General features: G+C 61.5%; 54 protein-coding genes, 1 other RNA gene, 1 pseudogene and 1 riboswitch (1 of these 57 only partly in view). Of the genes and pseudogenes, 21 read left to right on the top strand and 35 right to left on the bottom strand.

Features of this window, described 5'->3' with window-relative positions; translation table 11 throughout:
• The 24 genes from rpsK to ahcY all read right to left on the bottom strand — a co-directional run.
• Window positions 1–8, bottom strand: the start of a protein-coding gene (gene rpsK, locus BUE21_RS07985; protein WP_073356161.1) for a 30S ribosomal protein S11. It extends 391 nt beyond the left edge of the window; only the first 8 of its 399 coding nucleotides appear in the window; it begins with the start codon at window positions 6–8; the stop codon falls past the left edge of the window.
• 28 nt (window positions 9–36) lie between these two features.
• A complete protein-coding gene (gene rpsM, locus BUE21_RS07980) occupies window positions 37–390 on the bottom strand; it encodes a 30S ribosomal protein S13 (protein ID WP_073356160.1) in 354 nt (117 codons plus the stop codon).
• Between the two features lie 23 nt (window positions 391–413).
• A complete protein-coding gene (gene rpmJ, locus BUE21_RS07975) occupies window positions 414–527 on the bottom strand; it encodes a 50S ribosomal protein L36 (protein ID WP_073356159.1) in 114 nt (37 codons plus the stop codon).
• 73 nt (window positions 528–600) lie between these two features.
• A complete protein-coding gene (gene secY, locus BUE21_RS07970) occupies window positions 601–1,917 on the bottom strand; it encodes a preprotein translocase subunit SecY (RefSeq protein WP_073356158.1) in 1,317 nt (438 codons plus the stop codon).
• Window positions 1,918–1,948: 31 nt separating this feature from the next.
• Entirely contained in the window at window positions 1,949–2,380 is a 432-nt protein-coding gene (gene rplO / locus BUE21_RS07965) for a 50S ribosomal protein L15 (RefSeq protein ID WP_073356157.1), read from the bottom strand.
• 10 nt (window positions 2,381–2,390) lie between these two features.
• On the bottom strand, window positions 2,391–2,573 hold the full coding sequence (rpmD, locus tag BUE21_RS07960; protein WP_073356156.1) for a 50S ribosomal protein L30: 183 nt from the start codon (window positions 2,571–2,573) through the stop codon (window positions 2,391–2,393).
• A gap of 16 nt (window positions 2,574–2,589) precedes the next feature.
• Window positions 2,590–3,111, bottom strand: coding sequence for a 30S ribosomal protein S5 (gene rpsE / locus BUE21_RS07955; protein ID WP_073356155.1), 522 nt, complete (start codon window positions 3,109–3,111; stop codon window positions 2,590–2,592).
• An 11-nt stretch (window positions 3,112–3,122) separates the two neighbouring features.
• Window positions 3,123–3,476: a 50S ribosomal protein L18 gene (gene rplR, locus BUE21_RS07950; protein WP_073356154.1), complete on the bottom strand. Its 354-nt coding sequence runs from the start codon at window positions 3,474–3,476 to the stop codon at window positions 3,123–3,125.
• Between the two features lie 11 nt (window positions 3,477–3,487).
• Window positions 3,488–4,021: a 50S ribosomal protein L6 gene (gene rplF / locus BUE21_RS07945; protein WP_073356153.1), complete on the bottom strand. Its 534-nt coding sequence runs from the start codon at window positions 4,019–4,021 to the stop codon at window positions 3,488–3,490.
• 25 nt (window positions 4,022–4,046) lie between these two features.
• On the bottom strand, window positions 4,047–4,442 hold the full coding sequence (rpsH, locus tag BUE21_RS07940; RefSeq protein WP_073356152.1) for a 30S ribosomal protein S8: 396 nt from the start codon (window positions 4,440–4,442) through the stop codon (window positions 4,047–4,049).
• Window positions 4,443–4,462: 20 nt separating this feature from the next.
• Complete coding sequence (rpsN, locus tag BUE21_RS07935; protein ID WP_073356151.1) at window positions 4,463–4,768, bottom strand: 30S ribosomal protein S14; 306 nt, start codon at window positions 4,766–4,768, stop codon at window positions 4,463–4,465.
• Between the two features lie 8 nt (window positions 4,769–4,776).
• On the bottom strand, window positions 4,777–5,316 hold the full coding sequence (gene rplE / locus BUE21_RS07930; protein WP_073356150.1) for a 50S ribosomal protein L5: 540 nt from the start codon (window positions 5,314–5,316) through the stop codon (window positions 4,777–4,779).
• Window position 5,317: 1 nt separating this feature from the next.
• On the bottom strand, window positions 5,318–5,653 hold the full coding sequence (gene rplX, locus BUE21_RS07925; protein ID WP_073356149.1) for a 50S ribosomal protein L24: 336 nt from the start codon (window positions 5,651–5,653) through the stop codon (window positions 5,318–5,320).
• 8 nt (window positions 5,654–5,661) lie between these two features.
• Window positions 5,662–6,030, bottom strand: a complete 369-nt coding sequence (gene rplN, locus BUE21_RS07920) for a 50S ribosomal protein L14 (RefSeq protein WP_073356148.1) — start codon at window positions 6,028–6,030, stop codon at window positions 5,662–5,664.
• Between the two features lie 220 nt (window positions 6,031–6,250).
• The gene (locus BUE21_RS07915) at window positions 6,251–7,870 is read right to left on the bottom strand and encodes a glycerol-3-phosphate dehydrogenase/oxidase (RefSeq protein ID WP_073356147.1); all 1,620 of its coding nucleotides are present in this window, start codon (window positions 7,868–7,870) and stop codon (window positions 6,251–6,253) included.
• On the bottom strand, window positions 7,863–8,672 hold the full coding sequence (locus BUE21_RS07910; RefSeq protein WP_073356146.1) for a TrmH family RNA methyltransferase: 810 nt from the start codon (window positions 8,670–8,672) through the stop codon (window positions 7,863–7,865). The genes BUE21_RS07915 and BUE21_RS07910 overlap by 8 nt, the downstream gene beginning before the upstream one ends.
• A gap of 5 nt (window positions 8,673–8,677) precedes the next feature.
• A complete protein-coding gene (purH, locus tag BUE21_RS07905) occupies window positions 8,678–10,285 on the bottom strand; it encodes a bifunctional phosphoribosylaminoimidazolecarboxamide formyltransferase/IMP cyclohydrolase (RefSeq protein ID WP_073356145.1) in 1,608 nt (535 codons plus the stop codon).
• A 44-nt stretch (window positions 10,286–10,329) separates the two neighbouring features.
• Window positions 10,330–11,250 (bottom strand): DMT family transporter, encoded by a 921-nt coding sequence (locus BUE21_RS07900; protein WP_073356144.1) that lies wholly within the window; start codon window positions 11,248–11,250, stop codon window positions 10,330–10,332.
• Window positions 11,251–11,267: 17 nt separating this feature from the next.
• The gene (locus BUE21_RS07895; protein WP_073356143.1) at window positions 11,268–11,519 is read right to left on the bottom strand and encodes a helix-turn-helix domain-containing protein; all 252 of its coding nucleotides are present in this window, start codon (window positions 11,517–11,519) and stop codon (window positions 11,268–11,270) included.
• Window positions 11,516–12,571: a tRNA dihydrouridine synthase DusB gene (gene dusB / locus BUE21_RS07890; RefSeq protein WP_073356142.1), complete on the bottom strand. Its 1,056-nt coding sequence runs from the start codon at window positions 12,569–12,571 to the stop codon at window positions 11,516–11,518. Before dusB ends, BUE21_RS07895 begins: the two co-directional genes overlap by 4 nt.
• A gap of 183 nt (window positions 12,572–12,754) precedes the next feature.
• Window positions 12,755–13,570, bottom strand: a complete 816-nt coding sequence (locus BUE21_RS07885; RefSeq protein ID WP_143164462.1) for a septal ring lytic transglycosylase RlpA family protein — start codon at window positions 13,568–13,570, stop codon at window positions 12,755–12,757.
• 130 nt (window positions 13,571–13,700) lie between these two features.
• A complete protein-coding gene (gene metF, locus BUE21_RS07880) occupies window positions 13,701–14,552 on the bottom strand; it encodes a methylenetetrahydrofolate reductase [NAD(P)H] (protein ID WP_073356140.1) in 852 nt (283 codons plus the stop codon).
• Entirely contained in the window at window positions 14,552–15,304 is a 753-nt protein-coding gene (locus tag BUE21_RS07875) for a TlyA family RNA methyltransferase (protein ID WP_073356178.1), read from the bottom strand. Before BUE21_RS07875 ends, metF begins: the two co-directional genes overlap by 1 nt.
• A 171-nt stretch (window positions 15,305–15,475) precedes the next feature.
• Window positions 15,476–16,927: an adenosylhomocysteinase gene (gene ahcY, locus BUE21_RS07870; RefSeq protein ID WP_073356139.1), complete on the bottom strand. Its 1,452-nt coding sequence runs from the start codon at window positions 16,925–16,927 to the stop codon at window positions 15,476–15,478.
• A 71-nt stretch (window positions 16,928–16,998) separates the two neighbouring features.
• A riboswitch (S-adenosyl-L-homocysteine riboswitch) is annotated at window positions 16,999–17,142 on the bottom strand.
• A gap of 220 nt (window positions 17,143–17,362) precedes the next feature.
• Between ahcY and BUE21_RS07865 the strand changes: the two genes are divergently transcribed.
• The 4 genes from BUE21_RS07865 to BUE21_RS07850 all read left to right on the top strand — a co-directional run bounded on the left by BUE21_RS07865 (window position 17,363) and on the right by BUE21_RS07850 (window position 26,183).
• On the top strand, window positions 17,363–19,696 hold the full coding sequence (locus BUE21_RS07865; RefSeq protein ID WP_073356177.1) for a TonB-dependent receptor domain-containing protein: 2,334 nt from the start codon (window positions 17,363–17,365) through the stop codon (window positions 19,694–19,696).
• Window positions 19,697–19,846: 150 nt separating this feature from the next.
• Complete coding sequence (gene clpB / locus BUE21_RS07860) at window positions 19,847–22,438, top strand: ATP-dependent chaperone ClpB (RefSeq protein WP_073356138.1); 2,592 nt, start codon at window positions 19,847–19,849, stop codon at window positions 22,436–22,438.
• 432 nt (window positions 22,439–22,870) lie between these two features.
• Complete coding sequence (locus tag BUE21_RS07855; protein ID WP_073356137.1) at window positions 22,871–24,694, top strand: hypothetical protein; 1,824 nt, start codon at window positions 22,871–22,873, stop codon at window positions 24,692–24,694.
• Window positions 24,695–24,926: 232 nt separating this feature from the next.
• Window positions 24,927–26,183: a glycosyltransferase family 4 protein gene (locus tag BUE21_RS07850; protein WP_073356176.1), complete on the top strand. Its 1,257-nt coding sequence runs from the start codon at window positions 24,927–24,929 to the stop codon at window positions 26,181–26,183.
• A gap of 269 nt (window positions 26,184–26,452) precedes the next feature.
• Here BUE21_RS07850 and BUE21_RS07845 read toward each other — a convergent pair whose 3' ends face one another.
• The 4 genes from BUE21_RS07845 to BUE21_RS07830 form a co-directional block, all read right to left on the bottom strand.
• Entirely contained in the window at window positions 26,453–27,655 is a 1,203-nt protein-coding gene (locus BUE21_RS07845) for a benzoate/H(+) symporter BenE family transporter (protein ID WP_073356175.1), read from the bottom strand.
• A gap of 260 nt (window positions 27,656–27,915) precedes the next feature.
• On the bottom strand, window positions 27,916–28,359 hold the full coding sequence (locus BUE21_RS07840; protein ID WP_073356136.1) for a PaaI family thioesterase: 444 nt from the start codon (window positions 28,357–28,359) through the stop codon (window positions 27,916–27,918).
• A gap of 48 nt (window positions 28,360–28,407) precedes the next feature.
• Complete coding sequence (coaD, locus tag BUE21_RS07835; protein WP_073356135.1) at window positions 28,408–28,914, bottom strand: pantetheine-phosphate adenylyltransferase; 507 nt, start codon at window positions 28,912–28,914, stop codon at window positions 28,408–28,410.
• Window positions 28,911–29,444, bottom strand: a complete 534-nt coding sequence (locus BUE21_RS07830) for a dihydrofolate reductase (protein ID WP_073356134.1) — start codon at window positions 29,442–29,444, stop codon at window positions 28,911–28,913. The genes coaD and BUE21_RS07830 overlap by 4 nt, the downstream gene beginning before the upstream one ends.
• A gap of 119 nt (window positions 29,445–29,563) precedes the next feature.
• Between BUE21_RS07830 and dnaG the strand changes: the two genes are divergently transcribed.
• From dnaG to BUE21_RS07810, 4 genes are all read left to right on the top strand, one after another.
• Window positions 29,564–31,600: a DNA primase gene (dnaG, locus tag BUE21_RS07825; RefSeq protein WP_073356133.1), complete on the top strand. Its 2,037-nt coding sequence runs from the start codon at window positions 29,564–29,566 to the stop codon at window positions 31,598–31,600.
• Between the two features lie 408 nt (window positions 31,601–32,008).
• A complete protein-coding gene (rpoD, locus tag BUE21_RS07820; RefSeq protein ID WP_234971085.1) occupies window positions 32,009–34,222 on the top strand; it encodes an RNA polymerase sigma factor RpoD in 2,214 nt (737 codons plus the stop codon).
• A gap of 154 nt (window positions 34,223–34,376) precedes the next feature.
• Window positions 34,377–36,182 carry a hypothetical protein gene (locus BUE21_RS07815; RefSeq protein WP_143164461.1) on the top strand — a complete coding sequence of 602 codons (1,806 nt, stop codon included), beginning with the start codon at window positions 34,377–34,379 and terminating at the stop codon, window positions 36,180–36,182.
• Window positions 36,179–36,799, top strand: a complete 621-nt coding sequence (locus BUE21_RS07810) for a DUF1415 domain-containing protein (RefSeq protein WP_073356131.1) — start codon at window positions 36,179–36,181, stop codon at window positions 36,797–36,799. The genes BUE21_RS07815 and BUE21_RS07810 overlap by 4 nt, the downstream gene beginning before the upstream one ends.
• 16 nt (window positions 36,800–36,815) lie before the next feature.
• Here the strand turns inward: BUE21_RS07810 and thiD are convergent, their stop codons facing one another.
• Together thiD and pdxR are read right to left on the bottom strand one after the other, a co-directional pair.
• On the bottom strand, window positions 36,816–37,658 hold the full coding sequence (gene thiD / locus BUE21_RS07805) for a bifunctional hydroxymethylpyrimidine kinase/phosphomethylpyrimidine kinase (RefSeq protein WP_073356130.1): 843 nt from the start codon (window positions 37,656–37,658) through the stop codon (window positions 36,816–36,818).
• A 188-nt stretch (window positions 37,659–37,846) separates the two neighbouring features.
• Complete coding sequence (gene pdxR / locus BUE21_RS07800; protein ID WP_073356129.1) at window positions 37,847–39,331, bottom strand: MocR-like pyridoxine biosynthesis transcription factor PdxR; 1,485 nt, start codon at window positions 39,329–39,331, stop codon at window positions 37,847–37,849.
• A gap of 269 nt (window positions 39,332–39,600) precedes the next feature.
• Between pdxR and BUE21_RS07795 the strand changes: the two genes are divergently transcribed.
• The 3 genes and pseudogenes from BUE21_RS07795 to BUE21_RS14485 all read left to right on the top strand — a co-directional run bounded on the left by BUE21_RS07795 (window position 39,601) and on the right by BUE21_RS14485 (window position 42,317).
• On the top strand, window positions 39,601–40,815 hold the full coding sequence (locus BUE21_RS07795; protein ID WP_073356174.1) for a benzoate/H(+) symporter BenE family transporter: 1,215 nt from the start codon (window positions 39,601–39,603) through the stop codon (window positions 40,813–40,815).
• Between the two features lie 68 nt (window positions 40,816–40,883).
• A pseudogene (locus BUE21_RS14490) lies at window positions 40,884–41,585 on the top strand (glutamine amidotransferase); the annotation flags it as partial.
• 18 nt (window positions 41,586–41,603) lie between these two features.
• The gene (locus tag BUE21_RS14485) at window positions 41,604–42,317 is read left to right on the top strand and encodes a GNAT family N-acetyltransferase (RefSeq protein WP_073356173.1); all 714 of its coding nucleotides are present in this window, start codon (window positions 41,604–41,606) and stop codon (window positions 42,315–42,317) included.
• Window positions 42,318–42,335: 18 nt separating this feature from the next.
• Here the strand turns inward: BUE21_RS14485 and BUE21_RS07780 are convergent, their stop codons facing one another.
• The gene (locus tag BUE21_RS07780; RefSeq protein ID WP_073356128.1) at window positions 42,336–43,493 is read right to left on the bottom strand and encodes an aromatic ring-hydroxylating oxygenase subunit alpha; all 1,158 of its coding nucleotides are present in this window, start codon (window positions 43,491–43,493) and stop codon (window positions 42,336–42,338) included.
• A 294-nt stretch (window positions 43,494–43,787) separates the two neighbouring features.
• Here BUE21_RS07780 and xseB point away from each other — a divergent pair, with 294 nt between their 5' ends.
• Entirely contained in the window at window positions 43,788–43,994 is a 207-nt protein-coding gene (xseB, locus tag BUE21_RS07775) for an exodeoxyribonuclease VII small subunit (protein WP_073356127.1), read from the top strand.
• Window positions 43,995–44,064: 70 nt separating this feature from the next.
• Window positions 44,065–45,051 carry a polyprenyl synthetase family protein gene (locus tag BUE21_RS07770; protein WP_073356126.1) on the top strand — a complete coding sequence of 329 codons (987 nt, stop codon included), beginning with the start codon at window positions 44,065–44,067 and terminating at the stop codon, window positions 45,049–45,051.
• Between the two features lie 50 nt (window positions 45,052–45,101).
• Here BUE21_RS07770 and recR read toward each other — a convergent pair whose 3' ends face one another.
• From recR to dnaX, 3 genes are all read right to left on the bottom strand, one after another.
• A complete protein-coding gene (gene recR / locus BUE21_RS07765; protein WP_073356125.1) occupies window positions 45,102–45,704 on the bottom strand; it encodes a recombination mediator RecR in 603 nt (200 codons plus the stop codon).
• A gap of 10 nt (window positions 45,705–45,714) precedes the next feature.
• Window positions 45,715–46,062, bottom strand: a complete 348-nt coding sequence (locus BUE21_RS07760; protein ID WP_073356124.1) for a YbaB/EbfC family nucleoid-associated protein — start codon at window positions 46,060–46,062, stop codon at window positions 45,715–45,717.
• 75 nt (window positions 46,063–46,137) lie between these two features.
• Entirely contained in the window at window positions 46,138–48,039 is a 1,902-nt protein-coding gene (gene dnaX / locus BUE21_RS07755) for a DNA polymerase III subunit gamma/tau (RefSeq protein WP_073356123.1), read from the bottom strand.
• A 135-nt stretch (window positions 48,040–48,174) separates the two neighbouring features.
• On the opposite strand from dnaX, the gene ffs reads away from it, so the two are divergent.
• Together ffs and BUE21_RS07745 are read left to right on the top strand one after the other, a co-directional pair.
• Window positions 48,175–48,270, top strand: an RNA gene (ffs, locus tag BUE21_RS07750) — signal recognition particle sRNA small type.
• 81 nt (window positions 48,271–48,351) lie between these two features.
• Window positions 48,352–49,149 carry a uroporphyrinogen-III synthase gene (locus BUE21_RS07745; RefSeq protein WP_073356122.1) on the top strand — a complete coding sequence of 266 codons (798 nt, stop codon included), beginning with the start codon at window positions 48,352–48,354 and terminating at the stop codon, window positions 49,147–49,149.
• A gap of 3 nt (window positions 49,150–49,152) precedes the next feature.
• On the opposite strand, the gene BUE21_RS07740 is transcribed toward BUE21_RS07745, so the two are convergent.
• On the bottom strand, window positions 49,153–49,668 hold the full coding sequence (locus BUE21_RS07740) for a MarR family winged helix-turn-helix transcriptional regulator (protein WP_073356121.1): 516 nt from the start codon (window positions 49,666–49,668) through the stop codon (window positions 49,153–49,155).
• A gap of 166 nt (window positions 49,669–49,834) precedes the next feature.
• Here BUE21_RS07740 and badH point away from each other — a divergent pair, with 166 nt between their 5' ends.
• The 6 genes from badH to BUE21_RS07710 all read left to right on the top strand — a co-directional run.
• Window positions 49,835–50,602 (top strand): 2-hydroxycyclohexanecarboxyl-CoA dehydrogenase, encoded by a 768-nt coding sequence (gene badH / locus BUE21_RS07735; RefSeq protein WP_073356120.1) that lies wholly within the window; start codon window positions 49,835–49,837, stop codon window positions 50,600–50,602.
• 54 nt (window positions 50,603–50,656) lie between these two features.
• On the top strand, window positions 50,657–51,454 hold the full coding sequence (badI, locus tag BUE21_RS07730) for a 2-ketocyclohexanecarboxyl-CoA hydrolase (RefSeq protein ID WP_073356119.1): 798 nt from the start codon (window positions 50,657–50,659) through the stop codon (window positions 51,452–51,454).
• A 227-nt stretch (window positions 51,455–51,681) separates the two neighbouring features.
• Complete coding sequence (gene aliB, locus BUE21_RS07725; RefSeq protein WP_073356118.1) at window positions 51,682–52,845, top strand: cyclohexanecarboxyl-CoA dehydrogenase; 1,164 nt, start codon at window positions 51,682–51,684, stop codon at window positions 52,843–52,845.
• Between the two features lie 130 nt (window positions 52,846–52,975).
• Window positions 52,976–54,628, top strand: a complete 1,653-nt coding sequence (gene aliA / locus BUE21_RS07720) for a cyclohexanecarboxylate-CoA ligase (protein WP_073356117.1) — start codon at window positions 52,976–52,978, stop codon at window positions 54,626–54,628.
• A 42-nt stretch (window positions 54,629–54,670) separates the two neighbouring features.
• The gene (locus BUE21_RS07715) at window positions 54,671–55,837 is read left to right on the top strand and encodes an acyl-CoA dehydrogenase family protein (RefSeq protein WP_073356116.1); all 1,167 of its coding nucleotides are present in this window, start codon (window positions 54,671–54,673) and stop codon (window positions 55,835–55,837) included.
• 67 nt (window positions 55,838–55,904) lie between these two features.
• Window positions 55,905–56,958 (top strand): acyl-CoA dehydrogenase (locus BUE21_RS07710; RefSeq protein ID WP_073353573.1); only part of this gene is annotated, 1,054 nt, incomplete at its 3' end.

The following is a 56,958-nucleotide window of genomic DNA, read 5'->3' as shown; positions in this document are numbered from 1 at the left end:
TTAGCCATTTTTATCCTTGATAGAACAATTCAGGAATTATTTCACGCCCTTGCGCGGACCTTTACGGGTGCGTGCATTGGTGCGAGTGCGCTGACCACGCATCGGCAGACCGCGACGGTGACGGAATCCACGGTAGCAGCCGATGTCCATCAAACGCTTGATGTTCATGGTTGTTTCGCGGCGCAGATCACCTTCGATGGTGAACTGGGCGATCTGATCGCGGATTTTCTCCAGATCGGCATCGGTCAAATCCTTGACTTTCTTGGAGTACTCGATACCAGCGGCTTCGCAAATCTTGCGAGCGCGGGTACGGCCAATGCCATAGATTGCCGTCAAACCGATTTCAGCGTGTTTGTGCGGCGGTACGTTAATACCAGCTATACGTGCCATGTGCGTCCTCTATTCCTGTGCGCTTAACCCTGACGCTGCTTGTGACGCAGGTCAGTACAAATCACTCTTACCACTCCATTGCGGCGAATCACCTTGCAATTGCGGCAGATTTTTTTCACCGATGCAGCAACTTTCATTCCAAACTCCTCATAAACCTTTGACAGCAGCCGATGTTGCCACCGACCACCAATCCGACTTGCAAAAACCTTCTTAACGCCCCACTGGCTTGAACTGCGACTTCTTCAGCAACGAATCGTATTGCTGCGTCATGACGTAGTTCTGCACCTGTGCCATGAAGTCCATCGTGACGACCACCAGAATCAGCAGCGATGTTCCACCGAAGTAGAAAGGTACGTTGTACCTGAGCATCAGGAACTCAGGGAAAAGACACACTGCTGTGATATAGATGGCACCAGCAAGGGTCAAACGGGCCAGTATTCTATCAATATATCGTGCCGTTTGCTCACCCGGACGGATGCCCGGCACGAATGCGCCACTTTTCTTCAGGTTGTCTGCGGTCTCGCGGCTGTTGAAAACCAGTGCCGTGTAGAAGAAGCAGAAGAAGATGATGGCAGATGCGTACAGCATCACATAGATAGGCTGACCAGGTGTCAGGGTGGCTGCAATATCGCGCAACCAACGCCACCCGGAGTCACCGGAACTGAGCCAGTTCACCAGAGTGGCCGGCAGCAGGATGATCGACGAAGCAAAGATGGGCGGAATGACTCCAGCCATGTTCAGCTTCAGCGGCAAATGGGAAGATTGCCCCCCATACACCTTGTTGCCCACCTGCTTGCGGGCATAGTTCACCAGAATGCGCCGCTGCCCACGCTCGACAAACACCACGAAGTAGGTCACCAACACCACCAGTGCCGCAATGAACAGCAGGCTGATGATGCTCATGGCTCCGGTTCTGACCAGTTCCAGCGTACCGCCGAGTGCCGATGGCAAACCCGCAGCAATACCGGCAAAGATCAGGATCGAGATACCATTGCCCAGGCCACGCTCGGTGATCTGCTCACCCAGCCACATCAGGAACAGCGTCCCTGCGGTCAGGCTGACAATGGCAGTGATCTTGAAGCCCATACCCGGAACAATCACCAGGCCCGGCTGACTCTCCAGAGCAACGGCAATGCCCAGCGACTGGAACAGTGCCAGCACCAGTGTGCCATAGCGGGTGTATTGGGTGATCTTGCGACGCCCTGCTTCGCCATCTTTTTTCAGGGCCACCAGCGAGGGAATCACATAGGTCATCAGCTGCATGATGATGGATGCAGAGATGTAGGGCATGATCCCCAGTGCCAGCACCGAGAAACGTTCCAGCGCGCCGCCAGAGAACATATTGAACAGGTTCAATATGCCCTGCTGGCCAGAAAAGAGCTGCTCCAGCTGAATCGGGTCAATTCCAGGAACCGGAATGTGCGTGCCGATGCGATAGACAACCAGTGCAAGCAACAGGAAAACCAGACGGCGACGCAAATCACCGAATTTTCCCGATTTTGCCAGTTGGGCTGTATTTGTAGCCAAGATAGCTCCTTTTGCTTGCCAGCGTTGTTAATCAGGCCAGCGACCCACCTGCTGCTTCGATGGCGGCCTTGGCACCGGCGGTGGCACCAATGCCGTTGAGTTTAACGGCTTTGGTGAGTTCACCGGTGTTCACGACCTTGACCACCTTGGCCACGGAGCGCACCAGGCCAGCATTTTTCAGGGCCAGCAGATCGACTTCGGCCAGCTCCAGGGCTTGCAGTTCAGACAGTGTGACTTCGGCATTGAACTTCAGAGTCTGAGACTTGAAGCCACGCTTGGGCAGACGGCGTTGCAGGGGCATCTGGCCGCCTTCGAAACCGACCTTGTGATAGCCACCCGCACGGGATTTCTGGCCCTTGTGGCCACGGCCTGCGGTTTTGCCCAGACCGGAGCCAATGCCACGGCCTACGCGACGCTTGGCATGCTTGGCACCGGTGGCGGGCTTGATTGAATTGAGTTCCATCACCAACCTCTTACAGAACTTTGACCAGATAGCTGATCTTGTTAATCATTCCACGCACTTCGGGCGTATCGACCAGTTCGCTGACGCTGTTGAGCTTGCGCAGACCCAGGCCACGCACCGTTGCACGGTGAGACTCTTTCGTACCGATGGGGCTGCGAACGAGCTGAACCTTGATTTTTTGGTTTGTTGACATTGATCGACTCCTACAATCAGGCGAACAGTTCTTCAACTGTCAGGCCACGCTTGGCAGCAATTTCCGCAGGGGTTGAAGACTTCTTCAACGCATCCAGTGTGGCACGCACCATGTTGTAGGGGTTGGTCGAACCGTGGCTCTTGGCCACGATGTCGGTGATACCCACCACTTCAAAAACTGCGCGCATCGGGCCACCGGCAATGATGCCGGTACCCTTGGGGGCAGGAGCCAGCATGACGCGGGCTGCGCCGTGCTGACCGGTCACGCCGTGGTGCAGGGTGCCGTTCTTCAGGGACACCTTGACCAGGTTGCGACGGGCTTCTTCCATGGACTTCTGCACAGCCACGGGCACTTCCTTGGATTTGCCCTTGCCCATGCCGATGCCACCATCGCCATCGCCTACGACTGACAAAGCAGCGAAGCCGAGAATACGACCACCCTTGACCACCTTGGTGGTGCGGTTGACGTGGATCATCTTCTCTTTCATGCCGTCATCGCGGCCTTCTTCCTGCACTTTGGTTTGATTTCTTGTCGCCATACTTGCCCCAATCAGAATTGCAGACCTGCTTCACGCGCAGCTTCGGCCAAGGCCTTGACACGGCCGTGGTACGCGAAACCTGCACGGTCGAATGCCACCTTCTCGACACCGGCAGCCTTGGCTTTTTCGGCAATGCGCTTGCCAATGGCAGTCGCAGCGTCCACAGTGCCACCCTTGATCGACGCACGCAGTTCGGCTTCGAGGGAGGAGGCAGTGGCAACGACACGGGAACCATCTTCCGAAATCACCGTGGCATAGATATGCTGGTTGGTGCGATTGACGGTCAGGCGTGCCACGCCTTGCTGGGCAATGCGAATGCGGGTTTGACGCGCACGGCGCAAACGTTGTTCTTTTTTGTTCAACATTTCTCAGACCCTTACTTTTTCTTGGTCTCTTTGATAATCACGCGCTCGTCGGCATAGCGGATGCCCTTGCCCTTGTAAGGCTCGGGCGGACGAACGGCGCGCACCACGGCGGCGAACTGACCCAGCACCTGCTTGTCCGCACCCTTGAGCAGAATTTCTGTCGGGGTGGGGGTCGCAGCGGTCACGCCTTCGGGCAGGTCGAAATCGACGGGGTGAGAGAAACCAACGGAGAGGTTCAGCTTGCGGCCATTGACGGCTGCCTTGTAACCCACACCGATCAGGGTGAGTTTTTTCTCGAAGCCCTTGGTCAGGCCGACCACGCTGTTGTTCACCAACTGGCGCAGGGTTCCGGCGAGGGCATTGGCTTCACGCGATTCGTCGGCGGGAGCGAATTTCAACACTCCGGCTTCCTGGGTGATCGTGACCAGTGGATTCTCTGCAACGCTGAGGTTGCCAGCAGAACCCTTGATCGCAATTTCCCCATTGTTGATGGTCACTTCCACGCCAGATGGAATGACGACGGGCAATTTTGCTACTCGGGACATTTGACGTATTCCTTCATTCCTGGGCTTATGCTACATAGCACAGCACTTCACCACCCACGCCCGCAGCACGAGCCTTGCGGTCGGTCATCACACCCTTGGGGGTCGTGACGATGGCCACGCCCAGGCCGTTCATGACCTGGGGAATGGATTTGCTGGGCTTGTACACACGCAGACCAGGCTTGCTGACGCGCTCGATGCGCTCGATGACGGGACGGCCAGCGTAGTATTTCAGATCGACGCGCAGATCGGACTTGCCGTCTTCGCTGGTCACTTCGAAACCTTCGACATAGCCTTCATCCTTGAGCACCTGAACAATCGCCACCTTCAGTTTGGAAGAGGGAATTGTGATGGATGCCTTGGAAACCAGTTGCGCATTGCGGATGCGGGTCAGCAGGTCGGCAATGGGATCGCTCATACTCATAATCTGTTACTCCTGTCGGCTTACCAGCTTGCCTTGATGACACCGGGGATATTGCCCGAAAGCGCGAGTTCGCGAACCTTGCCACGGGCCAGACCGAATTGACGGAAAGTGCCACGGGGACGACCGGTCAGTTCGCAACGGTTGCGCTGACGGGTGGGGTTGGCGTTGCGAGGCAGTTTCTGCAAAGCCTGACGCGCCTCGAAACGCTCGTCGTCGCTGCGCTTGACGTCGTTGGCAATGGCCTTCAGCTCAGCGTGCTTGGCCGCGAATTTTTCAACCAGCTTCTTGCGCTTGAGTTCACGTTGAATCAAAGCTACTTTAGCCATGCTTTACCTCAATTCTTGAATGGGAAACGGAAGGCAGACAGCAGAGCCTTGGCTTCCTTGTCCGTCTTGGCGGTGGTGGTGATGCTGATGTTCAGACCACGCAGGGCATCGACCTTGTCGTACTCGATTTCCGGGAAGATGATCTGCTCTTTGACACCAATGTTGTAGTTGCCACGGCCATCGAACGCCTTGCCGGAGATACCACGGAAGTCACGCACGCGGGGCAGCGCGACGGTCACGAAGCGATCCAGGAATTCGTACATGCGCGCACCGCGCAGGGTCACCATGCAGCCAATGGGCTGGCCTTCACGAATCTTGAAACCGGCGATGGCCTTGCGGGCCTTGGTCACGACGGGCTTCTGGCCAGCGATCTTGGTCAGATCGGCGACGGCGTTGTCCATGATCTTCTTGTCGGCCACGGCTTCACCCACACCCATGTTCAGGGTGATCTTGGTGATGCGGGGCACTTCCATGGTGGACTTGTAGCCAAATTCCTTGGTCAGGTCGCCCACGACTTTTTCACGATAAAAGTTTTGCAGTCTTGCCATGTCATGCCACCTTGATTGCTTCGCCACTGGAACGGAACACGCGCACGCGTTTCTGACCCTTCTCAGCAGAGAGATCCACCTTGAAACCCACGCGATCGGCCTTGCCGGTGGCGGGGTTGAAAATTGCCACATTGGACTGGTGAATCGGAGCCACCTTGGTGATGATGCCACCAGCCTCACCCTTCATCGGGTTGGGCTTGACGTGCTTTTTCACCAGGTTGATGCCTTCGATCAGCAGATGCTCTTCACCGGAACGGGAGAGCACCACACCACGCTTGCCTTTGTCACGACCGGTCAATACGATGACTTCGTCGCCTTTGCGAATCTTGTTAGCCATGAAACACCTCAGATCACTTCAGGAGCCAGCGAAACGATCTTCATGAAACGCTCGGAGCGCAATTCACGAGTGACCGGCCCAAAGATACGCGTACCAATGGGTTCCAGCTTGGCGTTGAGCAGCACGGCGGCATTGCCGTCGAACTTCACCAGGGAGCCATCCTGACGGCGGATGCCCTTGGCGGTACGCACCACCACAGCGTTGTAGATCTCGCCTTTCTTGACGCGACCGCGAGGCGCAGCCTCTTTGACGCTGACCTTGATAATGTCACCCACGCTGGCGTAGCGACGCTTGGAGCCACCCAACACCTTGATGCAAAGCACGGACTTCGCACCAGTGTTGTCGGCTACATCTAACCGAGATTCTGTCTGGATCATTTCTTTAAATTCCCAACTTATCCTGCGCTTATGACCTGATGGACATAATTGCCGCGCAGATCACACAGTCAGTCTTGGACCCGTCACCATTTGTCGTGCGCAAGTGGCACTGCAAATGTTGTTTGGGGAGATAAACACCTATAAAAGGTGAAGCTAGCAATTATGCGACAAAAGAACAGCCTGCGTCAAGCAGGCCGTGACATTTTTATCGCATGGCCGTTCATGCCAACTGGTAGCGTGTCGCCAGCGCGCTGAAGTCCTGCGCCTGCCGGGCGGCATCGGTGTGCAGCTCATCGGCCACGATATCGGCCACCGGCTGGGCCAGTTGCGTGGCAGCGACGGCATCCAGGAACAGCAGTCGGCTGCGCCGTGCCAGCACATCTTCGACGGTGCGGGCGTATTCGTGGCGCACGGCAAAGCGCACCATTGCTTCCGTCAGGCCGGTTTCGGTATGGAGTGTGTGGTCGTGCCCTGGCAGGGTCTGCACGAAGGCGGCTTCTGTGCCATAGGCGGCCAATGCCACAGGAATACCATCGGCAGGCGATGGGCCAGCCACAGGCGCACCCACCATCGGCAGGCTGGCGGTGGTGCAGGCGGGAATGGCTACCGGAACCAAACCGGCCATCTGGCATTGGTAGAGCACGTCTTCGGCCATGGCGCGGTAGGTCGTCCACTTGCCGCCGGTGACGCTGACGAGCCGGTTGGCAGCGATTTCAATGTGGTGCTGGCGGCTGATCTGGGCGGTATGGGCTGTGGCACTGGCCGTCGGTCGCACCAGCGGGCGCAGTCCCGCCCAGACGCTGCGCACATCGGCACGCCGGGGGGCGTGGCGCAGATAGCGTCCGGCTTCGCGCAGGATGAAGTCGATTTCTGCGGGGTCAGCCTGCGGCTCCAGTGGCATGTCTTTCCGGGGGGTATCGGTGGTTCCGAGGATCACCTTGCCTTGCCAAGGCACGGCAAAGAGGATGCGGCCATCGCGCGTCCTGGGGATGAGCAGGGCATGTTCCGATGGCCAGAAACTGCGATCCACCACCAAATGCACGCCCTGGCTGGCGGTGACCAATGGCGGCGTGGATACGCGACGCGACGCATCGGCATCGCGCTGATTGCGCAGGGCATCAACCCAGACACCGGTGGCATTGACCACACAGGCGGCACGGCAGTCCAGCCGCTGGCCAGTTTCGGCATCGACGGCCTGTACGCCACATGCCCGGCCCTGGGCATCGTGCAACAAAGCCTCGACGCGGCAGTGGTTGAGCAGCAATGCGCCGTGACGGGCCGCCGTGCGCGCCAGTGCCAGCGCGAGCCGGGCATCGTCAAACTGGCCGTCCCAATACTGCACGCCACCCCGCAGGCCACTTGCCTGCACATTGGGAACCATGTCGCGCACCTGTCGGGCCGAAAGCAGGCGTGTGCCGCCCAGCCCATCCTGCCCGGCCAGCGTGTCGTACATGGCGAGTCCGGCTCCGTAGAGAGCCATTTCCGCCAGCCCATAGCCGGGCATGACGAAGGAAAGCGGCGCAGTCAGGTGCGGCGCGTTGCGCAACAGGGCCGCACGTTCGTGCAGGGCTTCGCGCACCAGTGCAAGATGCCCTTGTGCCAGATAGCGCACGCCGCCATGCACCAGCTTGGTGGCGCGGGACGAGGTGCCCTTGGCAAAGTCGTGCGCCTCCAGCAATACGACGCGCAGGCCACGCACGGCCGCATCGAGGGCAATGCCCAGGCCGGTGGCTCCACCACCGATGACCAGCAGATCAACCTGTTCGCCGCTCGCCAGCCGCGCCCACAGGGCAGTGCGATCTGTGGTGGCAGGCGAGTGGCTGGGTGCGTATTCAGGCATGGGAATTTTCCGCTGCCCACTGCGCCACCGCGCTGGCGTACAGGCAGATGGAAGCCGCGCTGGCAACGTTGAGCGATTCCTGTCCGCCCGGCTGTGCAATGCGCACTGCGGTGTGTGGCAGGGCGGCAAGGGCATCGGCCACGCCCTGCCCTTCGTGCCCCAGCACCCAGGCGCAGGGCCAGGGCAGACTTTGCTGGTGCAGGTAGCGGCCCTGGTGGGAGCTGGTCAGCAGCAGTGGCATCTGCAAGCTCTGTACCGCCTCCAGCTCTTGTTGCTCGACCAGATGCAGCGAAAAATGCGCGCCCATGCCCGCCCGCAGCACCTTGGGCGACCACAGTCCCGCCGTGCCTTTCAAGGCCAGCACCTGCCGGAAACCGAAAGCGGCCGCCGCACGCAGAATCGCGCCGACATTGCCCGCATCCTGCAAGCGATCCAGCACCACGGTGGGCTGGTCGGGCAGCACCGCTTCGCTGGCTGGCAGTGGCAGCACGAATGCCAGTGGCACGGGCGATCCCATCGGGCTGATGTCGGCAAACAGGGCATCGGGCACAACCACGGTGTGGCGGCTGGCCACGCCGTGCAGCCAGTGCGGCAGCCCGCCGCTGGCATGGAGGCTGTGCCCCAGCACCACCGTATCGACCGGCAGGCCGCGTTGCGCCACCACTTCGCACAGGTGCTCGCCTTCCAGCCACACCTGCCCTTGCTTGCGGTAGGCGTGGTTGTCCTGCGCCAGCTTGCGCCAGAGTTTCACCGAGGCGTTGTCGCGCGAGTGAATGCTGTCCAGACGGGGCTGGCGGTTCATGGCGGTCAATGCAGGAAGTGGCGCACGCCGGAGAACACCATGACCACACCGCGCTCGTTGGCCGCGTCGATCACTTCCTGATCGCGCATGGAGCCGCCGGGCTGGATGACGCAGCTTGCACCCGCATCCACCACCACGTCCAGCCCGTCGCGGAACGGGAAGAAGGCATCGCTGGCCACGGCCGTGCCTTGCAACGAGAGCTTGGCGTGTTCGGCCTTGATGCTGGCAATGCGGGCGGAGTCGAGGCGGCTCATCTGGCCTGCGCCCACGCCCATCGTCATGCCATCCTTGCAGAACACGATGGCATTGCTCTTGACGAACTTGGCCACTTTCCAGGCAAACAGCAGGTCTTGCAGTTGTTCGGGGCTGGGCTGTTGGGCCGTCACCACCTTCAGGTCGGCCTGTTGCAGCACATGGTTGTCGGAGCTTTGCACCAGGATGCCGGAGCCAACGCGCTTGACTTCCTGGGCGTTGCGGCCATTGCTCCAGGGGGTGTCACCACCTTGCGGCAGGGCGATTTTCAGCAGGCGTACATTGACCTTGGCCTTGAAAACGGCGAGGGCTTCGGGGCTGAAGTCGGGGGCGATCAGCACTTCGACGAACTGCTTGGAGACGGCCTCGGCAGTCTGGACATCGACCGGGCGGTTGAAGGCAATGATGCCACCGAAGGCACTGGTGGGGTCGGTCTGGAAGGCCTTGGCATAGGCTTCGTGTGCACCGGCACCGACTGCCACGCCACAGGGGTTGGCGTGCTTGATGATGACGCAGGCGGGCACGTCGAAACTCTTGACGCATTCCCAGGCGGCATCGGAGTCCGCAATGTTGTTGTAGCTCAGTTCCTTGCCCTGCAACTGCTGCGCCGTCACCAGCGAGCCGGGAGCAGGATAAAGGTCGCGGTAGAAGGCCGCCTGCTGGTGCGGATTTTCGCCATAGCGCAGGTCTTGCAGCTTGATGAAGCTGGCGTTGGACTGGCCGGGGAAGGCACTGCGGGCGGGGGCATAGCTTTCGCTGTCGATCTGGCTATCGTCCAGCTCCACGGCCGAGAGGAAGTTGCTGATGGCTGCGTCGTACTGGGCAATGCGGTTGAACGCCGCCACAGACAGGGCGAAGCGGGTTTTGGCGGTGAGTGCGCCTGCCTGGAGTTCGGCCAGTACGGTGGCGTACTGGCTGGCATCGGTAATCACGCCCACGTCCTTCCAGTTCTTGGCGGCACTGCGCACCATCGCCGGGCCGCCGATGTCGATGTTCTCGATGGCATCGGCCAGCGTCACGCCGGGCCTGGCCACAGTGGCCTCGAACGGGTAGAGGTTCACGACCAGCAAATCGATGGTCTCGATGCCGTGCTCTTTCAGGGCTGCCACATGGCTGGGCAGATCGCGCCGCGCCAGCAGGCCGCCGTGAATCTTGGGGTGCAGGGTCTTGACGCGGCCATCGAGCATTTCGGGGAACTGCGTCACTTCGGCCACTTCGGTGACGGGCAGGCCTTTTTCGGCCAGCAGCCTGGCGGTGCCGCCCGTGGAGAGCAGGCGCACGCCCAGTGCGTGCAGGGATTGGGCAAATTCCACAATGCCGGTCTTGTCGGAAACGGAAATCAGGGCAGTCTTGGAGGACATGGTTATGACAGATGATGGAAAAAAGTGGGTTGAAAAAAGCGGTGTCAGCGGCGACCCGAAAGCACGATGCCACCCAGAATGCAGGCCATGCCTAGGGCATGGTACAGGTGCAGGGTTTCGCCCAGCAGCAACACCGAGAGAATCGCGCCGAACACCGGCATCAGGTGAATGAACGCGCCCGCGCGCGCCGCGCCCACCTGCGCCACGCCGTGGTTATAGAGCAGATAGGCGAGTACGGACGGAAAAATGCTGATGTAGGCCAGAGCCGCCAGTGAACGGCCATTCCATTGCGGCACAGGCCCGGCGCGCATTTCCCACAGGAAAAACGGCAGCAGCACCAGCAGGCACAGCAGAATCTGCACCACCAGCAAGGCCATGCGGTTGATTTGTGGCGGAATGCCGCGCAACCACAGGGTATAGACGGCCCAGCCCGTCACCGCCGCGAACACGATCAGATCCCCCTGGCCGAATGCCAGATTCCACAGACGCGACCAGTCGCCATGCAGGATGATGCCCAGCACCCCGGCAAACGACACCAGCAAGCCCAGTGCCTGGCTCCAGCGCAACTTCTGTCCGTAGAACAGCACGCCCAGCAACACGATCAGGATGGGAATGAAGGAATTGAGCAAAATGCCATTGGTGGCCGTGGTGCTGCGCAGGCCCGTATAGACCAGCGTATTGAAGGCGGCCACGCCCACCACCGACACCCCGAGAATGCGCCAGCGGTGCTGCCAGTAGAGCGCGCGGTGCTGCTGCCAGTCGCGCAGCAGCGGACGCAGGGCAAACGGCAACAGAAAGAACAGGGCCAGCACCCAACGCAGAAACGACAGCGTCACCGGCCCCACCAGGCCGCTGACGGCACGGCCCACGATGAAGTTGCCCGCCCAGAACAGCGAGGGCAGACAGAGCACCAGCAGCAGACCAGGGGTCAGTGCAGGCGCAGGTGTTGGGGAAGAGGCAAACATGGTGGATGGCAAGGGCATCAGCCCCTGTTGCGCCGCGATTCCAGCACGCCGTGCTCCAGCAGCTTCTTGCGCAGTGTGTTGCGGTTCAGGCCCAGCCATTCGGCGGCCTTGGACTGGTTCTGGTCGGCTTGCAGCATGACCTCTTCCAGCAGGGGTTTTTCCACCAGCCGGATGACCATCTCGTACACATTGCTGGGCACTTCCCCGCCCAGATCATGGAAATAGTTTTGCAGGCTCACCCGCACACATTCTTCAATATTCATACTCATACACCACACTCTCGTTCATCGGCGGCAGGCACTGCCAGTGCCCCCTGCCCGTGCTCCACAGGCCAGCAGACGCTCTGCTGTGCCAGTTGCCCCAGAAAATCGGCCACGGCCTGCCACTGCTGCTGGCAGTCTTCCACGGCATTGATGCTGCGCCGGAAATCCTGCGCCCCCGGCACATCGGCCAGATACCAGCCAATGTGCTTGCGAGCGGTACGCACCCCGGCATACTCGCCATAGAGCTGGTAGTGATCCAGCAGGTGCGCCAGCAGCCATTCGCGCACCTGCCACACCTCCGGTGCGGCAGGCACAACCCCAGTGGCCAAGAAAGCGGCAATTTCCTGAAAAATCCACGGCCTGCCCTGTGCGGCACGCCCCACCATCACGGCATCGGCTCCGGTGGCCTGCAACACGGCCTGCGCTTTCGCACCACTGTGCACATCGCCATTGGCCACCACCGGAATGCCCACCGCCTGCTTGACGGCGGCAATGGTTTCGTATTCTGCCGCACCGCGATAGCCCTGCTCCCGCGTGCGTCCATGCACCGTGAGCATTTGCACCCCCAGCGACTCGAACACCCGCGCCAGAGCCACGGCATTGCGATGCTGCTGCGACCAGCCGGTGCGCATTTTCAGCGTCACCGGCACGCCATGCGGCTGGCAGGCCTGCACCACGGCAGCCACAATTTCAGCAGCCAGCGGCTCATTCTGCATCAGGGCCGAACCCGCCCATTTGTTGCACACCTTCTTGGCCGGGCAACCCATGTTGATATCGATGATCTGCGCGCCCCGGTCGATGTTGTAGCGTGCTGCATCGGCCATCATCTGCGCATCCGTGCCGGCAATCTGCACCGCAATCGGCCCCGGCTCGCCATCGTGGTTGGCACGGCGGGAGGTCTTGAGGCTTTGGTACAGATCGGGCTGCGAAGTCACCATCTCGCTGACCGCATAACCGGCCCCGAGGCGACGGCACAGCATACGAAACGGCCGGTCGGTCACACCCGCCATGGGCGCAACAAACAGGCGGTTGGGCAATTCCACCGTCCCGATGCGCATTGCCGACAAGCCTTCCCACACCATGATCCGCTGCTTTCTCCGGGCACAGCAACCCATGCTGCGCCAAAAATAAAAGCGCGTACCGGGTACGCGCTGTATGCTGGCATTTTCTGCGTTTCTGCAAAAAATGCAGGTGCTATTGTAATGCCTGTTTTTTGTGCAAAATCACCAAACCCTGAAAATTCAGCGCGACTTTTTGGTTCGCAGCCCGGCGATCTCGACGCTGCCATCCCCGCATTCGCCCCCTTCTTCCGAAGGAATCCACAGGGCCACCTCCTTCAGCCCGAGGCGAATCATGCCCAGTTTTTCGGCCGCGCCCCGGCTGACATCGATGATGCGATTGCCCGCATACGGCCCCCGGTCGTTGATGCGCACCAGCACCTCATTCCCGGACACCAGACTGCGCACGCACACCTGCGTGCCGAACGGCAGGGTCTTGTGCGCTGCCGTCATCGCGTTCATGTTGTAGCGTTCGCCATTGGCCGTCATGCGACCGTGGAACTTGTCTCCGTACCAGGAGGCACGGCCGGTTTGCAGCAAATCCGAACGCAAGCCCAATGATGCCGAAGCCTTGGCAGTCGCCTTGGATACAGCACGGGCGGCAGATGGCGATGCCGTGCGCGCACGCTCTTGCTCGACACTGCGCAAGCCCAGGTGGCTGACCGTGCTTCGAGCCTCCGGCTCCAGGTCCGAGGGTATGCTCAGGGTGCGGTCACTCTGCAACCGCGCCTGCGCCAGAGCAGCCTGCACCAAAGGGCTGTACTGTGGCACGGCAGGAGCCAGTGCCGTCTCCTCACGCACATGGGCATCATCGGCATCATCGGCATCATCGGCATCATCGGCAACAGCCTGCCGGGCAGGCACTGGCGCGGGGGCTTTTTTTCCCTCCACAGCAGTGGGCTGCGTGGCATCGGTCACGGTGCTCAGGGCCTGGCGACCATCGGGCACACTGACGCTACAGGCACTCAGCCCCCAGCCCAGCACGGCGACCATCGCCATCCGCGCAATCCCCCAATGGCCACTGCCGTGCCCCCCACCCTGCACGGCTTTCGTACCGTTCTGACTGTATGCGTCTTCTGTGTGCAATGTCGGTTCCTTTCAAATAGCCAGGGCGTGTCATCATTGAGATTCACCCCCGCGCCAATCCCAGCCGTCGCAATACGCCCAGCGTGGGTTCGCTCTGGTTCATGGTGTAGAAATGCAGCCCCGGTGCGCCACCGGCCAGCAGGCGTTGGCACAGACCGGCCACCACGTCCTCGCCAAATGCCTTGATGGAAGCCGTGTCGTCCCCAAACGATTGCAGCCGCAGACGCACCCAGCGCGGCACTTCCGCGCCACAGGCATCCGAGAAGCGCAGCAGGCTGCTGGCACTGGTAATGGGCATGATGCCCGGCACAATCGGAATCTCCACCCCCAGCTTGCGCACATCATCGACAAAGCGGAAGTACGCATCGGCATTGAAGAAATACTGGGTGATGGCCGAATCCGCCCCGGCCCGGGCCTTGATGGCGAACGCATTCAGGTCCGACTGGGGCGAATGCGCCTGCGGGTGGGTTTCGGGGTAGGCCGCCACTTCAATATGGAAATCGCCACCCGTCTCGGCCCGAATGAACTCCACCAGATCGCTAGCGTAATGGAACTCCCCGCCCATGCCGTAGCCGCTGGGCAAATCACCGCGCAACGCCACCAGCCGCCGCACGCCCATTGCCTTGAGTTCTGCCAGCTCGGTACGCACCTTGTCCCGATTCGCGCCGATGCAGGAAAAGTGCGATGCGGCACTCCCCCCCTCGGCAATGATCTGCGCCACAGTGCTGAACGTACCCGCCTGGGTGGAGCCGCCCGCGCCATAGGTCACCGAGCAGAATTCCGGCTGCATGGCATACAGGCTGGCACGCACTGCACGCAACTTCTCCACGCCCGCCGCCGTTTTGGGCGGGAAAAACTCCAGGCTCAATGCCGGAGCACTGCCAGCTTGCGTCATCACAACTTCCTTGCAAAAACAAAAAATTCGCGGTTGCCATCTCCACCGGTAATCGGGCTGGGCAACCATTGCAATACATTCAATCCCTGCTCGGCACAGGCAGCGCACACGCGCTGCTCTACCTGAGCGTACAGGGCGGCATCGCGCACAATGCCGCCCTTGCCGATCTGGCCGGGTTGCAGCTCGAACTGGGGCTTGACCAGCATCAGCAGCAGCGTGCCCGCATCCACCGTCCGGGCAATCGCAGGCAACACCAGCGTCAGTGAGATGAATGACAGATCGCTCACCACCAGCATGAAACCAAGGCTTTCCAGATCAATCGAGGCGCGATTCAGTTCCCGCGCATTGATTTTCTCCAGCACCGTCACACGCCCGTCCTCGCGCAAGCGCGGGTGAATCTGCCCCTGCCCCACGTCCACACCGGTGACATGCGCAGCACCCTGCTGGAGCAGGCAGTCGGTGAAGCCGCCGGTGGACTGACCCACATCCAGGCAACGCCAGCCTGCCACATTCAGCCCCAGAGCCTGCAAGGCACCTTCCAGCTTCAGGCCACCACGCGAGACATAACGCGTCTCGGCGGTGTCACGCAACTGCCATTCGGCGATTTCGGGCACGTCCTCGCCGGTCTTGCGCACCGTCTGCCAGGCAGGCGCGCCGGGCAACCGCCAGCAAACCCCGGCGGCAATCAGCCGCTGCGCCTGGGAGCGCGTCTGTGCCAGCCCCTGCTGCACCAGCAACTGGTCAGCCCGCATACCTTGCCCCGCAATCTGCCATGCCACCCATCATCCCAGCGAAAACAGGCTGTTGAGTGCCCACATGACGATGCCGGCAACAGTTCCAGCATCGTCGTTCTCCTTGATGTGAAAAAACTGCCACCGGTTCGGTTCCAGCCCGGCACGGCAGCTTGGGAACCGTGGCACCCATCAGTAACGGTAGGTATCGGGCTTGTACGGCCCTTGCTTCTGCACCCCGATGTAGGCAGCCTGCTCATCGGTCAGCACTGTCAGTTGCGCCCCCAGCTTGGAAAGCTGCAAGCGTGCGACGTGCTCGTCCAGAATCTTCGGCAGCACATACACTTTGCCTGCCTGATACTGGTCGGGCTTGGTGAACAGTTCGATCTGCGCCAGCGTTTGGTTGGCAAACGACGAACTCATCACATAGCTGGGGTGGCCGGTGGCACAGCCCAGATTGACCAACCGCCCCTTGGCCAGCAGCGTGATGCGCTTGCCATCCGGGAAGATCACATGATCGACCTGGGGCTTGATTTCCTCCCACTGGTACTGCTCCAGCGAAGCCACGTCGATCTCGTTGTCGAAGTGGCCGATGTTGCAGACAATCGCTTCGTTCTTCATCGCCACCATGTGCTCGTGGCGAATCACATCTTTGTTGCCGGTGGTGGTCACGAAGATGTCGGCCTTGTCAGCGGCATATTCCATCGTCACCACGCGGTAGCCTTCCATCGTCGCTTGCAGGGCGTTGATCGGGTCGATCTCAGTCACCCACACCTGTGCCCGCAGGGCCGACAGAGCCTGTGCGCAGCCCTTGCCCACGTCTCCGTAACCGGCCACCAAAGCCACCTTGCCCGCAATCATCACATCGGTGGCACGCTTGATGCCATCCACCAGCGACTCGCGGCAGCCATACAGGTTGTCGAACTTGCTCTTGGTCACCGAATCGTTCACGTTGATGGCACGGAACCGCAGCGTGCCCTTGGCGGACATCTCATTGAGGCGGTGCACGCCGGTGGTGGTTTCTTCCGTGACCCCGATGATTTCGGCACTCTTGCGGCTGTACCAGGTGGCATCTTCGGCCAGTTTGGCCTTGATGGTGGCGAACAGCACGCGCTCCTCCTCGCTGCCGGGATGGGCCAGCACGGAAATATCCTGCTCGGCACGCTGCCCCAGGTGCATCAGCACCGTCGCGTCGCCGCCATCGTCCAGAATCATGTTCGGGCCTTCACCCGCCTCGCCCTGCGAGCCGAACTCGAAAATCCGGTGCGTGTAATCCCAGTATTGCTCCAGCGTCTCGCCCTTGATGGCAAACACCGGCGTGCCTTTGCCGCCATCGGCACCATTGAGGGCAATGGCCGCTGCTGCGTGGTCTTGTGTGGAAAAGATGTTGCACGAGGCCCAGCGCACCGTCGCGCCCAGGGCTTGCAGGGTTTCGATCAGCACCGCCGTCTGGATCGTCATGTGCAGACTGCCGGTAATGCGCGCGCCCTTGAGCGGCTGGCGCGCGGCATATTCCTCGCGGATGGCCATCAGGCCGGGCATTTCGGTTTCGGCGATTTGGATTTCCTTGCGGCCCCAGGCGGCCAGAGCCGGGTTGGCAATGACGCTGTGCAGCGCGGTTTCCTGGTGAGAATGGGCATTCATGGCAAAACTCCAGACAGATGCAAGATGAACAAGCCGCTGGCATGGCAACGCAAAAAAAGCCCACCACGCACTGCGGATGAGCGTCGTTGCCAATGTGCGCATGGACAGGGCCACCTGCCGCACAACCGGCATGTACACCTGACCTGAGCCACCCCGAGCCTCACATGCCGCGCAATATCCATTGCTGCGCCCATGTTGCAACGCTCCTCGGGAAGCCGCCATTATAAGGAAAACCATTTCATTACCGAAAACACGCGCAGCGAACCTGCCTTGTCCACTCTGTGCGAATGGTTGCCAACGCCCGTAAATGTCTCTTATTTTCAACAAAAAAACACATAAAAACAAGAATCGTTTTTATTATTTATGCCTTTTTTGTCACAATGGCGGCGCATTTCCCATGCGGTACTGCTTCCATTCACAACCAAGGATTTCTCCATGCCCTCTCCCACCACGCCCTTCGCGGTGGCGGTCACGCCCGTCGCTCTCTCGGTTGCCCTGCTCTGCATGGCCAGCAGTGCCACAGCCCAGGAAACCCCGGCCAGCAACGTACTGGATGAAGTGGTGATTTCCGCCGCCGGCTTCGAGCAGAAACTCACCGATGCTCCGGCCAGCATCTCGGTCGTGACCCAGGAAGAGTTGGCCAAGCGGCCCTACACCAGCCTGATCGATGCCGTGCGCGACCTCGAAGGCGTGGACGTGGGCGAAACCTCCGACAAGACCGGCCAGCGCACCATCAGCCTGCGCGGCATGGGTGCCGACTACACGCTGGTGCTGGTCAATGGCCGCCGCCAGAGCAACCACGGTGACATCTACCCCAACAGCTTCCAGGGCAACCAGTTCAACCACATTCCACCGCTGGATGCCATCGAGCGCATCGAAGTCATTCGCGGCCCGGCCTCCACGCTGTACGGTGCAGATGCCATGGGCGGTGTCATCAACATCATCACCAAGAAAGTGGGCGACCAATGGGCCGGTTCGGCCACGGTCGGTCGCAGCTTCCAGCAGGACAGCCAATTTGGCGACGACACCACGCTGGACTTCGATCTGCGCGGCCCGATCGTGGCCGACAAGCTGGGCCTGAGCATCCGTGGCAGCATTTACGACTACGAGAAAAGCGAACCCAACTACGCGCCATTCACCGATCCCGCCGGAGTGGTACACGAACGCTCGCTGGGGTTCGGTAGCGGTGGCCGCACGGTGGACAAAACCAACAAGTCCCTCGGCTTCAGCCTCGCCTTCAAACCCGACAGCCGCCAGAGCCTGACCCTGGACTGGGATATGTCGCGCCAGAAATACGACAACAGCGAAAGCCAGTTGGGCACGCTGGACGGCATTGCCTCGGTATGGCGCGCATCAGGCGGCATCGTGCAGCCGCGTGTGGGCTACACCCGCGACCAGCGTTTCGAGCGCGACAACTGGGCACTGACCCATGAGGGCGAATGGGACTTTGGCCGCAGCTTCGTCTCGCTGGCCTATGTGGAAACCAGCAACCTGGGCCGTTCCCTGCCCTTCCGCCCCGGCGAACGCCACTTGCTGCAAGAAATGTACAGCGGCACCGGAGCCTATGCAGGTATGAGCACGGCAGAGCGTCGTGCCCTGGCCGAATCTACCTTCCTGCCGCGCCCCAAGCGCACGCTGGAAAGCAACCAGTACACGCTGGATGCCAAATTCGACATCCCGCTGCGCAATCTGGCAGGCGACCACATGCTGGTCGTGGGCGGGCAGATGATCGATGGTGAACTGGTCGATGGCGTGTTCGGCATGGAAAAAGACCAGGACACCGGTGCGCAAAAGCAGAAGATGTATGCCCTGTTCGTCGAAGACAACTGGATGCCCACCGAGCAATTCACGCTCACGGCCGGGTTGCGCTACGACCACCACGACACATTCGGCAGCCATGTCTCGCCGCGCGTGTACGGCGTTTATACGCTCAATCCACAATGGACCGTCAAGGGCGGCGTGAGCACCGGCTACAAAACCCCCAACACCACCGACCTGTATGACGGCATCACCGGCTTTGGCGGCCAGGGCACCAACCCCTGGGCCGGCAACCCCGACCTGAAGCCCGAAACCAGCCGCAACAGCGAGCTGGCCGTGTACTGGAACCACCCGAATCGCCACAGCTTCAACGCCACCATCTTCCACAACAACTTCAAGGACAAGATCGACAATGGCGAAGTCACCCAGACCTGCGCCCAGACCGGCGGCGTGCGTCCCTGCGTGAACCTGGGCGACTACGGCGACCTGGGCTACACCAGCTACAGCCAGAAGGTCAATGTGGCCAAGGCCAGCATCCAGGGGCTGGAACTGGCCGGACGTTACCAGTTGCTGCCCGCCATCGGACTGCGCGGCAATTACACCTACACCGACAGCGAGCAGAAAACCGGTGCGGATGCAGGCCAGCCCCTGACCAACACATCCAAGCACATGGCCAACCTCACGCTGGACTGGCAGGCCCTTCCCAAACTCAACACCTTCCTGACCGCCGAATACCGCTCCAAACGCTTCCGTGGCTCGGTAGACCCCGCCACCGGTGAATTCCTGTACTACGAAGGCTATAACGTACTGCACCTGGGAGCCAGCTACAAACTGAACAAGAACGTCACCATCACAGGCCGCGTCAATAACCTGCTCGACCGTGACTTCACCAGCTACCGCACCTCGGTCGTACAGAATGCCGATGGCAGCTATGACGTGAACTTCGTGGACGACTACAACAACAAGGACAGGGCACGCAGCTTCTGGATCAGCATCAACGCCCGCTTCTGATCCTGCCTGCTCCACCCCGCCCTTTGCCCGTTCACACTGCGGCAAAGGGCTTTTTTTATGTTGGCCTCGTTGGGGGCTTTTTTCGTGCAAACGGCTTGAAACACCTCCCGCACGACCTTAGATCAGGGACATACAGGAGGATTTTCATCCATGCGACTCGACAAACTCACCACCAAATTCCAGGAAGCCCTGGGCGATGCCCAATCCTTGGCACTGGCCAACGACCATGCCTACATCCAGCCCCTGCACCTGCTGGCAGCCATGCTCCAGCAGCAGGACGGGCCGCGTGCCCTGCTGCAACGCGCCGGGGTCAATGTCAATGCCCTCGCCCAGGCGGCCACCGCCGCCGTCCAACGCCTGCCGCAAGTGCAAGGCCAAAGTGATGTGCAACCCAGCCCCGATCTTGGCAAAGCCTTGCAGGCCACCGAGAAAGAAGCCCTCAAGCGCGGCGATCAGTTCATCGCCAGCGAACTCTTTCTGCTCGCCCTCACCGACAGCAAGGACGAAGCCGGACGCATCGCCCGCGAACACGGCCTCACCCGCAAAAGCCTCGAAGCGGCCATCGATGCCGTGCGCGGTGGCCAGGGCGTGGACAGTGCCGATGCCGAAGGCCAGCGCGAAGCACTGAAGAAATACACGCTCGACCTCACCGAACGCGCCCGCAGCGGCAAGCTCGACCCCGTCATCGGCCGCGACGACGAAATCCGCCGCGCCATTCAGGTGCTGCAACGCCGCAGCAAGAACAACCCCGTGCTCATCGGCGAACCCGGCGTGGGCAAGACCGCCATCGTCGAAGGACTGGCACAGCGCATCGTCAATGGCGAAGTCCCCGACACCCTGCGCGACAAGCAAGTGCTTGTGCTCGACATGGCCGGGCTGCTCGCCGGAGCCAAATACCGGGGCGAATTCGAGGAACGCCTCAAGGCCGTGCTCAAGGAAGTCTCCCAGGAAGAAGGCCGCATCATCCTCTTCATCGACGAAATCCATACCATGGTCGGTGCGGGCAAGGCCGAAGGAGCCATCGACGCGGGCAACATGCTCAAGCCTGCCCTCGCACGGGGCGAACTGCACTGCATCGGTGCCACCACCCTCGACGAATACCGCAAATACATCGAAAAGGATGCCGCGCTGGAACGCCGCTTCCAGAAAGTGCTGGTGGAAGAACCCAGCGTCGAAGACACCATTGCCATCCTGCGTGGGCTGCAAGAAAAATACGAAGTCCACCACGGAGTGGACATCACCGACCCGGCCATCGTCGCTGCGGCCGAACTCTCGGCACGCTACATCACCGACCGCTTTTTGCCCGACAAAGCCATCGACCTGATCGACGAGGCTGCCGCCAAGATCAAGATCGAAATCGACTCCAAGCCGGAAGTCATGGACAAGCTCGACCGCCGCATCATCCAGCTCAAGATCGAGCGCGAGGCCATGAAAAAGGAAACCGACGATGCCTCGCAGAAACGCCTGAGCCTCATCGAGGAAGAACTCAGCAAGGTCGAACGCGAATACGCCGACCTGGAAGAAATCTGGAAAGCCGAAAAAGCCAGTGCCCAGGGCACCGAGCAACTGCGCAAGGACCTCGACCAGTTGCGCTTCCAGATTCAGGAAGCCACCCGGCTGGGCGACTTCAACAAAGTTGCCGAACTGCAATACGGCAAACTGCCCGCGCTGGAAAAACAGTTGCAGGAAGCCCAGGCCAAGGAAGATGCCGCCGACAGCACCGCATCCACCCACAAGCTGCTGCGCACCCAGGTCGGAGCCGATGAAATCGCCGAAGTCGTCAGCCGTGCCACCGGCATCCCGGTCAGCAAAATGATGCAGGGCGAGCGCGAAAAACTGCTGCACATGGAACAAGCCCTGCACCGTCGCGTCGTCGGCCAGGACGAAGCCGTCAGTGCCGTGGCCGACGCCATCCGCCGCTCCCGCTCCGGCCTCTCCGACCCCAACCGCCCATTGGGCAGCTTCCTGTTCCTTGGCCCCACCGGCGTGGGCAAGACCGAGCTGTGCAAGACGCTGGCCTCCTTCCTGTTCGACAGCGAAGACCACCTCATCCGCATCGACATGAGCGAATTCATGGAGAAACACTCCGTGGCACGGCTCATTGGCGCGCCTCCCGGCTACGTCGGCTACGACGAAGGCGGCTACCTCACCGAAGCCGTGCGCCGCAAGCCCTACAGCGTCGTGCTGCTCGACGAAGTGGAAAAAGCCCACCCGGACGTATTCAACGTGCTGCTGCAAGTGCTCGACGACGGCCGCCTCACCGACGGCCAGGGCCGCACTGTGGACTTCAAGAACACCGTCATCATCATGACCAGCAACATCGGCTCCTTCCTGATCCAGGAACTGGCCGGGCAGGACTATGACATCGTCAAGGAAGCCGTCTGGGGTGAACTGAAAAACCACTTCCGCCCGGAATTCCTCAACCGCATCGACGAAACCGTGGTCTTCCACGGACTGGACGCGAAAAACATCGAAGCCATCGCCCAAATCCAGCTTCGCGTGCTGCAACAGCGGCTGGACAAACTGGAGCTGCACCTGGAAGTATCGGATGCAGCACTGGCCGAACTGGCCAAGGTCGGCTTCGACCCGGTGTTTGGCGCGCGTCCACTCAAGCGTGCCATCCAGCAACGCATCGAAAACCCGCTCTCCAAACTGCTGCTGCAAGGCCAGTTCGCCCCCCGCAGCACCATCCGCGTCACCGTCGATCCGGTCACCAAACCCGGTGAGTTCCAGTTCAACTGATGCACCAGACACACGAATGGATGACCAGCAACCAAGGGCATCCATTCGTGTTGTTTTTTTGCTTCGCAAATGAAACTGTATCGTATCTGCAACGACTCAAGCAGAGCCGCGATGGACAGCAACCATGCTGCTGCTGGAGTGTCCTTACGCCCACTGATCTTTTTCTGCCAGCCAATCGACCGCAAGAAAATTGATCTTGCGCAAAGAACCCATCCAAATCAATAGTCAAGGTTCCCCATCATGGAGAATTTTCTCCGCAGCACACGGCAAAATGGCGCACGCCGCAAGCACACCCCGTCCGCGACAACAGCCACTCCACACAACTCCAAAAAATTGCTGTGTCGGCTTGCGCCTTTGTGCTAATATCAAAAGCGTAGCTATGTCTTGGATTAGTTACGGTTTCAAACCACTCTTTCTCTTAACGGAGTTCTCATGAAAAAAAGTCTTCTCGCCCTGGGCGCACTGGCTGCTCTGGCTGGCGGCGTGGCACATGCTGATGTCATCGTCAATCAAAACAGCACTGGCGCATCTTTGGCCGTTCAACCTGACGGCATCGGCCAGATCCTGACTGTTCCTTATTTCTCCACACAGGACAACAACACCACCACCCTGAACCTGGTGAACACCGATACCGTCAATGGTAAGGCCGTCAAGATCAGCTTCCGTGGCGCACGCAACTCGGATGACCTGTTCGACTTCTATGTGTACCTGTCTCCTGGCGATGTCTGGAACGCCACCGTTCAGCAAAATGCCGACGGCTTCAGCGAAATCCACTCCACCGACACCAGCTGCACGGTTCCCCGCAAAGCTGAGTTGTACGCCAACCTGAACGGCCCGCAAAGCAAGTTCAAGGATCTGCGTCTGCCTACCGCCACCAAGGGTGCAAACGAAACCCGCGAAGGCTATGTGTACTTGATCAACACTGCCGACATTCCTCCCGTCGTCAATGGTGTGACCAACCAACTGTGGGGTGCCATCAAGCACACTCCCACAGGTGGCTCGCCTGCTTGCGGCACCCTGGTGGAAAACCATCACTCCGCAGCCCAAAACATCACACAATGGTCCGTGGCCCAAACCACTGGCTATGACTTCCCGACCACTGGTCTGTTTGCCAACTGGCTGGTTCTGAACGTGCCCAAGGCAGTCGTGAACAGCGGTGAAGCCACTGCCATCGCAGCAGAAGATCCTAACGGCAATGTGACTGCCGGTAACTTCGTGCTGTTCCCACAAGTGCGCCAGGCCTACAACTACGTAGACCCTGCACTGGGTACTCTGGCTGACACCATCGCCAGCCGCACCGCTGACCCTGTGCTGCGCCTGGATCCAGCTGCAAACTCGACAGCCCAGTTCTTTGACTTCCCGGATCTGTCCACTCCCTATGTTGGTGCCAGCACCAGTGCCACCCGGCCTACAGAACCCGCAAGACCTGATCCTACAGCCTTCGGTGGTAGTACCACCAACGCTGTGGGCCTGACTGCCGTGTCTGCTGGTACCCCGAGCGTGACCTACGGTTATGTGCCAAGCGGCAGCGTAGCTGCTTTCCAGACAGCAGCCAACACCTACGTTGCAAACATGGTGACATACCAGAACGCCCTGGCTGCATGGCAACTGAATCCTGGCAGACGTTCGGATGCCCAGGCCAACGAACTGTCGCGCGAGTTCGCAGTCAAGACCGTGGTCAACGAGTACATCAACGGTTACGACTCCTACTTCGCGACCGACTGGGTCCTCTCGTCGCCTACACGCCGTTATGCCGTGGCCCTGGGTCAGGCAGGTGCCATCTGGGAAAACACCACCAGCAACTACTGGCGTTCAACTGGTGCTGGCTTTAACTCCAGCATCGCGAACAACACCATCGTGGTGAACTCCATCGAAGACTTCTCGGTCTGGAACCGTGAAGAAGTGGACAGCGACGCACCCGTGGTTTCGCCATTCGCACTGCCAACCCAACCTGTTCTGCCAGGTGAAGCCAGCGTATGGCGTTTCCGTGATGCCAACAACGTGGACGGCAGCAACGGTGGCTTTGTACTGGGCAGCGATCTGATTACACAAATCGTGCGTCTGGACAACGTTACCTCCACTAACCCTGCAAACGTGGGCGTAGGTGCTTCGTTCAACGAAGGTTGGGCACAGTTCATCTTCAACAACACCGTGCCTGGCTCCAACGGTCGCCTGCCTGTTTATGGCTACGCTTCCTACAGTGCCAACGGTTCATTCAGCATCGGTGCTACTTTCAACCACCGTTACACACGATAAGCCCTCGCTTATCGCTTGATTCCGATCATTGGAACCTGTACCCAGGTTCCAATGTGGTGTCAAAAAAAAGGCAGGTACCCCACCTGCCTTTTTTCATGTCTGCTTGTTTTTCCTGTTTTCACATGAACTTGCATGGCTACCGCCCCCAGCTTCCAGACAGCAATAGCTCAAGCACTGAACCAAGTAAGGTGGCTTTATGATGGGCAGCTATTTCATCGATGTTGCCACCACCATGAATATTCTCTTCATCCACCAGAACTTCCCCGCCCAATTCAAGTTTTTGGCCCCCGCGCTGGTGCGCCAGGGGCATGTGGTTCACGCCCTGTGCATGCGACAACCCTCCCATGCTGGCCAATGGCAGGGCGTGCAGGTTCACACATACAAAGCAGAGCGTGGTTCTGCTGCCGACGTGCATCCGTGGGTCAAGGATTTTGAAGCCAAGGTGATTCGTGGCCAGGCATGCTGGGAAGCCGCGCAGGCACTGAAGGCACAGGGCTTTGTACCGGATGTCATCATTGCCCACCATGGCTGGGGCGAGAGCCTGTTTCTGAAGGATGTCTGGCCCCATGCCAAGCTGGGCATTTACTGCGAATTTTTCTACAACCAGCATGGCGCAGATGCCGGTTTCGACCCTGAGTTTCCCGTCAGGGAGCAAGGCAATGCCAATCGCCTGCGCTTGAAAAACCTCAATAATCTGCTGCACTTCGACGATGCCGATGCGGGCATCAGCCCCACGCATTGGCAGGCCAGCACGTTCCCGGAACCCTTCCGCAACCGGATCACGGTCGTGCACGATGGGATCGATACCCAGGCGGTGGCACCCAACCCCGCAGTGCGCCTGACACTGAAAACCAGTGCAGGCCAGCAGATTAGTCTGTCACGGCAGAATGAAGTGGTCACCTTCGTCAATCGCAACCTGGAGCCGTACCGGGGATACCATGTCTTCATGCGGGCATTGCCGGAGCTTTTGCGGCGCAAGCCCCAGGCGCGCATATTGATTGTGGGAGGCGATGATGTGAGCTACGGGGCACGGCCAGAAGGTGGCCGCAAGTGGAAGGATATTTTTGCCAGTGAAGTACGCCCCCAGATCAGCGATAGCGACTGGAGTCGGGTGCATTTTCTGGGAACCGTGCCTTACCAATATTTCATTCCGCTGCTGCAACTCTCCAGCGTGCATGTGTACCTGACCTACCCATTTGTGCTGTCCTGGAGCCTGCTGGAAGCCATGAGCGCAGGCTGTGCCATTGTGGCCAGCGACACCAAGCCCCTGCATGAGGTAATTCGGCACGACGAAACCGGCAGGCTGGTGAATTTCTTTGATCCAGCAGAGCTGGCCCAGCAGGTATGCGCTTTACTGGACGACCCCGCAGCCCGGCAGCGGCTGGGAGCCAATGCCCGCGCGCTGGCCACCAGCACCTATGACCTCAACACCGTGTGCCTGCCTCGCCAGTTGGATTGGGTGACTGCGCTAGGGCGTGTCATCATGTAGATTCACCCCCGCGCCAGTGCGCCCCGGCAGGCCAATCTAGGCGCACGCCGCCGCCCGTATGTCGATACGGGCAAGGTGTGCAACGACGAGTGGCCTGTCGGGGCACGCTGGCCCGAAGGGTTGGATCCAAAAAGGCCGTGCGCGGCGTTGCAAAGCCTCGCAAAGCAAAAGCCTTGCTGTGTTTTGCGCCTTGCTCACAGCCTTTTTGGACTCCAACGCGGAGGCGAATCTACATGATGACACGCCCTAGCCAGCTCCTGACGGTTATATCAGGCTCGCCGCAACCACAGGGCCAGCACCCCGGCCACCAGTCCCCAGAATGCCGCGCCGATGCCGGCCATGCTCAGGCCGGAAGCGGTGACCAGAAATGCCACCAGTGCCGGTTCACGGTCGGCTTCCTGCTGCAAGGCCGCCACCAGACTGCTGGCAATGGTTCCCAGTAGGGCAATCCCGGCGATGGCCATGACCAGCTCCTTGGGGAAGGCCGCCAGCAAGGCCACCACGGCACCGCCCAGCAAGCCTGCCACCAGATAGAACATCCCTGCCATGACGGCTGCCACATAGCGTTTGTTTGGGTCTTCGTGGGCCTGTGGCCCCATGCAGATGGCGGCAGTGATGGCTGCCAGGTTCATGGCGTACGCACCAAAGGCCGCCAGCACGGCATTGACCACGCCCACAAACCCCAATACTGGCGAAACCGGCAAGGCGTAGCCCGCAGCACGCGCCACGACGACACCAGGCACATTCTGCGAGGTCATGGTGACGACGAACAATGGCAGGGCAATGCCAAAAAGAGCCGCCCACGAAAATGTGGGAGTCACCCATTGCGGTTGCACCCCTTGCCACTGCACGGTCTCGAAATGCAGCAAGCCTTGAGCAGCAGCCACCAGCACGCCCACCAGCAGGGTAAGCAGCACCGCATAACGGGCCAGCCAGCGACGCGCCAGCAGATAAGCCAGCAACATGGCAAGCACCATCAGCGGCTGGGTCTGCACGGCCACAAAGGCATCCAGCCCAAAGCGCAGCAGCACCCCGGCCAGCATTCCCGAGGCAAGGGCCATCGGAATACGGCCCATGATTTTCTCGAACCAGCCGGAATACCCCACCCACGCCACCAACATGGCAGACAGCAGAAAAGCCCCTATGGCATCGGTCAGCGGCAGACCCGCTGCACTGCCCATGAGCATGGCCGCTCCTGGGGTAGACCAGGCCGTGACCACCGGGATGCGATAACGCAGCGACAGCACGATGCAGGTGATGCCCATGCCCAGCCCCAAGGCCCCCATCCAGGAGCCGATCTGCTGGGCAGACGCGCCCAGTGCCTGCCCAGCCTGAAACACGATGACGGCCGAGCTGGTATAGCCCACCAGCACGGTAACAAAACCGGCCACCAGAGCCGAGAGGGAAAAATCGCGCCAGAAAGGCCGATGCGGGGTGACAGTGCTGGAAGCAGGATGGGGAGCGTCAGGCATGGAAAAAGTCCAGGGGAAGGCCAATGCAAAAAGCAGATTATCTTCCCGCACGATCCATGCCTGCTGGCACGAATCGTGGCTGAATTTTTGCAAAGCGTCAATGCTTTCAACCCGTCATTCCGGCGAAGGCCGGAATCCAGTCACCCCATATGCCGCTTGGAAATAACGGTGTTTTTTGCAACGTCCTCACTGGATTCCGGCCTTCGCCGGAATGACGGCAGCCTGGAGAACCCTCTCAAGATAGCACGATCGTTGTATGGTCAGCCCTGACCGGAACTGTCTGCCGGTTTGCGCTCCACCAGCTTGAAGGTGCCGGTGGCCAGTGCCAGCAGCTTGCCATCCTCGTCGTGTACCTGACCGCATGCGAAGCTCAGGGAGCCACCGCGTCGCTCACAGGTAGCGGTGGCGATCACGGCCGTTCGTGCCGTGGCCAGAAAATGCACCGTCAAGTCCACGGTGAGCACGCCATACCGTGCCGGGTCGTGGGCACGGCAGGCACTGGCGAGGGTGCAATCGAGCAGGGTGGAGAATGCCCCGCCATGCACTTCCCCCCGGCTGTTGGTGTAGGCCGGGGTGTAGGGCATGCGCACCGTGGCCTGGTCGTTGCCAATGGCCAGCCCTTCCAGCCCGAAAGCCTGGGTCAGCGGCATGGGAAGGTCGAACAACAAATCAGAGGCGTTGGATTGAACGGTGATGTCCGGCATGAGAGGCTCCTTGGGGGTGGACTGAACAGTGGTGTGAGCAGCGCAAAGTCAGCCTGCGGCCTGCTCTCGCTCACGCACCCGCGCCAGCAGGCGTTGGTACACGGTGGGCGAGACGAATTTCTGCACTTCGCCATGCAGTGTGGCAATTTCGCGCACATAGGTGCTGCTGATGAACTGGTAGCGCACGTCAGGCGGCAGAAAGACGGTTTCCACGTCGGGCATGAGGCCCCGGTTCATGCCTGCCAGTTGCATCTCGTAGTCAAAATCGGTGACGCTGCGAACGCCGCGCACCATGACATGGATGCCATGCTCCACGACGAAGTCGCGCATCAGGCCACTGTAGCTTTTGACCTGGATGTTGGGCACGTCGTGCAGCACCTGCTGCACCATGTCGATGCGCTCGCCGAGGCTGAACATGGTTTTCTTGTGGTGGGCAGCGGCCACGGCCACGATGACCGAGCCAAACAGGCCGGCGGTGCGGCGGATCATGTCTTCATGCCCCAGTGTGATGGGGTCGAAACTGCCGGGGTACACGGCGAGTCGGGTATGGCTCATGCGCTGGCTCCCTGTCGGTGGTAATGCACGAATCGGTAGGCAATGCCGGAACCGATGCCCTGAATATCGCTTTGGCCACTTTGGCTGTCGGCCACGGCAAAGCCACTGCGATCCCAGTCGGGGAAACGGGTATCGCCCGGCACATCGGCATCGATTTCCGTCAGATAGACATCCGTGGCATAGGTCAAGGCCTCCTGGTAGGCACGATGCCCGCCAATGACGAACACGGTCGGGCTTGCGCCCGGCAAGGCCAAGGCTTGCTGCATGGAAGCGACGACGATCACCCCATCGGGCACGTCCAGCTTCTGCGAGGTGATGACCACATGCTCACGGTGGGGCAGTGGCCGGGGAAAGGACTGCCAGGTGTTGCGCCCCATGACGATGCGGTGGCCACTGGTGAGTGCCTTGAAATACTGGAGATCGGCCGGGAAATGCCAGGGCAGGCGACCATCACGGCCAATCACGCCATTGGCGGCAACGGCGGCCACCAGGGCCACGCGGGTGGCTGGGGAAAACTGGGGTTCTGGCATGGATGCGGGACTTTCGTGACAAGCTGGAATCGGAAGAATGCTGGGGAATCTAAATGATGACACGCCCTAGCACGGGGGATAATACCGCACTCCCTCCCCTGCCTGTACCTGCCCTTGCCGTGACCATTCCACAATCCTTCATCGACGACCTGCTGGAGCGCACCGACATTGTCGATGTGGTGGGGCGTTACGTCACATTGAAGAAGGGGGGCGTGAACCTGATGGGCCTGTGCCCGTTTCACGACGAGAAAAGCCCTTCTTTCACGGTCAGCCCCAGCAAGCAGTTCTACCATTGCTTTGGCTGTGGCAAGAACGGTGATGCCCTGCGCTTTCTGATGGACTACACGAATGTGGGCTTCGTCGATGCCGTGGAAGACCTGGCGCAACGCGCCGGTATGCAGGTGCCACGCGAAAACATCAGTCCCCAGGAGGAAGCCCGCCGCCAGCAGGCCAAGGAAACCCGCCTGACCCTGACGGAACTCAACGCCAAGGCCATGCAGGCCTACAAACAGCACCTGCGCCACTCGGCCAGCACCATCCAGTACCTGAAGAAACGCGGGGTATCCGGCGAGCTGGCGGCACGCTACGCGCTGGGCTATGCCCCGCCGGGAGAACATGCGCTTGCCAGCGTATTCCCGGACTATGCCGACCCCCGGCTGGAAGAATGCGGCCTGGTGATCTTCCGCGAGGAAACCCACCGCCGCTACGACCGCTTCCGTGACCGGCTGATGTTCCCCATCCGCAACCTGCGCGGCGAGTGCATCGGCTTTGGTGGCCGCATTCTGGGTGACGGCCAGCCCAAGTACCTGAATTCGCCCGAAACGCCGCTGTTCCACAAAGGCCGTGAACTCTACGGACTGTACGAAGGCAAAAGAGCCATCGCCCAGGCGGGCTACGCACTGGTCTGCGAGGGCTATATGGATGTGATTGCGCTGGCGCAATGGGGCTTCGGGCAGGCAGTGGCGACGCTGGGCACGGCCTGCGGCCCGGCGCATGTGCAACTGTTGTTCCGGCACACCGACCGCATCGTGTTCGCCTTCGACGGCGACAACGCCGGGCGCAATGCCGCCCGCAAGGCCCTGGAATGCGCCTTGCCGCTCATCACCGACACGCGCACTGTGACTTTCCTGTTCCTTCCCAAGGAGCACGACCCCGACAGCTTCATCCGCGACCACGGCCCTGAAGCTTTTGCCGACAAGGTGCAGCAGGCCATGCCCATGAGCCAGTACCTGCTGGAAGTGGCACGGCAGGATTGCGATCTGTCCACCCCGGAAGGCCGCGCCCGCATGAGCCATCAGGCCCGCCCCCTGTGGCAACTGCTGCCGCACAACGCCCTGAAAATCCAGATTTTCGATGCAATTGCCCAGCAGGCACAGATGGCCCCGGCCAGCCTGCAACAACTCTGGCATCTGGATGCCGCCACGCCCGCCCCTGCGGCCACCAGCCCACCGAATGAATCATGGGCCAGCGAAGCCCCGCCCGATGCGCAGTGGCTGAACGAAGACTTCCCTGCCAGCCCGGACCCCATGCCTGCGGCGGACTGGGCACCGTTCGCCGCGCCACCCCATGCACCCCCCCATGCACCCCCCCATGCACCCCCCCATGCACCCCCCCATGCCAGCCCATCAGGCCACGCCACAGGCAAGACACCACCGCCCCGGTATCCACGGCCATCTGTGCGGAGCCATGCGCCGACACACGGGCTGAACCGCCCCCGGCCTGTCAGCCGCGATGAACAGGCTCTCTGCATTCTGCTGGCGCACACCGCCCTGCTGGACGCGCTCAGCGAAAAAGACCTGCACATTCTGCGCAAGCTCGCCCCTCCCGTCGGGCAGATTTTTGGCTGGCTGGAAGAACAGCACTTGCAGCACGGCGCACAGGCCTGGCCACAACTGGCCCTGGCACTGGCAGACACCCCGCACCACCCCGGCCTCCAGCGGCTGGCGGCGCGCATCGAATTCATCGGCCAGAACACCCTGGACGATGCCGCCCTGGAGCTGCAAAGCACACTCAACGGCATCATCGACAACCAGATCACCGAGCAGATCGAACGGCTGCAACAGGAGTTCGTCCACAACCCCGAAGCCCGGCACCAGCTCCAGTCCCTCCTGCGCCAGCGTGCCGCCATGAAAAGTGGTCGCACCGCACCGCCTTGAAATGGCGCAACTTCAGTACAATATGGGCATTGCAGCCGCAAGAGCGACAGCAGCACCTCCGGGGCAGGCAAGCGTGGGCCACCAATACCACCGCCTCCACATCCGCAAGGACTGCACACCAAATGATCGCCCAGACATCTTGCCCTGCGTGGTATTGCTGTGGAATGGAACCCTGCCATCCAGTGCCCCTCCAAGTGCCATCGCACTGCATGGCGGAGGGGCGCGCTGTCGTGGTATCTGTCTGCCCCTGCCCATCTGCCGCCCTATCACGCCCCTTGACGCTGAAGAAACAACCGCCCATGCTCCAGACCATCTTTACCCCGCCAGCGGTACGGATGGGGCCAATGCCCATGCAGGCCTACTGAAGCAACGGGCTTTTTCCTGAATTCCATCCAACTTTTTACTGCCGTGTCCACATCCAGCTCCCGCCCAGCCAAAACCACCCGCAAAACAACCGACGCTGCCGACGACGAAGTGCCACTGGACGCCGCTGCCACCGGCACGCCGACCAAGACCACTGCTCGCAAGGCCAGCAAAACCACCAAGAGCAAAACCACGTCGGCCAAATCCGCCAAGAGCAAGGCCGATGACATCGACGATATCGACGATGACCTGGACGTGGAGATGGACGACAGCAGCGATCTCGACATCGAGGAAGCCGAGGAAGAAACCACCGATGCCGCCGACTCCGGCGCGGAAAAGGCCAAGCCCCTGCGCATGAAGGTCAGCAAGGCCAAGGAACGCGCGCTGATGAAGGAATTCGGCCTGGATGAAACCGTCCTGTCCGAAGAGGAAGACAAGGAACGCCGCGAACGCCTCAAGACCCTCATCAAGCTCGGGCGCACCCGTGGCTACCTGACGCATGGCGAAATCAACGATCACCTGCCCGACAAGCTGGTGGAGACCGAAACCCTGGAAGTCGTCGTCTCCCTGCTCAGCGACATGGGCGTGGCCGTCTATGAACAGACTCCCGATGCAGAGACGCTGCTGCTGTCCAACACCGGCCAGAACGTCACCACCGAGGAAGAGGCCGAGGAAGAAGCCGAAGCCGCCCTCTCCAACGTGGACAGCGAATTTGGCCGCACCACCGACCCGGTGCGCATGTACATGCGCGAAATGGGCACTGTGGAGCTGCTCACCCGCGAAGGCGAAATCGAGATTGCCAAGCGCATCGAAGGCGGCATGCAGGACATGATGGAAGCCATCAGCACCTCGCCCGCCATCATTGCCGCCATCCTCAACATGGGCGAGGAAATCCGCGAGGACAAGGTGCTCATCACCACCATCGTGGACGGCTTTGCCGACCCCGATCAGGCAGATGACTTCGTGGCCGAAGAGGACTTCGACGAATTCGACGACGATGACGACGACGGCAAGGGTGGCTCCAAGGCCATGAGCAAGCTGCTCGAAGAACTCAAGCGCAAGGCAATGGAGCACTTCGACCACCTGCGCGGCATCTTCGAGGCACTGCACCTGGCCTATCGGGAAGAAGGCTACGGCACGCCTGCCTACCGCACACAACAGGCCCTGCTCACCCGCGAGCTGATGACCATCCGCTTCACCGCCAAGACCATCGAGACCCTGTGCGATCTGGTGCGCGAGCACGTCAAGGAAGTGCGCGATGCCGAACGCAAGATCAAGGCCATCGTGGTGGACAAGTGCGGCATGCCACAGGAGCAGTTCATCAAGGACTTCCCGCCCAATCTGCTCAACCTCCAGTGGGTAGAAGCACAGGCCGCAGCCAGCAAACGCTGGAGCGATGTGCTGGGGCGCAACATCCCCGCCGTGCAGGAACTTCAGCAAAGCCTCATCGACCTGCAAACCCGCGTGGTCGTGCCGCTGGACGAACTCAAGAACATCAACAAGCGCATGCTGGCGGGCGAGAAAGCCTCGCGCGATGCCAAGAAGGAAATGATCGAGGCCAACCTGCGCCTGGTGATTTCCATTGCCAAGAAGTACACGAACCGGGGACTGCAATTTCTCGACCTGATTCAGGAAGGCAACATCGGCCTGATGAAGGCCGTGGACAAGTTCGAGTTCCGCCGGGGCTTCAAATTCTCCACCTACGCCACCTGGTGGATTCGCCAGGCCATCACGCGCTCGATCGCCGATCAGGCCCGCACCATCCGCATCCCGGTGCACATGATCGAGACGATCAACAAGATGAACCGCATCTCGCGCCAGCACTTGCAGGAATTCGGCTTTGAGCCCGATGCCTCCATACTGGCCGAAAAAATGGACATCCCGGAAGACAAAATCCGCAAGATCATGAAGATCGCCAAGGAGCCGATCTCGATGGAGACGCCCATCGGTGACGACGACGACAGCCACCTGGGCGACTTCATCGAGGACTCCAGCAATGTCGCCCCGATGGATGCGGCCATGCAGGCGGGCCTGCGCGACATTGTCAAGGACATCCTCGATTCGCTGACCCCGCGCGAAGCCAAGGTGCTGCGCATGCGTTTCGGCATCGAAATGAGCACCGACCACACACTGGAAGAAGTGGGCAAGCAGTTCGATGTCACGCGCGAACGCATTCGCCAGATCGAAGCCAAGGCCCTGCGCAAGCTCAAGCACCCCAGCCGCTCCGACAAACTGCGCAGCTTCCTGGATTCGCTGTAAACCCTGCGCTGGGCCGTTGGCCATGCACACGGCACATGCAGCAATGCAGAGCCCAGCTTGTTGAAACAGCAATGCCCTGATGCACCAGGGCATTGCTGTTTTTTCTTGTGGCAAATGCCCCCTCCCCCACCGGCTGTCTTCCACCGACCCCGACATGCAATACATCAATGTCTATGTGTATTCATGGCTGTTCCTGGCATTTTCGTATCTGCTGGGAGCTTCCATCAATGCCCTGCTGATCCAGCGGTATTCCCAAGGGTTCTCCTGGCCCAATTTGTCCCTGAAACTGTTTTTCGATGCCTGCACGGGCATCACCACAGTGGCCCTTGCCGCGTTCCTGCTGGGAGTGGCCGGGTGGTTCAACAAGGTAACCATGGCAGGCATGGCCATGCTCGCCGTCTGGCTGTACTGGCATACCCACAGAAAATACCAGTCCACGCCTGTCGTGGCGAAAACTTCCAGATGGCTGTGGCTCGCACTGTTCCTGCTGGCCAGCTCCTTCATCATGCAGGGTTTCATTGCCCCTGGGCATTGGGACGATACCTCCTACCATCTGCCACTGGCGCGTGGCTATGTGGAAAACGGTGGCATCGTGCTCGACCCCTGGGTGCGTTTTCCATTGTTTCCGCAGAACATTCAGATGCTCTTTGGCATTGGGCTGCTGTTTGGCGATGCCCACATGGCACAGGGCTTCAATGGCATGCTGGTGTTCCTGCACTGCCTGGGCATCCACGCAGTCTGCCAGTGGCTGTTCCGAAACGCCCTGCCCGGTTTGATTGCCATTGCGGTGTTCATCACCACTCCGGCCATTCGCATTTCGCTGGGCTATGCGTATATCGACATTGCGATGAGCCTGTTCTGTTTTGCAGCGGTGGCTGCCATCGCGCTGTGGACGCAGAACAAGGAAAAAAATACCTTTCTGCTGCTGGTGTCTGCCCTTTGCATGGCCATGGCAGTGGGCAGCAAGTTCCTGGCCCTGCCCTTGCTGGGCATTCTGGTTGCATGGATGGCCATCGTGGAGCGGCAATGGCGCAAGGCCCTGGTGTTTGCCCTGGTCGCTGGCTTCTTCGGCAGTGGGTGGTATCTGCGCAGCTATGTCATCTCCGGCGATCCGGTGCACCCGATTGGCTCCCCTTATTTCGGGCATTTTCTCTGGACTGAAGCCGACTGGCGTGCCCAGGCAGCAGAACAACATTCGCACGGCTCCGCCAAGAGCCTGTTGAATCTGATGGACGCCATCTGGAAAGCCAGACTGCCGGTGATAGCCTGTGCCTTTCTCTCGGTGCTGTTCATTGCGCGAATGCCACCTCCGTTGCGCCTGTTCTATTTTTCCAGTCTGCTGTATTTTCTGTTCTGGTTCTATTCCAGCCAAGTCATGCGCTATATCGCCCCGGCCGTGGGCATGGCTTCGGTGCTGCTGGTGTACGCGATCTCCCAGACCACCCTGATGCTGGCGGCGTGGAATGCAATTCGGCTCAGACCTTGGCAGCAGAGGGCCTCCTCGATCGCGGTGGTGCTGTGCGTGATCGCCAGCCTTTGCTACTTCCAGAAGTCCACCCAGCACGCGCTGCACGCCATCCGAACCCAGCAGGAAAAACTGGACAACACCATGGGCTATACCGTGATGCAGCATGCCAATGCGCTGATGGCCACCCATGGCCGCAACATGATTGGCATCGGCTTCGAAAATGCGCGCTTTTTCTTCCACGGAACCCTGATCGGCGACATTTTTGGCCCGGGCCGTTATGGCCAGTTTGAACGCTGGGACGAAAACGGCGTTTCCATCTTGCCCGAGCAGGCACTGGCCGAGAAAATGCAGGCGTTCAATGCCTCCATGATCGCCATCAATACCCGGGGCAAATCATTTGACTCCCAACAATACCAGCACCTGTTCTCGGTTCCATACGAAGGCGCGGATGGTGTGCTGCTGACCCTGAAACAACCACCACGATCCCCATGACCACACCCACCAATCCCACCACCGCCTCGTCCAGTGGCAACCACACAACCGCAGACCCTGCCAGCACTGCCATCGCCCGCACCCGCCAGTGGGTGGACAAGGTGGTGATCGGCCTGAACCTGTGCCCGTTTGCCAAAAGCGTGCAGGTGAAGGGGCAGGTGCGCTATGTGGTCAGTCAGGCCCACCATGAAAAAGCCCTGTTGCAGGAACTGGCGCGGGAGCTGATTCTGCTGGCCGATGCCGATCCGCAGGAGATCGATACCACCTTGCTGATCGTGCCCGATTTGCTGGCGGACTTTCTGGACTTCAACGATTTTCTGGCCGAATGCGACGATGTGCTGGAAGCCATGAATCTGGTGGGCATCTTGCAGATTGCCGATTTTCATCCCCGTTACCAATTCGCCGACACCGAGCCGGACGACATGGGCAACTTCACCAACCGCGCGCCCTACCCCACGCTGCACCTGCTGCGCGAGGACAGCATCGACCGCGCGGTGCAGGCCTACCCGCAAGCCGAGGCGATTTTCGAGCGCAACATCGAAGTGCTGGAAAAACTGGGACTGCCAGGCTGGCAGGCATTGCTACAGGACGAACCCGCCAGCAAGCCCCAGCCGTAACGACAAAGGATGTTCGTCAGAAATCCGCGTGCTCCCACAGCGCGGCGAAATGGCTGATGGGGCCATGCCCACGCCCAACGGAAAGGGTGTAGGCATCGGCAATGCTGCGTGTGAGCCATTGCTTGGCCTGGGCCACGCTCTGCGCCCAGTCGCCGGTCTGGGGTTGCAAGGTGGCCAGCGCGGACGAATACGAACAGCCCGTGCCGTGGGTATGCGGGGTATGCACGCGCTTGCCGGGAAACTCCTGCACCCGGCCATCGGGGGCCACCAGTGCGTCGGGAGCCCAATCGCCCTGCAAATGGCCTCCCTTGGCCAGCACCTGAATGCCATGCCGCTGCGCCACCTGCCCTGCCTGCGCCAGCACGGCCTGCCAGTCCGTCGCCATTGGTTGCCGGGCCAGCACCGCCAGTTCCGGGATGTTCGGGGTAATCAAATCGGCACAGGACAGCAGGCTGCGCAATGCGTCTTCGGCAGCGGCATCCAGCAGGCGATCGCCACTGGTGGCCACCATCACCGGGTCCAGCACCACGACAGGTGCGCGGTGCTGTGCCAGCCAGTCGTGCACCACGCCAATGATGTCGGCATTGCCCAGCATCCCGATCTTGATGGCATCGATCTGCACGTCATCGCTCACCGCATCCAGTTGCTCGCGCAGAAACGCCAGGGGCGGAATGTGCACGCAGCGCACGCCCTGCGTGTTCTGCGCCACCAGGGCCGTGACCACAGCCATGCCATAGCCCCGATTCGCGGCAATGCTTTTGAGGTCGGCATGGATACCGGCTCCCCCCGTCGGGTCGGTACCGGCAATGCTCAGAACGCGCGGAATGAAAGGCTGGGAAGCAGGAACGTCGGCAGTCATGGTGGCAGGCAATCGAATCGCTCGAAAAAAGAGGAAAGGGACAACGAACAGGCGGAATATGCCGCGCCATCGCAGCACGGGCACCGGCATCATACCGGCACCAGCCATCACTGGGCAGTGGCTACGGGTTCTCTGGCTGGCGCAGCAGTGCATTGAGTTCGGCCTCACACCGGTTTTGCAGAACTTGTTCAACGCTCCAACGCCCGGAGTACATGCGCGAGTTTCTTGACGGCAATTTCCAGTTCGGTTGGGGCATAGGCAGCAAACCCCATGAGAAAACCGGCCCTGTGCCTGCCCGACGCATGCAGCCCCGTCAGCCCCAATAAATCGATCCCAGCGCGGTGTGCCGCTTCAATGGCTGCGCGCTCTGGCATATCCCGCACCAAGGTGCATGGCATCTGCATGCCACCTGCGGGCACCTGGGGTTCGACCCAATCGGACAGGTGTTTGCGCACCAGTTGTGCGAGCACACCGCGCCGCTCGGCATAAACGCTGCGCATGGCGCGTACATGTGCACCAAAATGACCGCCTTCCATGAAACGCGCCAGAGTGAGTTGCGCCATCGTGGCACTGTGGCCGTCCAGCAGGCTGCGCGCCACAGTCATCGGCTCCACGAGTGACGGGGGCAGAACCATATAGCCGATGCGCAGTCCCGGAAACAGCGACTTGGTGAAAGTGCCGATGTAGATCGTCCGGTCGTACGGGTCCAGGCCCTGCACGCAGGCATTGGGTTTGCCCGCGTAATGGAACTCGCTGTCGTAGTCGTCCTCGATGATCCAGGCCTGATGCTGCCGCGCCCATTCAATGACCGCCAGCCGCCGATCCAGCGACAGCGTGGCCCCGGTCGGGAACTGGTGGGAGGGTGTCAGGGAAACCGCCTTGGCTGGCTGTGCGGTATCGCGCAGGTGTGCCACCTGCATGCCCTGGGCATCCAGCGCGACGGGCACGCATTCCAGGCCCGCCGCATCGAAAGCCTTGCGCGCGCCGTGATAGGCCGGGTCTTCCATGAAGATGCGATCACCGGCATCGAGCAGCACGGTGGCGCACAACATGAATGCCTGTTGCGAACTGGTCAATACCAGCACCCGTTCCGGGCAGGCGTGTGCGCCCCGCTCAAGATTGACGTAATCCGCAATGGCACGGCGCAAGGATTCCTCTCCCTGTGGCGGGCTGTGCGCCAGGGCCAGGCTGCCGTACTCCCGCAATACCTGCCGTTGCAAACGCTCCCAGGTCTGGAGCGGAAAGCTGCGTGTTTCCGGCACACCGGGAGCGAAAGGGCGCGGCATCAGAAAGTCGCGCAAGCCGCCACCTTGGTACACGGCAGTGCCCCGCCGACTCAGGCGCAATGATTCCTGCGGTGGTTGCAGGCGTGGTGATGCCCCCCGCCTTCCCGCAACTTGCGTGCGCAACGACACAAAGCTGCCGCTGCCCACCCGCCGCTCAATGAACCCTTCGGCATGCAACTGGCTGTAAGCCGTCTCCACTGTATCGCGGGAAACACCCAGTGACTCCGCCAGAGTGCGTGAGGCAGGCAATGGCTTGCCTGCTTCCAATGCGCCCTCCAGAATCAATTGCCGAATCGCGCGTTGAATGCGGGCATGCAGCGGCAAAGCCCGGTGAACAGGGTCACCCATCCAAGCTTTGACGGATTCGAGTTGGGCGTGCTTGAACAATTGGCTGGCATCCAGTTCAATAATTGACAGTATTTTTCATACCATTTTAAGGCCAGGGAAGGTGTGCAAAACCCTGGCGGTAAAACCGCTCCCGCCATTGGGAGTGGGAGTGCGACTCCCTCATCCTGATGGATGACATGCCTTAGGGTCTGAATCAATGGCGGGTATCCACTCCATAAATTGGATGGGTACAACATGCCATTTTGCCGGTACAAACTCACCTTCATCACCGAGTCGTGTACCACGTTCCCAAGAATCACACCTGCGCCATGTCATCTGCTGCCTTGCATTCGCCCGTTCGCCCAAGCGACCTCATCCATCCCATCGTGGCAGGTCTGATTTCGGTCATCGTGAATTACGGTGGCACCTTCATCCTGGTGTTTCAGGCCGCCAAAATGGCGGGACTCAGCCCAGAGCTGACCGCCTCGTGGGTATGGTCGATCTCGATTGGGGTGGGCGTGACGGGGCTGGTTCTCAGTGGCATGACGCGCGAGCCGATCATCACGGCATGGTCCACGCCAGCGGCAGCCTTCCTGGTAACGGCACTGGCACATACCCCTTACGCAGAGGCGGTCGGCGCGTACCTGATTTCTGCTGCGGCCTTCGTGCTGCTCGGACTGTCGGGCTGTTTCGAAAAGGTCATCCGGCTGATTCCGCCCGGAGTGGCCGCCGGATTGCTGGCGGGCATTCTGTTGCAGTTCGGAATCGGGGCCTTTGGCGGCATGAATGTCGATCCGTTGCTGGCAGGGCTGTTGATCGTCGCCTATGTGGTGCTGAAACGATTCACCGCACGCTATGCCGTGGTGGGCATTCTGGTGCTGGGGCTGGCTTTTCTGCTCATCCAGAACCGCATCGATCTGTCTGGGCTGGAGTTGAAGTTTGCTGCACCGGTTTTCACCCTGCCGGCATTCTCGGTCAATACCCTGCTGAGCGTGGCACTGCCGCTGTTTCTCATCACACTGACCGGTCAATACATGCCTGGCATGCTGGTGCTGCGGGGCGACGGGTTCAAGACCAGTGCCAATCCGATTGTGACCATCACCGGGCTGGGTTCCCTGCTGATGGCTCCGTTCGGTTCGCACGCCTTCAACATCGCGGCGATCACGGCCGCCATCTGCACCGGCCGCGAAGCGCATGAAGACCCATCCAAACGCTGGATTGCCGGTATCGCCGCAGGCAGCTTCTACATTCTCGTTGGCATCTTCGGGGTCACGCTGGCAGCGGTGTTCGCAGCCTTTCCGGCGACTTTCATCACCACGCTGGCCGGGCTGGCCCTGCTGGGCACCATCGGTGGCAGTCTGGCCAGTGCCATGGCAGATGCCAAGACCCGCGAAGCCTCGCTGATTACCTTTCTGGCGGCAGCGGCCAACATCAAGCTGCTGGGCATTGGCGGCGCATTCTGGGGCCTGATGATCGGCCTGGTGGCCTACGCGGCACTCAACGCACGACTGCCCCAGCCCAGAACCCGCCTGCCTCAAACTTAAGGAAGGTCTGCAAAGCCCATCCGCCCCCCATTTCGCCCATCCACCTCTACCCACCAGGAACCACCACCATGAAAACCGCCATTGCCATTCGCCACGTCTGCTTTGAAGACCTGGGCACACTGGAGCCATTGCTCCAGGCACGGGGCTACACCGTGCGCTATGTGGATGCCGCCGTCGATGATCTGCACGCACTGGATGTCGCGTCCCCCGATCTGATGATCGTATTGGGTGGCCCCATCGGGGCTTTCGATGATGCCCTGTACCCATTCATCACCGCTGAAATGGCATTGGTGCGCCAGCGGCTGGACAGCCGCAGACCCTTGCTGGGCATCTGTCTGGGGGCGCAGATGATTGCGCGCGCACTCGGTGCCCGCGTCGGCAGCATGGGAGTCAAGGAAATCGGCTACGCGCCATTGACCCTGACACTGGAGGGCGAGGCATCGCCGCTGGCCGCACTGGGCCGTGTGCCGGTGCTGCACTGGCATGGCGATCAGTTCGACATCCCTGCCGATGCCGTGCGGCTGGCCGGAACCGATGTATGCCCCCACCAGGCATTTGCGCTCGGTCGGCATGTATTGGCATTGCAATGCCATCTGGAGGCCGATGTGCAGCAAATCGAACACTGGCTGGTCGGCCATGCCTGCGAACTGTCACAAGCGGGACTGGACCCGCGCGAGCTTCGCACCCAGGCCCACGCATTGCAACCATTGCTGTCGGCAGCGGCGCAAGCGGTTTTTGGCGATTGGCTGGACAGGGCAGAGGCCGATCAACCCAGCCACGCCCACCGCATGGCCGCACCCACCCCCGATCAACCGCTGGGCTTTGGAATGCCAGACTGGCAACCGCGCCCCCTGCCCGGCCCAGTGACCTTGCACGGCAGCACTTGCCGTGTCGAACCCCTGTCGGCAGCCGCACATGCCGAATCCTTGTTTCATGCCTATCAGCAGGATCGGCAGGGGCGCGACTGGGCGTATCTGTCCGTGGGGCCATTCGACACCCTGGAGCAGTACCGCCACCATGTCGAACACATCACCCGGCATCAGGACCCACTGCACTATGCCGTGGTCGATTCATCCACCGGGCTGGCCGTGGGCACCCTGGCACTGATGCGCCAGCAACCGGAACATGGCGTGATCGAAGTGGGATTCGTGTCGTTTTCACCGGCTCTGCAACGCTCTCGCATGGCCACCGAAGCGCATTTCCTGCTGATGTCGTATGTCTTCGAGACCTTGCGATACCGCCGCTGTGAATGGAAGTGCGACAGCCTCAACGAGCGGTCGCGCCATGCCGCTGAACGCCTCGGGTTTCAGCCCGAAGGCGTATTCCGGCAAGCCTTCATCTACAAGGGCAGAAACCGGGACACCGCCTGGTTCGCCGTGACAGACCAGGACTGGCCGCTGCTGCAAAACGCATTCCAGGCATGGCTGGACGAGCGCAATTTCGATGCACAAGGGCAGCAATTGCGCCGCCTCCAGTGCCTGCGCGAGAGCCTCCAGAGTTGAGGCCGCAGACAGGTTCGCTCAGGACGTGGCCTGCCCGTCCAGTCCTTGCAAGACTTCGCCCATCTGCTGCCGATACCATTCGTGGAAATGCTGCATGCCGTCTTCCATCGGGCTTTGGTAGGGGCCGACTTCGTTGTCACCGCGCTCGAACAGGGCGCGTCGGCCTGCATCCATGCGCTCGCCGATCTCGTCGTCTTCCACGGCGGTTTCCATGTAGGCCGCCTTCTGCGCTTCGACGAACTCGCGCTCGAATGCCACGATCTCTTCCGGGTAATAGAACTCCACCACGTTCAGCGTCTTGTGAATGCTGATGGGGTGCAGCGTGGAAACCGTGAGCACATGCGGATACCACTCGATCATGATGTGCGGGTAGTAGGTCAGCCAGATCGCGCCATGCTGCGGCAGCTTGCCCTGGTTGAACTGCAACAGCACCTCATGCCAGCGTTGATAAATGGGACTGCCCGATTGCTGCAAGGCATTGGCCACTCCCACGGTCTGCACCGAATAATGCTGGCCGAACTCCCAGCGCAGATCGTCGCAGGTGACGAAATTGCCCAGGCCCGGATGGAATGGCCCGACGTGGTAGTCTTCCAGATACACCTCGATGAAGGTCTTCCAGTTGTAGTTGCACTCGTGCATTTCCACATGGTCGAGTGCGAAACCATCAAAGCTCAGGGCAGAGCGCGGCCCCATGCCCGCCAGATCGGCCACGATGTCGCGGCCGTTGTCCTCGAACAGCAGGCCGTTCCACTCACGCAGGCCATAGCGGTTCAGATTCAGGCAGGGGTCTTGCGAAAAATGCGGTGCGCCCAGCAACGCGCCCTGTTCGCTGTACGTCCAGCGGTGCAGCGGGCAGACGATGTTGCCCCCCGCACTGCCCTTGGCCTGGTCTTGCAGATTGCCACGGCCATTGAGCATGATGGCCTGGCGATGGCGGCAGACATTGGAGATCAGGCCGATGCTGCCATCACGCTGGCGCACCAGTGCACGGCCGTGGTTCTCCTGGGGCAGTGTGTAGTAATCGCCCACTTCAGGGACGGCCAGCTCGTGTCCCATATAGCGCGGGCCACGCTGGAAGATGGTTGCCATTTCGTGCTGGAACAGCGTCTCGTCGAAATAGCTGGGAACGGGCAGTTGGCAGGTAGCCCGCTGGAGTTGAAGACTTAAATCAGACATCAATATCCTGACCTAGAAGCCCCCACAGGGGTGCGGCAGAGCGCGGGGAAAAACAACAAAGTCGGCTGGATGCACCCACGCACCGCCGACTTCACGAACAGGGATTCTATGCAAGTCTGCCCGAATCCGTGTGACAGGCCGGGATAGTTGAGCGTTCCGGGCAGGAATTGCAACTGACACGCATCCACACACACGACCACCACCGTGCTGGTTGCCGCAGGCACCGACCGGCATAGCCCCTGCCGATAACCGCTAGAATGGCCGCTCCCTTCCCCCTGCCTGCTGCCACGCGCCATGCCCGCCAGAACCCCCAAAAACACACCCGCCACCTATGAAGATGCCATGCAGGAACTGGAGCAGTTGCTGGCGCAGATCGAAGGCGGCCGATTGCCGCTGGAACAATTGCTGAGTGGCTACCAGCGCGGCACCGAACTGCTGAATTTCTGCCGCGCGCGCCTGCAAGCCGTGCAGGAGCAAATCCAGACGCTGGAAGCCGACTGAGCCTGTGGCGTGCCCGTTTTCCACGGCCACCGCCGGGCCGAAACTCCCCGATGAAAGACCCTCTGGCCCCATGCCACACCTGACTGCCCTCTCCCCTTCCGCCGCTGCCGCCGACTGGCTGCACCAACGCCAGCACGACATGGAATCCGCTCTGTCGCACTGGGTGGCCCCGCAGGCTCCGGCCGATCTGCAAGCGACCATGCGCTATGCCGTACTCGATGGCGGCAAGCGGCTGCGCCCGCTGCTGGTGCTGGCCAGCCACGAGGCCGTCATGCAGCAGCACCCGCAACTGGCCGCCTCCCAGGTGGCGGTCTGGCACGATACCGCACTGCGTGCCGCCTGCGCCGTCGAGTTGATCCATGCCTATTCGCTGGTGCACGACGACATGCCCTGCATGGACAACGACCAGATGCGCCGTGGCAAGCCCACCACCCATGTGCAGTTCGGCGAAGCCGCTGCCCTGCTGGCGGGCGATGCCATGCAGGCCCTGGCATTCGAGTTGCTCACGCCGCTGGCCGAGGAAACCGGCACACCCGAATCCGACCTCACACCACCGGCCACCCAGGCCGCCCTGTGCGCCATTCTGGCGCGCGCGGCCGGACACCGTGGCATGGCAGGCGGGCAGGCCATCGACCTCGCCCACGTCGGCAAGCGCATGACCCAGGCTGCCCTTCAGCACATGCACACCCTCAAAACCGGCGCATTGCTACAGGCCAGCGTCCGCATGGGATGCCATTGCGCCCCCCATGCCAACGCCCACCCCGACCCTCGCCTGCTGGCAGCCCTGGTGCAATACGGCGATGCGATTGGCCTGGCATTCCAGGTGGTCGATGATGTGCTCGATGCAACCGCCGATTCGGCCACGCTCGGCAAGACTGCTGGCAAGGATGCCGCCAACGACAAGCCCACCTATGTATCGCTGATGGGCATCGAAGCGGCCCAGGCCTATGCCACGCAACTGCACCAACAGGCCATGCAGGCACTGGAGCAGACGGGCCTGCCCGATACCCGCATTCTGGTGGCACTGGCAGACATGGTGATTCAACGCCGCTATTGAACGCACGCGCAGGATGCAAGCCGCATGAAGTGGCGGCAGCAATCGCAGCGTCAGCGGCGATCCGCCAGCGCGTGGGCAATCGTCCCCAGATCGACGAACTCCAGTTCGCTGCCCACCGGCACACCGCGTGCCAGCCGGGTCACGGTCAGGCCACGCCTGCGCAGGCTCTCGGTCAGGATATGGGCCGTGGCCTCGCCCTCGGCGGTGAAGCTGGTGGCGACGATGACCTCCTGCACCACGCCATCGCAGGCACGCTCCAGCAGTGGCCGGATGCCCAGATCGTCCAGCCCGATGCGATCGAGCGGACTGAGCCGCCCCAGCAGCACAAAATACTGGCCGTCATACGCACCGGTGCGCTCCATGACGGCCTGATCGGCTGGGGTCTCGACCACGCACAGGCGGGTGCGGTCGCGGCTGGGGTCGGCACAGGTATGGCACAACTCGTGCTCGGTGAAGGTATGGCAACTGCGGCAATGCCGAATGTGGCTGACCGCATCGGTCAGGGCCGCCGCCAGCTTGCGTGCCCCGTCACGGTCATGCTGCAACAGGTGAAATGCCATCCGTGCAGCCGACTTGACCCCCACGCCGGGCAAGACACGCAAGGCCTGCACCAGCGTGTCCAGGCTTTGCGTATCGGGTGAATCGGAGGACACGCCCGCGCGCTCAGAACGGCAGCTTCATGCCACCCAGACCGCCCAGCCCTCCCAGGCCACCCAGCCCGGAGGTGAGCTTGCCCATCTTTTCCTGCTCCACCTCGGCCGCCTTGCGCACTGCGGCGTTGAAGGCGGCCGCCACCAGGTCTTCCAGCATGTCCTTGTCTTCTTCCAGCAGGCTCGGGTCGATGGTGATGCGGCGCACCTCGTGCTTGGCCGTCATCAGTACCTTGACCAGACCTGCGCCGGATTCGCCCTCGACCTCGATGCTGGCCAGTTCTTCCTGTGCCTTCTTCAGGTTGTCCTGCATGGCTTGCGCCTGCTTGAGCAAACCGGCCATTTGTCCTTTGTTAAACATGGTGTTGTTTCCTTCTGATGAGAATATAAAAAGTGAGGGCACAGCGAAGCCGGTCGGGCCGTCGCCATGCGCGGGTCAGGCCGGGGGCAAGACAATATCCAGCGGCTGGATGCTGCCGGGCACGATCTGGCCGCCGAACCGCTGTTGCAGCATCTGCACCTGCGGGTCGTTTTCCACTATGTGGCGGGCCACATCCATCTGCCGGTTTTTCTGTTCGGTGGCATGGGCAGCAGGCGTGCTCACGGCCTCGCCCACGGCAATGTCCAGTCGCTGCGTCACGCCCACGGCCAGCAGCACGCTTGCCAGCTTCTGGCGCAGGCTTTGGTTGTCCAGCGTCTGGTTGTTCAGGCGCAACCGCAGGGCCTGCGCATCACGCGCCAGCAGTTCCGACTGCACGGCCAGCTCCCGCGCCAGTGCCGTGAGTCGCCCGGTTTGCACCAGGGTGTGAATCAGGGCAATCCACCACTGGGCAGGTGGCAAATCTTCGGGCGGCAAGGCAATCGATGTTTCTGGGGCTGGCTCAGGCAGGGGGGCCGCATCTGCCAGCAAGGGTTCGGGTTCAGCCTGTGGAGGCGCAGGCGGCGCAGGCTCTGTGGCCACCGTGGCAACAGGGGCTGGCGTGGGTGGCGGTGGCGCAGCCTCATCTTCCCAGGGCAGAACTTCGGCATACCTGGGCGGCTGCTCCACTGGCTCCTCCACGGGCGCAAACGCATCTGGAATGGGTGCCGGTGGCGGCTCCACTGCCTCCACTTCCACAGGGGCCACAGCCGCTTCGACAGGCGCAGGGGCAGGAGCTGCCGGGGGTGCATCGGCAACGGTCGCCACCGCAGGCAGTGGCACCGGGGAAGCCCGCGCAGACAGCGGCGCGGGGGGGGCCTTGAAGGCCAGAATGCGCAACAGCACCATCACCAACCCGGAATATTCGTCGGGGGCCAGCCCCAGTTCCTCGCGCCCTTTCAGGCAGAAGCTGTAGAGCAACTGGGTTTCGTCCGGGGGCAGTTGTGCAGCGTAGTGCAGCAGCCGCTGCTCGTCGGTGTCGCCGGTCTCTGCCTGACGGGCGTGTTCGGGCACGCTCTGGTACAGGGCCATTTGCTGCAAGGCCAGTGACATGTCTTCCAGCACCGAAACGGCGGGCGTGCCCGCACGGCGCAGGGTATCGCAGACATCCAGCACCGCTTTGCCCTGCCCCTGTGCCAAAGCCTCGATGATCTGGTAGATGTACTGCTTGTCCACCACGCCCAGCATCTGCCGCACCTGCGCTTCGTGCAATGCGCCACCGCCAAAAGCAATCGCCTGATCGGTGAGCGAGAGCGCGTCGCGCATCGAACCGCGTGCAGCGCGGCTGATAAGGCGCACTGCGGGCAGTTCACAGGCCACCGACTCCAGCGACAGCACTTTCTGCAAATGCTCGGCAATCGTCTCGGGCACCATCGGCCGCAGGTTGAATTGCAGGCAGCGCGAGAGCACCGTGACCGGCACTTTCTGCGGATCGGTGGTCGCCAGCACAAACTTCAGGTATTCGGGCGGCTCCTCCAGTGTCTTGAGCATGGCATTGAAGGCATGGCCGGTGAGCATGTGCACTTCGTCGATCATGAAGACCTTGAAACGCCCCTGCACTGGTTTGTAGATGGCCTGCTCCAGCAGGCTCTGCACCTCGTCTACCGTGCGGTTCGAGGCCGCATCCAGCTCCGTGTAATCGACGAACCGCCCAGCATCGATGTCCCGGCACGCCTGGCACACACCACAGGGGTGCGCCGTGATGCCGCCCTGCCCATCCGCACCCTGGCAGTTGAGCGACTTGGCGAGAATGCGCGACACCGTGGTCTTGCCCACGCCGCGCGTGCCGGTGAACAGGTAGGCGTGGTGCAGCCGCTGCTGTTCCAGCGCGTTGGACAAAGCCTTGACGACGTGCTCCTGCCCCACCATTTCGTCGAAATTGCGGGGGCGGTATTTGCGGGCCAGAACCAGATAAGACATGCGCGGATTCTACCCACATGGATGCCCCCCACGCTTCACAAAACCCTGCATGGCATCCGCACCAGAACGGCCCTGTCAGATGCCCGCACCCGCAGTCCCCCGGATAGACCCCGGATGTGTATTACAATCGCGGCCGACGGGCCTCCCCGCATGGTGAAGCAGCCAACCGGGTCAGGTGGGGAACCAAGCAGCCCTAACTGCGTAGTCAGTGCCGGGGTCAGGCTCGTCACCTCCTTCTTTTGTGTGGTGGTTCTTTTATGCAACCCACACACTCCCCACAGCGCATCTGCGCCGACTTCTCCTTCCCGCTCCATGCTCCTGCTCACCCGTCCCCGCGCACAGGCCGAGTCGTGGCAGAGGCAACTGGCACTGCGGGGCATCGAGGCGCAAGCACTGCCCCTGATCGATATTGCTCCCAGCGGCTGGGAGACACAGGCCCACGCTGCGGCAGCCCTGCGCCTGCACACATGGCAGGCCCTGGTGTTCGTCAGCCCCAGCGCGGTGGCGCATTTCTGCAATGCCACGCTGCACGCTGCATGGCAAGCCACCCGCCAGTCTGGTCACGTTCTGCCGCGCCTGTGGGCACCCGGCCCCGGCACGGCCACCGCGTTGCAACAGCAAGGCTTTGCCGCTGCGCAAATCGACCAGCCCGCCGCCAATGCCGCGCAGTTTGAATCCGAAACCCTCTGGCAAACGGTGCAGGCACAAGTCCACGCCCCATCACGCATCCTGATCCTGCGCGGGCAGGATGCCGGTGCGGCTGCCACACCATCCGGTCAGGGACGCGACTGGCTGGCACGGCAAATCCGGCAACGCGGGGCCGAATGCGAGTTTCTTGCCGTCTATGAACGCCGCTGCCCCATCTGGTCACCCGCTGAACACGCACTGGCAACCCAGGCCGCCCACAGCTGCGCAACCTGGCTGTGCAGCAGCTCCCAGGCACTGGCGCACTTGCAGCAGTTGATGCCCGCTGCCGACTGGTCGCGCTGCACCGCCCTCGCCACCCATCCGCGCATCGCCGCCACCGCCCAGGCCATCGGCTTTGGCACGGTACAGACCTGCCGACCCGATCTGGACTCGGTGGTGGCAACTGTCACGGCGCGGCCTTAACACTCACTCCCCATCCCCCGCATCGGGCCGATCCTGCTGCCATTGCTGGTCGAGCTTGACCATTCCGTCGAGCATTTTCAGCAGGTAGTGCAGAGTGTGGGTGAGGTCGTTGATGGAGAAGTCTTCCAACAGAAACTCGTAGTACTGCTGGATTTTCGGGGCCGCCAGTTCGCTCCATACGCACTGCCCCGCCTCGGTCATCTGCACGATGCGCGAACGCCGGTCGCGTGCGTCCGGGACGATGGCAACGTGCCCATCACGCTCCATGCGGCTGATGAGTCCCGACAGGTTCTGACGGCTCACCATCAGGTAGCGCGCCAGATCGCCCACGCTCATGCCCTCTTGCACCTGCGGTCTGGACAAGGCTCCCAGCACCGCCCACTGCTGCGTGGTCAGCCCTTCGTCTTCCAGTGCGCGGCTGCCCGTTTTATGCAACATATTTGCACATTGATAAAGTCTGAAGAACAGGCGGTTGGCAAGTTCATTCTTCGCTATCTGGTTGTTTTTCTGGTTATCCATGCTGTTATAAGGGGAAATCCCTATAGAGACGTTGCAAAAAGAATTTGACCGATTCCGGTTTTTAGGTAAATATATTGTCTTAATTGAGCGGGAGACAGGATGCTTGACATCCCATCGTCACCCGATTGCCTTCTCTCACTTCAACCACCACTCAGGAGACCATTGCATGTCCAAACTCACCGGGAAGACAGTCATCGTAACAGGCGGCGCAGGCGGCATCGGCAGTGCCACGGCACGCCGCTTTGGCGCGGAAGGAGCCAAGGTCGCCATTTTTGACCTGAATCTCGAAGCCGGCCAGAAAGTGGCCGACGAAATCACGGCCGCAGGCGGCCAGGCGGCAGCGTTCAAAGTGGACATCACCGACCGTGCCAGCGTGGATGCAGGCGTGGCCGGTGTGCAGCAGCAGCTTGGCCCGATTGATGTGCTGGTGAACAACGCGGGCTGGGATGTGTTCAAGCCCTTCACCAAGACCGTGCCGCAGGAGTGGGACAAGCTGATCGCCATCAATCTGGTGGGCGCGCTGAACCTGCACCACGCGGTGCTGCCGGGCATGGTGGAGCGCAAGTATGGCCGCATCGTCAATGTCGCGTCGGACGCCGCGCGCGTCGGCTCCTCCGGCGAGGCCGTGTATGCGGCCTGCAAAGGTGGGCTGGTGTCGTTCAGCAAGACGCTGGCGCGCGAGCACGCCCGCCACAACATCACGCTGAACGTGGTCTGCCCCGGCCCGACCGACACGGCCCTGCTGGCCGGTGTGGCCGAAGGCGCGCCCAATCCGGAAAAGCTCATCGAAGCCTTCACCAAAGCCATTCCACTGGGCCGCCTGGGCCAGCCCGACGATCTGGCCTCCGCCATTGCCTTCTTCGGCAGTGACGAGGCTGCGTTCATCACCGGACAGGTCATCAGCGTGTCCGGCGGCCTGACGATGAACGGCTGATTTTCTCTCACCCCATTCCCTCATTCCCCCAATCACCAGCACTAGGAGACACCCATGGCCGCACCGCTGCCCGTTTTTGAAGACATCCTGTACGAAGTCCGCAACCACGTTGCCTGGATCACCATCAACCGCCCGGACAAGATGAACGCCTTCCGGGGCCAGACCTGTGACGAAATCATCAAGGCCCTGAACCGCGCAGGCTACGACCGCGAGGTGGGCTGCATCGTGCTGACCGGCGCGGGCGAAAAAGCCTTCTGTACCGGCGGCGACCAGTCGGCCCACGACGGCAACTACGACGGCCGTGGCACGATTGGCCTTCCGATGGAAGAGTTGCACACCGCCATCCGCGACGTGCCCAAGCCAGTGATTGCCCGCGTGCAGGGCTATGCGATTGGCGGCGGCAATGTGCTGGCGACCATCTGCGACCTGACCATCGTGTCCGAGAAGGCCATCATGGGTCAGGTCGGCCCGAAGATGGGTTCGGTCGATCCCGGCTTTGGCACCGCATTCCTGGCCCGCGTGGTCGGCGAGAAGAAGGCGCGGGAAATCTGGTACCTGAACAAACGCTACAGCGGCCAGGAAGCCGTGGAAATCGGGCTGGCCAACCTCTGCGTGCCGCACGACAAGCTCGACGAAACCGTGCAGCAGTGGGGTGAGGAAATCAGCGAGCGCAGCCCCACGGCGATTGCGATTGCCAAGCGTTCCTTCAACGCCGACACCGCGCACCAGACTGGTATCGCCGGACTGGGCATGTACGCCCTGCGCCTGTACTACGACACCGAGGAATCCCGCGAAGGCGTGGCCGCGCTGAAGGAAAAGCGCAAGCCGGAATTCCGCAAGCACGCGAAGTAAGCCACCGCACCCGTATGCCGCCACGGTGGCATACCCCTTTTTTTGCAAACCGGTGCTGCTGTGTTTTTTCTCTCTTCCTTTTTGACGGCAGCACCGTTTTTTTTCGATGGTTCCATTCACAGCCCTGGGGTACGCCCCCAGGCCGCACGGGTCGGTGTGCCTCTGCTCCGGCCCGATCACCGCACCCCTGCACACCCGAAGAACGCCCGCCCGACACGGAGACAAGCATGAGCCACACCGCCAACCCCTATCTGGATGAAGACCTCGTTGCCCTGGCCGAACACGCCAGGCGTTTCGCCACTGCCCGCATTGCACCGGGCTTTCAGGAGCGCGACCAGACGCGCGTGCTCGACCGCGACATCATGCGGGCCATGGGCGAGATGGGCTTCATTGCACCGGAGTTGCCCGAAGCCTTCGGCGGTCAGGGCATGGGCTGTCTGGCAGCGGGCGTGATTCACGAGGAAATCGCCCGCGCCGACCTGTCCATCAGCTACATCAACCTGCTGGCCTCGCTCAACGGCAAGATTCTCTCCACCTACGGCGAGCCGGAAGTCGTGCAGCCGTGGCTGCAAAAACTCACCGCAGGCGAGACCATCATTGCAATTGCGCTGACCGAGCCGCGCGGCGGCTCCGATGCGGGCAATCTGCGCCTGAAGGTGGAGCGCGATGGCGACAGCTACATCCTCAACGGTGAGAAAACCTCGATTTCTGCCGCCGACCAGGCCGGTGCCGCCGTGGTGTTCGGTCGCACCGGCACGCCCGAATCGGCAGCGCACGGCGTGACCGCACTGTTCGTGCCGCTGGACACGCCCGGCATCACCACCAACCGCTTCGACTGCCACGGGCAACGCGCCATCGGGCGTGGCTCCATCTTTTTCGAGAATGTGCGCATTCCCGTCAATCACCGCCTGGGCGACGAGAACAAGGGCTTTGTGCAGGTGATGCAGGGATTTGACTTCTCGCGCGCGCTCATCGGCCTGCAAGTGCTGGCGGTGGCGAAGGTTGCACTGGAAGAAACCTGGGAATACGCCGCCCAGCGCGATGCCTTCGGCAAGCCGCTGACCGCCTTCCAGGGCGTATCGCACCCTCTGGCAGACCATGAAACCCAGGTGGAAGCCGCGCGCCTGCTGTGCCTGCAAGCCCTGTGGCTGAACGACCGCAAGCTGCCCCACAGTGCCGAGGCGGCCATGTGCAAGTGGTGGGCACCCAAGCTGGCCTACGACGTGGTGCACCAGTGCCTGCTCACGCACGGCCACGGCGGCTATGACCGGGGCCTGATGGAGCAACGCCTGCGCGACGTGCTGGGCTTCCAGATCGGTGATGGCACGGCGCAGATCATGAAAACCATCATTGCCCGCACCCGCGCCGGTCGCCAGGCCGTGCCCGCCTGATTCGATTCGCGCCCCCATCTCCCGCACCACCAGACGAGCCATCCCCCGCCCGCACCGGGGGCCAGGCTTGCACCCCAGCGATGAAAAAACCAACGCAACCGTTCACTTCCAGGAACATTCGGAGACACACATGAATTTTGACGCTGTACTCATCCCCGCCCGGCGCGAGGAAAGCATTGCCAAGGGCTGGTGGCACGACCGCACCATCAACGACGAACTCGATGCCGCCGCCCGCGACTTCCCGGACAAGATCGCCCTCACCGCCGTGCGCGTGGAAAACGGCGACACCCGCCGCTTCACCTACGCCGAGCTGGCCCGGCTGGCCGACCGCATTGCCGTGGGCCTGCACCGCCTGGGCGTGCGCAAGAACGATGTGGTGGCCATGCAGTTGCCCAACTGGTGGGAGTTCACCCTCACCTATCTGGCCTGCTCGCGCATTGGCGCGGTGGTCAATCCGCTGATGCACATCTTCCGCGAGCGCGAGCTTTCCTTCATGCTGGCGCATGGCGAGGCCAAGGTCGTCATCGTGCCCAAGGTGTTCCGCCGCTTCGACTTCGAGCAGATGCTCACCAGCCTCAAGCCCGACTTGCCCGCGCTGCGGCACATCATCGTGGTCGGTGGCGAAGGCGACAACAGCTACGAGGCCCTGCTGACCCGCCCGGAATGGGAAACCAAGACCAATGCCGCGCAAATCCTGAGCGAAAACCGCCCCGGCCCGGACGATGTCACGCAACTGATGTACACGTCCGGCACCACTGGCGAGCCCAAGGGCGTGATGCACACCGCCAACACCGTGTTCGCCAACATCATTCCCTACGCCCAGCGGCTGCACCTGGGGCAGGACGATGTGGTGCTGATGGCCTCGCCGATGGCACACCAGACCGGCTTCATGTACGGCCTCATCATGCCCGTGCTGCTGCGCGCCACTGCCGTGTTGCAGGACGTGTGGGAGGCGACCAAGGCCGTGGAGCTGATCCGCGCCGAGCAGGCCAGCTTCACGATGGCATCCACGCCCTTCCTCACCGACCTGTCGCGCAAGGTGGAAGAACTGGGGCAGGACGTGCCCTCGCTCAAGACCTTCCTGTGCGCCGGTGCGCCGATTCCGGGGCCGCTGGTGGAGCAGGCACAGAACACCCTGGGCGTGAAGATCATCTCCGCCTGGGGCATGACCGAGAACGGCGCGGTGACGCTCATCCGCCCCGAAGACCCGGACGAACTGGCCGTCACCACCGATGGCATACCGCTGCCGGGCGTGGAAATCCAGACCGTGGACATCAACGGCGAGCCGCTGCACCCTGGCGAACAGGGACGGCTGCTGGTGCGTTCGGCCTCCAACTTCGGCGGCTACCTGAAACGCCCCGCGCTCAACAGCACCGACGAGCACGGCTGGTTCGACACCGGTGATCTGGCCATCATCAACGCACAGGGCTATCTGCGCATCACCGGCCGCAGCAAGGACGTCATCATCCGTGGCGGCGAGAACATCCCGGTGGTGGAAGTCGAGACCCTGCTCTATCGCCACCCGGCCGTGGCCCTGGCCGCCATCGTCGCCTACCCGGACGAACGCCTGGGCGAACGCGCCTGCGCCGTGGTCGTGCCCAAGGAAGGCCAGAGCATCGACTTCGACTCGATGGTGGAATTCCTGAAAAGCCAGAAGCTGGCCCTTCAGTACATCCCGGAGAAACTCATCGTGCGCGCCGCCATGCCCGCCACGCCATCGGGAAAGATCCAGAAGTTCAAGCTGCGCGAAATCATCCACCAGGAACTGGGCCAGCAGGCCTGAGCCATCCCGCCCCCCAGAGAACCATTCACCGAGGTATTCCCCATGGCATTAGACAACGAGTCCTTCGCGCTGCTGCGCGCCACTGTGCAACGCTTTGTGCAGGAGCGGCTCATCCCCGCCGAAAACCACCTGGAAGAACACGACGAAGTGCCCGCCGACATCGTGCAGGACATGAAGGAACTGGGCCTGTTCGGCCTGACGGTTCCCGAAGAATACGGCGGCATCGGCCTGTCGGTGGGCCAGGAAGTGCTGGTGAACTTCGAGCTGGGCCGCACCGCCCCGGCATTCCGCTCCGTCTTCGGCACCAACATCGGCATCGGCTCCCAGGGCATTCTGATGGATGGCACGCCCGAGCAGAAAGCCGAGTTCCTGCCGCGCGTGGCCAGTGGCGAACTGGTCATGTCGTTCGCGCTGACCGAGCCGGACGCGGGCACCGATGCCGCCTCGCTCAAGACCCGTGCCGAGGCCGATGGCGACCACTATGTGCTCAACGGCACCAAACGCTTCATCACCAACGCGCCCCGCGCCGGAGCCTTCACGCTGATGGCACGCACCGGCGGCGCGGGTGCGGCTGGCGTGTCGGCCTTCATCGTGCCCGCCGACCTGCCCGGCATTCAACTGGGCAAGAAAGACCGCAAGATGGGCCAGCGCGGCACCATGACCTGTGATGTCATTCTGGAGAACGTGCGCGTGCCCGCCTCGCTCATCATCGGCGGAGTGCCAGGCCAGGGCTTCAAGACCGCCATGAAGGTACTGGATCGGGGTCGCCTGAACATCTCCGCCGTCTCCTGCGGCATGGCGCAACGTGTGCTGGACGAATCGGCCCGCTACGCCAGCGAGCGCAAGCAGTTCGGCAAGGCCATTGGCGAATTCCAGCTCGTGCAGGCCATGCTGGCCGACAGCCAGGCCGAGCTGCTGGCGGGCTGGTCGCTGGTGCAGGAAGTGGCGGCCCGCTTCGACCAGAAGCCGCCCCATGCCTCCGACCCGGACGTGTCCATGCGCGTCTCCTGCGCCAAGCTGTTCTGCACCGAAATGCTCGGTCGCGTGGCCGACCGGGGCGTGCAGGTGCACGGCGGCAGCGGCTACATCAACGAATTCCCGGTCGAACGCTTCTACCGCGATGCCCGCCTGCTGCGCCTGTACGAAGGCACCACGCAAGTGCAGCAACTCATCATCGGACGCGAACTGCTGCGCCAGGCCCAGGCATGAGGCAAGGCGGCCACGCCGCCCTTGCCATCCCGATTCCCACCACAACACACCCAACAGGAGACCCCTCATGACGCACGCCAAGCCCCGCTTCCAATGGGAAGACCCACTGAACCTGGAAAGCCAGCTCAGCGAAGACGAACGCCAGATCCGCGATGCCGCCCACGCCTACGCCCAGGACAAGCTCAAGCCGCGCGTGCAACTGGCCTTCCGCCACGAATCCACCGACCCGGCCATCTTCCGCGAAATGGGCGAGATCGGCCTGCTGGGAGCCACCATCCCCGAACAGTACGGCGGCGCGGGCCTGAACTACGTCGCCTACGGCCTGATTGCCCGCGAAGTCGAGCGCGTCGATTCCGGCTACCGCTCCATGATGAGCGTGCAATCCTCGCTGGTGATGGTACCCATCAACGAATTCGGCAACGAAGCGACCAAACAGAAATACCTGCCCAAACTCGCCTCGGGCGAATGGATAGGGTGCTTTGGCCTGACCGAACCCAACCACGGCTCCGACCCCGGCAGCATGATTACCCGTGCCCGCACGGTCGAAGGCGGCTACAGCCTGTCCGGCTCCAAGATGTGGATCACCAACAGCCCGATTGCCGACGTATTCGTGGTCTGGGCCAAGGACGATGAAGGGCAGATTCGCGGCTTCGTGCTGGAGAAGGGCTGGAAAGGGCTGTCGGCCCCGGCCATCCACGGCAAGGTGGGCCTGCGGGCCTCCATCACCGGTGAAATCGTCATGGACGAAGTATTCGTTCCCGAAGAAAACGCCTTCCCCGAAGTGCGTGGTCTCAAAGGCCCGTTCACCTGCCTGAACAGTGCGCGCTACGGCATCGCCTGGGGCGCGCTGGGAGCAGCGGAAGACTGCCTGGCCGTGGCGCGGCAATACACACTGGATCGCAAGCAGTTTGGCCGTCCGCTGGCGGCCAACCAGCTCATCCAGAAGAAGCTGGCCGATGCGCTGACGGAAATCCACCTGGGGCTGCAAGGCTGCCTGCAAGTGGGGCGGCTCAAAGACCTGCATCAGGCTCCGGTGGAGATCACCTCCATCATCAAGCGCAACAGTTGCGGCAAGGCACTGGAGATTGCGCGGCTGGCGCGGGACATGCTGGGGGGCAATG

This window comes from Lampropedia hyalina DSM 16112 (assembly GCF_900129055.1).
Lineage (GTDB): Bacteria > Pseudomonadota > Gammaproteobacteria > Burkholderiales > Burkholderiaceae_C > Lampropedia > Lampropedia hyalina.
This window is presented reverse-complemented; position numbering and strand designations above follow the sequence as displayed.

What these genes read in the sequence shown, in the direction of transcription:
- BUE21_RS07910 (WP_073356146.1), bottom strand. Translation starts at nt 8,672, where the DNA reads ATGAACCGCCAGCCCCGTCTGGACAGCATTCACTCGCGCGACAACGCC.
- aliB (WP_073356118.1), top strand. Translation starts at nt 51,682, where the DNA reads ATGAGCCACACCGCCAACCCCTATCTGGATGAAGACCTCGTTGCCCTG.
- purH (WP_073356145.1), bottom strand. Translation starts at nt 10,285, where the DNA reads ATGTCCTCCAAGACTGCCCTGATTTCCGTTTCCGACAAGACCGGCATT.
- rpsH (WP_073356152.1), bottom strand. Translation starts at nt 4,442, where the DNA reads ATGAGTATGAGCGATCCCATTGCCGACCTGCTGACCCGCATCCGCAAT.
- dnaX (WP_073356123.1), bottom strand. Translation starts at nt 48,039, where the DNA reads ATGTCTTATCTGGTTCTGGCCCGCAAATACCGCCCCCGCAATTTCGAC.
- BUE21_RS07830 (WP_073356134.1), bottom strand. Translation starts at nt 29,444, where the DNA reads ATGCCAGAACCCCAGTTTTCCCCAGCCACCCGCGTGGCCCTGGTGGCC.
- rpmD (WP_073356156.1), bottom strand. Translation starts at nt 2,573, where the DNA reads ATGTCAACAAACCAAAAAATCAAGGTTCAGCTCGTTCGCAGCCCCATC.
- rplE (WP_073356150.1), bottom strand. Translation starts at nt 5,316, where the DNA reads ATGGCAAGACTGCAAAACTTTTATCGTGAAAAAGTCGTGGGCGACCTG.
- xseB (WP_073356127.1), top strand. Translation starts at nt 43,788, where the DNA reads ATGCCCGCCAGAACCCCCAAAAACACACCCGCCACCTATGAAGATGCC.
- BUE21_RS07885 (WP_143164462.1), bottom strand. Translation starts at nt 13,570, where the DNA reads ATGGCGATGGTCGCCGTGCTGGGCTGGGGGCTGAGTGCCTGTAGCGTC.
- rplO (WP_073356157.1), bottom strand. Translation starts at nt 2,380, where the DNA reads ATGGAACTCAATTCAATCAAGCCCGCCACCGGTGCCAAGCATGCCAAG.
- BUE21_RS07895 (WP_073356143.1), bottom strand. Translation starts at nt 11,519, where the DNA reads ATGAGTATGAATATTGAAGAATGTGTGCGGGTGAGCCTGCAAAACTAT.
- rpmJ (WP_073356159.1), bottom strand. Translation starts at nt 527, where the DNA reads ATGAAAGTTGCTGCATCGGTGAAAAAAATCTGCCGCAATTGCAAGGTG.
- metF (WP_073356140.1), bottom strand. Translation starts at nt 14,552, where the DNA reads ATGACGCAAGCTGGCAGTGCTCCGGCATTGAGCCTGGAGTTTTTCCCG.
- BUE21_RS07770 (WP_073356126.1), top strand. Translation starts at nt 44,065, where the DNA reads ATGCCACACCTGACTGCCCTCTCCCCTTCCGCCGCTGCCGCCGACTGG.
- ahcY (WP_073356139.1), bottom strand. Translation starts at nt 16,927, where the DNA reads ATGAATGCCCATTCTCACCAGGAAACCGCGCTGCACAGCGTCATTGCC.
- clpB (WP_073356138.1), top strand. Translation starts at nt 19,847, where the DNA reads ATGCGACTCGACAAACTCACCACCAAATTCCAGGAAGCCCTGGGCGAT.
- rplN (WP_073356148.1), bottom strand. Translation starts at nt 6,030, where the DNA reads ATGATCCAGACAGAATCTCGGTTAGATGTAGCCGACAACACTGGTGCG.
- rpsM (WP_073356160.1), bottom strand. Translation starts at nt 390, where the DNA reads ATGGCACGTATAGCTGGTATTAACGTACCGCCGCACAAACACGCTGAA.
- BUE21_RS07865 (WP_073356177.1), top strand. Translation starts at nt 17,363, where the DNA reads ATGCCCTCTCCCACCACGCCCTTCGCGGTGGCGGTCACGCCCGTCGCT.
- BUE21_RS07855 (WP_073356137.1), top strand. Translation starts at nt 22,871, where the DNA reads ATGAAAAAAAGTCTTCTCGCCCTGGGCGCACTGGCTGCTCTGGCTGGC.
- rplX (WP_073356149.1), bottom strand. Translation starts at nt 5,653, where the DNA reads ATGGCTAACAAGATTCGCAAAGGCGACGAAGTCATCGTATTGACCGGT.
- thiD (WP_073356130.1), bottom strand. Translation starts at nt 37,658, where the DNA reads ATGACTGCCGACGTTCCTGCTTCCCAGCCTTTCATTCCGCGCGTTCTG.
- BUE21_RS07715 (WP_073356116.1), top strand. Translation starts at nt 54,671, where the DNA reads ATGGCATTAGACAACGAGTCCTTCGCGCTGCTGCGCGCCACTGTGCAA.
- dusB (WP_073356142.1), bottom strand. Translation starts at nt 12,571, where the DNA reads ATGCGCATCGGGACGGTGGAATTGCCCAACCGCCTGTTTGTTGCGCCC.
- rplR (WP_073356154.1), bottom strand. Translation starts at nt 3,476, where the DNA reads ATGTTGAACAAAAAAGAACAACGTTTGCGCCGTGCGCGTCAAACCCGC.
- BUE21_RS07850 (WP_073356176.1), top strand. Translation starts at nt 24,927, where the DNA reads ATGAATATTCTCTTCATCCACCAGAACTTCCCCGCCCAATTCAAGTTT.
- BUE21_RS07900 (WP_073356144.1), bottom strand. Translation starts at nt 11,250, where the DNA reads ATGTTTGCCTCTTCCCCAACACCTGCGCCTGCACTGACCCCTGGTCTG.
- BUE21_RS07875 (WP_073356178.1), bottom strand. Translation starts at nt 15,304, where the DNA reads ATGCGGGCTGACCAGTTGCTGGTGCAGCAGGGGCTGGCACAGACGCGC.
- BUE21_RS07810 (WP_073356131.1), top strand. Translation starts at nt 36,179, where the DNA reads ATGACCACACCCACCAATCCCACCACCGCCTCGTCCAGTGGCAACCAC.
- BUE21_RS07745 (WP_073356122.1), top strand. Translation starts at nt 48,352, where the DNA reads ATGCTCCTGCTCACCCGTCCCCGCGCACAGGCCGAGTCGTGGCAGAGG.
- BUE21_RS14485 (WP_073356173.1), top strand. Translation starts at nt 41,604, where the DNA reads ATGGCCGCACCCACCCCCGATCAACCGCTGGGCTTTGGAATGCCAGAC.
- BUE21_RS07840 (WP_073356136.1), bottom strand. Translation starts at nt 28,359, where the DNA reads ATGCCGGACATCACCGTTCAATCCAACGCCTCTGATTTGTTGTTCGAC.
- BUE21_RS07915 (WP_073356147.1), bottom strand. Translation starts at nt 7,870, where the DNA reads ATGCCTGAATACGCACCCAGCCACTCGCCTGCCACCACAGATCGCACT.
- badH (WP_073356120.1), top strand. Translation starts at nt 49,835, where the DNA reads ATGTCCAAACTCACCGGGAAGACAGTCATCGTAACAGGCGGCGCAGGC.
- BUE21_RS07815 (WP_143164461.1), top strand. Translation starts at nt 34,377, where the DNA reads ATGCAATACATCAATGTCTATGTGTATTCATGGCTGTTCCTGGCATTT.
- badI (WP_073356119.1), top strand. Translation starts at nt 50,657, where the DNA reads ATGGCCGCACCGCTGCCCGTTTTTGAAGACATCCTGTACGAAGTCCGC.
- coaD (WP_073356135.1), bottom strand. Translation starts at nt 28,914, where the DNA reads ATGAGCCATACCCGACTCGCCGTGTACCCCGGCAGTTTCGACCCCATC.
- rpsE (WP_073356155.1), bottom strand. Translation starts at nt 3,111, where the DNA reads ATGGCGACAAGAAATCAAACCAAAGTGCAGGAAGAAGGCCGCGATGAC.
- BUE21_RS07780 (WP_073356128.1), bottom strand. Translation starts at nt 43,493, where the DNA reads ATGTCTGATTTAAGTCTTCAACTCCAGCGGGCTACCTGCCAACTGCCC.
- BUE21_RS07760 (WP_073356124.1), bottom strand. Translation starts at nt 46,062, where the DNA reads ATGTTTAACAAAGGACAAATGGCCGGTTTGCTCAAGCAGGCGCAAGCC.
- BUE21_RS07740 (WP_073356121.1), bottom strand. Translation starts at nt 49,668, where the DNA reads ATGGATAACCAGAAAAACAACCAGATAGCGAAGAATGAACTTGCCAAC.
- aliA (WP_073356117.1), top strand. Translation starts at nt 52,976, where the DNA reads ATGAATTTTGACGCTGTACTCATCCCCGCCCGGCGCGAGGAAAGCATT.
- rplF (WP_073356153.1), bottom strand. Translation starts at nt 4,021, where the DNA reads ATGTCCCGAGTAGCAAAATTGCCCGTCGTCATTCCATCTGGCGTGGAA.
- BUE21_RS07795 (WP_073356174.1), top strand. Translation starts at nt 39,601, where the DNA reads ATGTCATCTGCTGCCTTGCATTCGCCCGTTCGCCCAAGCGACCTCATC.
- BUE21_RS07845 (WP_073356175.1), bottom strand. Translation starts at nt 27,655, where the DNA reads ATGCCTGACGCTCCCCATCCTGCTTCCAGCACTGTCACCCCGCATCGG.
- rpsN (WP_073356151.1), bottom strand. Translation starts at nt 4,768, where the DNA reads ATGGCTAAAGTAGCTTTGATTCAACGTGAACTCAAGCGCAAGAAGCTG.